Source organism: Acidovorax carolinensis, from assembly GCF_002157145.1.
Lineage (GTDB): Bacteria > Pseudomonadota > Gammaproteobacteria > Burkholderiales > Burkholderiaceae_C > Acidovorax > Acidovorax carolinensis.
In genome coordinates, this window is the sequence record NZ_CP021361.1 from 3,924,361 (window position 1) to 3,979,169 (window position 54,809).

55 protein-coding genes and 4 pseudogenes (2 of these 59 only partly in view) are annotated in these 54,809 nt (G+C 64.6%); 25 read left to right on the forward strand and 34 right to left on the reverse strand.

Annotated features, from left to right (window positions below; translation table 11 throughout):
* Window positions 1-744, forward strand: the 3' end of a protein-coding gene (gene tkt / locus CBP34_RS18450) for a transketolase (RefSeq protein ID WP_094098866.1). The gene continues 1,299 nt to the left of window position 1, outside the view; the window shows 744 of its 2,043 coding nt (coding positions 1,300-2,043); its start codon lies off the left edge, out of view; it ends in the stop codon at window positions 742-744.
* A gap of 74 nt (window positions 745-818) precedes the next feature.
* Entirely contained in the window at window positions 819-1,820 is a 1,002-nt protein-coding gene (gene gap, locus CBP34_RS18455) for a type I glyceraldehyde-3-phosphate dehydrogenase (RefSeq protein WP_094098867.1), read from the forward strand.
* A gap of 94 nt (window positions 1,821-1,914) precedes the next feature.
* Here the strand turns inward: gap and CBP34_RS18460 are convergent, their stop codons facing one another.
* On the reverse strand, window positions 1,915-2,262 hold the full coding sequence (locus CBP34_RS18460; RefSeq protein WP_094098868.1) for an HPF/RaiA family ribosome-associated protein: 348 nt from the start codon (window positions 2,260-2,262) through the stop codon (window positions 1,915-1,917).
* A 264-nt stretch (window positions 2,263-2,526) separates the two neighbouring features.
* Here CBP34_RS18460 and CBP34_RS18465 point away from each other — a divergent pair, with 264 nt between their 5' ends.
* Entirely contained in the window at window positions 2,527-3,399 is an 873-nt protein-coding gene (locus tag CBP34_RS18465) for a gamma-glutamyl-gamma-aminobutyrate hydrolase family protein (RefSeq protein ID WP_094098869.1), read from the forward strand.
* A 37-nt stretch (window positions 3,400-3,436) separates the two neighbouring features.
* On the opposite strand, the gene CBP34_RS18470 is transcribed toward CBP34_RS18465, so the two are convergent.
* The 9 genes from CBP34_RS18470 to CBP34_RS18510 all read right to left on the reverse strand — a co-directional run bounded on the left by CBP34_RS18470 (window position 3,437) and on the right by CBP34_RS18510 (window position 10,008).
* The gene (locus tag CBP34_RS18470) at window positions 3,437-3,907 is read right to left on the reverse strand and encodes an FKBP-type peptidyl-prolyl cis-trans isomerase (RefSeq protein ID WP_094098870.1); all 471 of its coding nucleotides are present in this window, start codon (window positions 3,905-3,907) and stop codon (window positions 3,437-3,439) included.
* A 114-nt stretch (window positions 3,908-4,021) separates the two neighbouring features.
* Window positions 4,022-5,092, reverse strand: coding sequence for a pirin family protein (locus tag CBP34_RS18475; protein ID WP_094098871.1), 1,071 nt, complete (start codon window positions 5,090-5,092; stop codon window positions 4,022-4,024).
* A gap of 221 nt (window positions 5,093-5,313) precedes the next feature.
* Window positions 5,314-5,745 (reverse strand): VOC family protein, encoded by a 432-nt coding sequence (locus tag CBP34_RS18480; protein ID WP_094098872.1) that lies wholly within the window; start codon window positions 5,743-5,745, stop codon window positions 5,314-5,316.
* 168 nt (window positions 5,746-5,913) lie between these two features.
* Window positions 5,914-6,489, reverse strand: coding sequence for a DUF1439 domain-containing protein (locus tag CBP34_RS18485; RefSeq protein WP_094098873.1), 576 nt, complete (start codon window positions 6,487-6,489; stop codon window positions 5,914-5,916).
* Window positions 6,490-6,698: 209 nt separating this feature from the next.
* On the reverse strand, window positions 6,699-6,950 hold the full coding sequence (locus CBP34_RS18490) for a hypothetical protein (RefSeq protein ID WP_086914250.1): 252 nt from the start codon (window positions 6,948-6,950) through the stop codon (window positions 6,699-6,701).
* Between the two features lie 108 nt (window positions 6,951-7,058).
* Window positions 7,059-7,937 (reverse strand): PA4780 family RIO1-like protein kinase, encoded by an 879-nt coding sequence (locus CBP34_RS18495; protein WP_094098874.1) that lies wholly within the window; start codon window positions 7,935-7,937, stop codon window positions 7,059-7,061.
* Window positions 7,938-8,007: 70 nt separating this feature from the next.
* On the reverse strand, window positions 8,008-8,784 hold the full coding sequence (locus CBP34_RS18500) for a tRNA-uridine aminocarboxypropyltransferase (RefSeq protein ID WP_208616350.1): 777 nt from the start codon (window positions 8,782-8,784) through the stop codon (window positions 8,008-8,010).
* Window positions 8,781-9,398, reverse strand: coding sequence for a class I SAM-dependent methyltransferase (locus CBP34_RS18505; RefSeq protein WP_094098875.1), 618 nt, complete (start codon window positions 9,396-9,398; stop codon window positions 8,781-8,783). The genes CBP34_RS18500 and CBP34_RS18505 overlap by 4 nt, the downstream gene beginning before the upstream one ends.
* A 229-nt stretch (window positions 9,399-9,627) precedes the next feature.
* Window positions 9,628-10,008 carry a VOC family protein gene (locus CBP34_RS18510; protein ID WP_094098876.1) on the reverse strand — a complete coding sequence of 127 codons (381 nt, stop codon included), beginning with the start codon at window positions 10,006-10,008 and terminating at the stop codon, window positions 9,628-9,630.
* A 154-nt stretch (window positions 10,009-10,162) separates the two neighbouring features.
* Here CBP34_RS18510 and CBP34_RS18515 point away from each other — a divergent pair, with 154 nt between their 5' ends.
* On the forward strand, window positions 10,163-10,738 hold the full coding sequence (locus tag CBP34_RS18515; RefSeq protein ID WP_094098877.1) for a flavin reductase family protein: 576 nt from the start codon (window positions 10,163-10,165) through the stop codon (window positions 10,736-10,738).
* Window positions 10,739-10,897: 159 nt separating this feature from the next.
* On the opposite strand, the gene CBP34_RS18520 is transcribed toward CBP34_RS18515, so the two are convergent.
* The 4 genes from CBP34_RS18520 to CBP34_RS18535 form a co-directional block, all read right to left on the reverse strand.
* Window positions 10,898-12,745: a DEAD/DEAH box helicase gene (locus CBP34_RS18520; protein ID WP_208616351.1), complete on the reverse strand. Its 1,848-nt coding sequence runs from the start codon at window positions 12,743-12,745 to the stop codon at window positions 10,898-10,900.
* Window positions 12,746-12,963: 218 nt separating this feature from the next.
* A complete protein-coding gene (locus CBP34_RS18525; RefSeq protein WP_094098879.1) occupies window positions 12,964-13,725 on the reverse strand; it encodes a 3-oxoacyl-ACP reductase in 762 nt (253 codons plus the stop codon).
* 63 nt (window positions 13,726-13,788) lie between these two features.
* Complete coding sequence (locus CBP34_RS18530; protein ID WP_094098880.1) at window positions 13,789-14,559, reverse strand: tyrosine-protein phosphatase; 771 nt, start codon at window positions 14,557-14,559, stop codon at window positions 13,789-13,791.
* 129 nt (window positions 14,560-14,688) lie between these two features.
* Window positions 14,689-17,607 carry a DNA topoisomerase III gene (locus CBP34_RS18535; protein ID WP_094099266.1) on the reverse strand — a complete coding sequence of 973 codons (2,919 nt, stop codon included), beginning with the start codon at window positions 17,605-17,607 and terminating at the stop codon, window positions 14,689-14,691.
* A gap of 127 nt (window positions 17,608-17,734) precedes the next feature.
* Between CBP34_RS18535 and CBP34_RS18540 the strand changes: the two genes are divergently transcribed.
* The 3 genes and pseudogenes from CBP34_RS18540 to CBP34_RS18550 all read left to right on the forward strand — a co-directional run bounded on the left by CBP34_RS18540 (window position 17,735) and on the right by CBP34_RS18550 (window position 19,976).
* Window positions 17,735-18,352, forward strand: coding sequence for an SET domain-containing protein (locus CBP34_RS18540; protein WP_094098881.1), 618 nt, complete (start codon window positions 17,735-17,737; stop codon window positions 18,350-18,352).
* Window positions 18,352-19,289: pseudogene (locus tag CBP34_RS18545) on the forward strand (biotin--[acetyl-CoA-carboxylase] ligase). The gene CBP34_RS18540 and the pseudogene CBP34_RS18545 overlap by 1 nt, the downstream one beginning before the upstream one ends.
* 12 nt (window positions 19,290-19,301) lie before the next feature.
* Window positions 19,302-19,976, forward strand: coding sequence for an SPOR domain-containing protein (locus CBP34_RS18550; protein ID WP_094098882.1), 675 nt, complete (start codon window positions 19,302-19,304; stop codon window positions 19,974-19,976).
* A gap of 102 nt (window positions 19,977-20,078) precedes the next feature.
* On the opposite strand, the gene CBP34_RS18555 is transcribed toward CBP34_RS18550, so the two are convergent.
* The 4 genes and pseudogenes from CBP34_RS18555 to CBP34_RS18570 all read right to left on the reverse strand — a co-directional run bounded on the left by CBP34_RS18555 (window position 20,079) and on the right by CBP34_RS18570 (window position 24,550).
* Window positions 20,079-21,539 (reverse strand): sensor histidine kinase, encoded by a 1,461-nt coding sequence (locus CBP34_RS18555; protein WP_094098883.1) that lies wholly within the window; start codon window positions 21,537-21,539, stop codon window positions 20,079-20,081.
* 202 nt (window positions 21,540-21,741) lie between these two features.
* Entirely contained in the window at window positions 21,742-22,416 is a 675-nt protein-coding gene (locus tag CBP34_RS18560; RefSeq protein ID WP_086928417.1) for a response regulator, read from the reverse strand.
* 124 nt (window positions 22,417-22,540) lie between these two features.
* A pseudogene (locus CBP34_RS18565) lies at window positions 22,541-23,469 on the reverse strand (N-formylglutamate amidohydrolase).
* Between the two features lie 116 nt (window positions 23,470-23,585).
* Window positions 23,586-24,550 (reverse strand): annotated as a pseudogene (locus CBP34_RS18570) (tripartite tricarboxylate transporter substrate binding protein BugE).
* A gap of 114 nt (window positions 24,551-24,664) precedes the next feature.
* Here CBP34_RS18570 and CBP34_RS18575 point away from each other — a divergent pair.
* A pseudogene (locus tag CBP34_RS18575) lies at window positions 24,665-25,498 on the forward strand (LysR substrate-binding domain-containing protein); the annotation flags it as partial.
* 103 nt (window positions 25,499-25,601) lie between these two features.
* Here CBP34_RS18575 and CBP34_RS18580 read toward each other — a convergent pair.
* Window positions 25,602-26,135, reverse strand: coding sequence for a MarR family winged helix-turn-helix transcriptional regulator (locus tag CBP34_RS18580; RefSeq protein WP_208616352.1), 534 nt, complete (start codon window positions 26,133-26,135; stop codon window positions 25,602-25,604).
* Window positions 26,136-26,275: 140 nt separating this feature from the next.
* On the opposite strand from CBP34_RS18580, the gene recA reads away from it, so the two are divergent.
* Both recA and recX read left to right on the forward strand, forming a co-directional pair.
* A complete protein-coding gene (recA, locus tag CBP34_RS18585; protein ID WP_094099268.1) occupies window positions 26,276-27,382 on the forward strand; it encodes a recombinase RecA in 1,107 nt (368 codons plus the stop codon).
* Window positions 27,383-27,493: 111 nt separating this feature from the next.
* A complete protein-coding gene (recX, locus tag CBP34_RS18590; protein WP_094098884.1) occupies window positions 27,494-27,955 on the forward strand; it encodes a recombination regulator RecX in 462 nt (153 codons plus the stop codon).
* Between the two features lie 162 nt (window positions 27,956-28,117).
* On the opposite strand, the gene argC is transcribed toward recX, so the two are convergent.
* Window positions 28,118-29,050 (reverse strand): N-acetyl-gamma-glutamyl-phosphate reductase, encoded by a 933-nt coding sequence (gene argC, locus CBP34_RS18595; RefSeq protein WP_086913803.1) that lies wholly within the window; start codon window positions 29,048-29,050, stop codon window positions 28,118-28,120.
* 177 nt (window positions 29,051-29,227) lie between these two features.
* On the opposite strand from argC, the gene sucC reads away from it, so the two are divergent.
* The 10 genes from sucC to CBP34_RS18645 all read left to right on the forward strand — a co-directional run bounded on the left by sucC (window position 29,228) and on the right by CBP34_RS18645 (window position 37,748).
* Entirely contained in the window at window positions 29,228-30,388 is a 1,161-nt protein-coding gene (sucC, locus tag CBP34_RS18600; protein WP_094098885.1) for an ADP-forming succinate--CoA ligase subunit beta, read from the forward strand.
* Window positions 30,389-30,441: 53 nt separating this feature from the next.
* Complete coding sequence (sucD, locus tag CBP34_RS18605) at window positions 30,442-31,338, forward strand: succinate--CoA ligase subunit alpha (RefSeq protein WP_086913801.1); 897 nt, start codon at window positions 30,442-30,444, stop codon at window positions 31,336-31,338.
* A gap of 135 nt (window positions 31,339-31,473) precedes the next feature.
* On the forward strand, window positions 31,474-32,160 hold the full coding sequence (locus tag CBP34_RS18610) for a TerC family protein (RefSeq protein ID WP_094098886.1): 687 nt from the start codon (window positions 31,474-31,476) through the stop codon (window positions 32,158-32,160).
* A 411-nt stretch (window positions 32,161-32,571) separates the two neighbouring features.
* On the forward strand, window positions 32,572-33,363 hold the full coding sequence (locus CBP34_RS18615) for a Stp1/IreP family PP2C-type Ser/Thr phosphatase (RefSeq protein ID WP_094098887.1): 792 nt from the start codon (window positions 32,572-32,574) through the stop codon (window positions 33,361-33,363).
* A gap of 43 nt (window positions 33,364-33,406) precedes the next feature.
* A complete protein-coding gene (locus tag CBP34_RS18620) occupies window positions 33,407-34,063 on the forward strand; it encodes an FHA domain-containing protein (RefSeq protein WP_094098888.1) in 657 nt (218 codons plus the stop codon).
* Between the two features lie 100 nt (window positions 34,064-34,163).
* Complete coding sequence (locus CBP34_RS18625) at window positions 34,164-34,955, forward strand: 3',5'-cyclic-nucleotide phosphodiesterase (protein WP_094098889.1); 792 nt, start codon at window positions 34,164-34,166, stop codon at window positions 34,953-34,955.
* Between the two features lie 167 nt (window positions 34,956-35,122).
* Window positions 35,123-35,374, forward strand: coding sequence for a type II toxin-antitoxin system VapB family antitoxin (gene vapB, locus CBP34_RS18630; RefSeq protein ID WP_094098890.1), 252 nt, complete (start codon window positions 35,123-35,125; stop codon window positions 35,372-35,374).
* A complete protein-coding gene (locus tag CBP34_RS18635) occupies window positions 35,355-35,648 on the forward strand; it encodes a PIN domain-containing protein (RefSeq protein WP_269466776.1) in 294 nt (97 codons plus the stop codon). The genes vapB and CBP34_RS18635 overlap by 20 nt, the downstream gene beginning before the upstream one ends.
* Before the next feature lie 652 nt (window positions 35,649-36,300).
* On the forward strand, window positions 36,301-36,834 hold the full coding sequence (locus CBP34_RS18640) for a pilin (RefSeq protein WP_094098891.1): 534 nt from the start codon (window positions 36,301-36,303) through the stop codon (window positions 36,832-36,834).
* A gap of 125 nt (window positions 36,835-36,959) precedes the next feature.
* Complete coding sequence (locus CBP34_RS18645; protein WP_157896512.1) at window positions 36,960-37,748, forward strand: hypothetical protein; 789 nt, start codon at window positions 36,960-36,962, stop codon at window positions 37,746-37,748.
* 19 nt (window positions 37,749-37,767) lie between these two features.
* Here CBP34_RS18645 and CBP34_RS18650 read toward each other — a convergent pair whose 3' ends face one another.
* Entirely contained in the window at window positions 37,768-40,770 is a 3,003-nt protein-coding gene (locus CBP34_RS18650) for a fused MFS/spermidine synthase (RefSeq protein ID WP_094098893.1), read from the reverse strand.
* A 204-nt stretch (window positions 40,771-40,974) separates the two neighbouring features.
* On the opposite strand from CBP34_RS18650, the gene CBP34_RS18655 reads away from it, so the two are divergent.
* Window positions 40,975-41,469 (forward strand): pilin, encoded by a 495-nt coding sequence (locus CBP34_RS18655; protein ID WP_094099269.1) that lies wholly within the window; start codon window positions 40,975-40,977, stop codon window positions 41,467-41,469.
* Between the two features lie 15 nt (window positions 41,470-41,484).
* On the opposite strand, the gene CBP34_RS18660 is transcribed toward CBP34_RS18655, so the two are convergent.
* Both CBP34_RS18660 and moaC read right to left on the reverse strand, forming a co-directional pair.
* Entirely contained in the window at window positions 41,485-42,750 is a 1,266-nt protein-coding gene (locus tag CBP34_RS18660; protein WP_094097898.1) for an IS256 family transposase, read from the reverse strand.
* A 228-nt stretch (window positions 42,751-42,978) separates the two neighbouring features.
* A complete protein-coding gene (moaC, locus tag CBP34_RS18665) occupies window positions 42,979-43,479 on the reverse strand; it encodes a cyclic pyranopterin monophosphate synthase MoaC (protein ID WP_094098894.1) in 501 nt (166 codons plus the stop codon).
* A 107-nt stretch (window positions 43,480-43,586) separates the two neighbouring features.
* On the opposite strand from moaC, the gene CBP34_RS18670 reads away from it, so the two are divergent.
* Entirely contained in the window at window positions 43,587-45,134 is a 1,548-nt protein-coding gene (locus tag CBP34_RS18670; RefSeq protein ID WP_472231556.1) for a M48 family metalloprotease, read from the forward strand.
* Here the strand turns inward: CBP34_RS18670 and CBP34_RS18675 are convergent.
* The 3 genes from CBP34_RS18675 to CBP34_RS18685 all read right to left on the reverse strand — a co-directional run bounded on the left by CBP34_RS18675 (window position 45,102) and on the right by CBP34_RS18685 (window position 46,837).
* Window positions 45,102-45,455 (reverse strand): phage holin family protein, encoded by a 354-nt coding sequence (locus CBP34_RS18675; protein WP_094098896.1) that lies wholly within the window; start codon window positions 45,453-45,455, stop codon window positions 45,102-45,104. The two genes, CBP34_RS18670 and CBP34_RS18675, sit on opposite strands and share 33 nt — an antisense overlap.
* 97 nt (window positions 45,456-45,552) lie before the next feature.
* Window positions 45,553-46,005, reverse strand: a complete 453-nt coding sequence (locus tag CBP34_RS18680; RefSeq protein WP_094098897.1) for a hypothetical protein — start codon at window positions 46,003-46,005, stop codon at window positions 45,553-45,555.
* 103 nt (window positions 46,006-46,108) lie between these two features.
* Window positions 46,109-46,837, reverse strand: a complete 729-nt coding sequence (locus CBP34_RS18685; protein ID WP_094098898.1) for a TerC family protein — start codon at window positions 46,835-46,837, stop codon at window positions 46,109-46,111.
* 553 nt (window positions 46,838-47,390) lie between these two features.
* On the opposite strand from CBP34_RS18685, the gene CBP34_RS18690 reads away from it, so the two are divergent.
* Both CBP34_RS18690 and CBP34_RS18695 read left to right on the forward strand, forming a co-directional pair.
* On the forward strand, window positions 47,391-47,819 hold the full coding sequence (locus CBP34_RS18690; RefSeq protein WP_094099270.1) for a DUF3717 domain-containing protein: 429 nt from the start codon (window positions 47,391-47,393) through the stop codon (window positions 47,817-47,819).
* Between the two features lie 68 nt (window positions 47,820-47,887).
* Window positions 47,888-48,193, forward strand: a complete 306-nt coding sequence (locus tag CBP34_RS18695; protein ID WP_094098899.1) for a putative signal transducing protein — start codon at window positions 47,888-47,890, stop codon at window positions 48,191-48,193.
* Between the two features lie 74 nt (window positions 48,194-48,267).
* Here CBP34_RS18695 and CBP34_RS18700 read toward each other — a convergent pair whose 3' ends face one another.
* Window positions 48,268-48,828 carry a YaeQ family protein gene (locus tag CBP34_RS18700; RefSeq protein WP_094098900.1) on the reverse strand — a complete coding sequence of 187 codons (561 nt, stop codon included), beginning with the start codon at window positions 48,826-48,828 and terminating at the stop codon, window positions 48,268-48,270.
* 81 nt (window positions 48,829-48,909) lie between these two features.
* Entirely contained in the window at window positions 48,910-50,289 is a 1,380-nt protein-coding gene (gene purB, locus CBP34_RS18705) for an adenylosuccinate lyase (RefSeq protein ID WP_094098901.1), read from the reverse strand.
* Between the two features lie 102 nt (window positions 50,290-50,391).
* Between purB and CBP34_RS18710 the strand changes: the two genes are divergently transcribed.
* Window positions 50,392-51,006, forward strand: a complete 615-nt coding sequence (locus tag CBP34_RS18710; RefSeq protein ID WP_094098902.1) for a glutathione S-transferase N-terminal domain-containing protein — start codon at window positions 50,392-50,394, stop codon at window positions 51,004-51,006.
* 80 nt (window positions 51,007-51,086) lie between these two features.
* On the opposite strand, the gene CBP34_RS18715 is transcribed toward CBP34_RS18710, so the two are convergent.
* The 6 genes in view from CBP34_RS18715 to CBP34_RS18740 are tightly spaced (at most 23 nt apart) and all read right to left on the reverse strand, a layout consistent with a single transcriptional unit that may run on beyond the window.
* Complete coding sequence (locus CBP34_RS18715; protein WP_236748467.1) at window positions 51,087-51,515, reverse strand: nuclear transport factor 2 family protein; 429 nt, start codon at window positions 51,513-51,515, stop codon at window positions 51,087-51,089.
* Window positions 51,516-51,538: 23 nt separating this feature from the next.
* Window positions 51,539-52,321 carry an SDR family NAD(P)-dependent oxidoreductase gene (locus CBP34_RS18720; RefSeq protein WP_094098904.1) on the reverse strand — a complete coding sequence of 261 codons (783 nt, stop codon included), beginning with the start codon at window positions 52,319-52,321 and terminating at the stop codon, window positions 51,539-51,541.
* Window positions 52,318-52,860, reverse strand: coding sequence for a DUF3833 domain-containing protein (locus CBP34_RS18725; protein WP_094098905.1), 543 nt, complete (start codon window positions 52,858-52,860; stop codon window positions 52,318-52,320). Before CBP34_RS18725 ends, CBP34_RS18720 begins: the two co-directional genes overlap by 4 nt.
* A complete protein-coding gene (locus tag CBP34_RS18730) occupies window positions 52,857-54,179 on the reverse strand; it encodes an MFS transporter (protein ID WP_094098906.1) in 1,323 nt (440 codons plus the stop codon). Before CBP34_RS18730 ends, CBP34_RS18725 begins: the two co-directional genes overlap by 4 nt.
* Window positions 54,176-54,745, reverse strand: a complete 570-nt coding sequence (locus CBP34_RS18735; RefSeq protein WP_094098907.1) for a chalcone isomerase family protein — start codon at window positions 54,743-54,745, stop codon at window positions 54,176-54,178. Before CBP34_RS18735 ends, CBP34_RS18730 begins: the two co-directional genes overlap by 4 nt.
* 6 nt (window positions 54,746-54,751) lie before the next feature.
* Window positions 54,752-54,809 carry the 3' portion of an SAM-dependent methyltransferase gene (locus CBP34_RS18740; RefSeq protein WP_094099271.1) on the reverse strand. 1,175 nt of this gene lie beyond the right edge of the window, so the window shows 58 of its 1,233 coding nt (coding positions 1,176-1,233); its start codon lies beyond the right edge, outside the window; its stop codon occupies window positions 54,752-54,754.

The following is a 54,809-nucleotide window of genomic DNA, read 5'->3' on the forward strand; positions in this document are numbered from 1 at the left end:
GGCGTGGCGCTGCATGGCGGCTTCATCCCCTACGGTGGCACCTTCCTGACCTTCAGCGACTACAGCCGCAACGCCATCCGCATGGCCGCGCTGATGAAGCAGCGCGTGATCCATGTCTTCACGCACGACTCCATCGGCCTCGGTGAAGACGGCCCCACGCACCAGTCGGTGGAGCACGCCGCCAGCCTGCGCCTGATCCCCAACCTAGATGTGTGGCGCCCCGCCGACACGGCCGAGACCGCTGTGGCCTGGAGCGTGGCCCTGTCCAACCGCGACAAGCCCACCGCGCTGCTGCTCTCGCGCCAGAACCTGCCCTACGCACCCAAGCGCGATCTGGGCGACATCTCTCGCGGCGCCTATGTGCTGAGCGAGCCATCGGACGTGGGCCTGAAAAAGAAGCCCGTGGCCGTGATCATTGCCACCGGCTCTGAAGTGCAGCTGGCACTGAAGGCCCAGCGCCTGCTCGCCGACACGAAAGTGGCCGTGCGCGTGGTCTCCATGCCCAGCACCACCACCTTCGACCGCGAAGACGCCAAGTACAAGAAGGCCGTGCTGCCCGCAGGCCTGCCGCGCATTGCCGTGGAAATGGGCGTGACCGACGGCTGGTGGAAATACGGCTGCGCCGCCGTGGTGGGCATCGACACCTATGGCGAATCGGCACCGGCCCCGGTGCTGTTCAAACACTTCGGTTTCACCGAAGAGAACGTGGCCGCCACCGTGTTGGCCGCGCTCAAGCGCAAGTGATCGGACAAGGGGCCCCGCAGTGATGTGGAGCCCCTTTGAGTTTTGGACTTTTGACAATCAACTTTGGAGAGACTATGACGATCAAGATTGGCATCAACGGCTTCGGCCGCATCGGCCGCAATGTGCTGCGCTCGGCCATCCAGAACTTCAGCGACATCGAAGTCGTTGCCATCAACGACCTGCTGGAGCCCGACTACCTGGCCTACATGCTGCAGTACGACTCGGTGCACGGCCGCTTCCAGGGCACCGTGTCGGTCGAAGGCAACACCCTGATCGTCAACGGCAAGAAGATCCGCCTGACGCAAGAGCGCGACCCCGCCAACCTGAAGTGGAACGAAGTCGGCGCCGACGTGGTGATCGAATCCACCGGCCTGTTCCTGGACAAGGTCACTGCGCAAAAGCACCTGGACGCTGGTGCCAAGAAGGTCATCTTGTCGGCCCCCTCCAAGGACGACACGCCCATGTTCGTGTTCGGCGTGAACCACGCCACCTACGCGGGCCAGGCCATCATCTCCAACGCCTCGTGCACCACCAACTGCCTGGCCCCCGTGGCCAAGGTGCTGCATGACAAGTGGGGCATCAAGCGCGGCCTGATGACGACCGTGCACGCCGCCACCGCCACGCAAAAGACCGTGGACGGCCCGAGCAACAAGGACTGGCGCGGCGGCCGCGGCATCCTGGAAAACATCATTCCTTCGAGCACGGGCGCAGCCAAGGCCGTGGGCGTGGTGATTCCGGCGCTCAACAAAAAGCTGACCGGCATGTCCTTCCGCGTGCCCACCAGCGACGTGTCGGTGGTGGACCTGACGGTGGAGCTGGACAAAGCCGCCACCTACGAAGAAATCAAGGCCGAGATGAAGGCCCAGTCCGAGGGCGCCTTGAAGGGCGTGCTGGGCTACACCGAAGACAAGGTGGTGGCCACCGACTTCCGTGGCGACACCCGCACCTCCATTTTTGATGCCGATGCCGGCATCGCCCTCGATGGCACCTTCGTGAAGGTCGTGAGCTGGTACGACAACGAATGGGGCTACTCGAACAAGTGCCTGGAAATGGTGCGCGTGGTGGCCGCCAAGTAAGCACTGCGACGTGCCCCAACAAAAAACGCGCCCATGGGCGCGTTTTTTATGTGCCATCGCTGCGGGGCAGGCTCAGTGCGCAGTGACCGGTGGCTTATTCCTGCGCATCGCGGATGGTGTCGCGCCCATGGCGATCCTTGACCCGGCCCAGGTCGGTATCGAGCGCGCGCGTCAGCTTGTCCACGGCGCTGACGAATGCAGTGGCCATCTTGTCGGCATCGGCCGTCACCGTCACGGGTTGGCGGTTGGCGACGCGGGCCTCGATGCGGCAGCGCTTGTCTTCCGCCCCCGACTTGCCGGCATCCAGGTCGGTCAGAAACACCTCCAGACGGGTGATGTGCTCGCGAAACCGCGCCAGCCGGGTGCCAGCCTCGTCCTGGATCCATTGCGCCAGCGACTCTCCGCCATGGATATGGTCGTCGGTGTGTACTTGAACTTGCATAGGGCACTCCTTGTGAAAATGGAACGGCACGGCAACAAGGCCATGAACATCATGTATGTTTGCATCATGCCCGCAACCGCAGTCAATGACTTGACATCCATCAATAGCCCACCGGTCGGCAGGGAGCCAGGCGAGGCCGCGGCAGTAGCATGCACGGCACTTTCCTACAGCGGTCGTGGGGGTACGGTGCTACAAAGACAATGGCACGGTCGCCCCGCATCGCGTTGATGCGCTTTGCGCCTGCGCACCCAACGGAGCCTCGTCATGCCTGCTTCCCCCCGCCTCAAGATCGGCCTGTCGGCCTGCTTTCAGCACGCCGACCCTGCCCGCCCGCTGTTCACGGGCAAAACCCTGCAATATGTCGAACAGTCCATCGCCCACTGGATCATGTCGGCGGGTGCGATGGTGGTCATGGTGCCCTGCCCTACGGGGGCAACGGCACGCGGCGACGTCACGCTGGACCACTATGCCGAATGGCTCGACGGCATTGTCATGCACGGGGGTGCCGACGTCTGGCCGGGCAGCTACGGCGAGGAACCCCTGCGCGAAGAGTGGGTGGGAGACCGCGTGCGCGACCTCTACGATCTGGCCGTCGTGAAGGCGTTTGCCCAGGCCGGCAAACCCATTTTCGGGGTCTGCCGCGGCCTGCAGCTGATCAACGTGGCATTTGGCGGAGCGCTTTACCAGGACTTGCAGACCCAGCATCCGGGCGCGCAACAGCACCGCAACGCCACCACCTACGACCAGCATTTCCACGACATCCACATCGTGCCCGACACGCATCTGGCACAGCTTTACCCCGACAAACCGCGCGCGCGCGTCAACAGCATCCACCACCAGGGCATCAAGCGCGTGGCGCCGGATTTTGTCGTCGAAGCCCTCAGCGAACCCGACGGCGTTCCCGAAGCGATCCGGCTGCAAGCGGCGCCAGGGCGCGGCTACATCGCCGCCACGCAGTGGCACCCCGAGTTTCACCGGGTTGGCTCGGACACCCTGGACGACACCGCCATCCTCAACGACTTTCTGGCGGCCTGCAGCGCCGCCAAGGCGCGCCCGGCCGCTCCAGGCCCTGGCCCGCTGGGCCTGCGCGACCGCGCTGCACGCCTGCTGCGCCAGGCGCTGCGCCGGCGCCCTTGACGGCCTGCATCAGCGGGCCCCACTGGACCCGCCGGTGTCAGTGCTGGTGGCCGTGCGCCCCGTGCACATGGCGGTGCGCAATCTCCTCTGCCGTCGCGGCGCGCACGCCAGTCACCTTGCAGCTGAACTGCAGCGCCTGGCCTGCCAGCGGATGGTTGCCATCGAGGTGCACTTCGGGGCCCTTGATCTTGACGACGTTGAACACCTGCGGCTGGCCATCGGACCCGAGGCCTTGCAGCTGGCCGCCCACCTTCACGCCCGGGGGAAACTCGGCCTTGGGGATGGTGCGCACCAGGCTTTCGTCGCGGGCGCCAAAGGCGTCGTCCACGGCAAGGTCGAGCGTGGTGCCAAAGCCCACGGCCTGGCCATCGAGGGCCGCTTCGACCTTGGGAAAGATGTTGTCATAGCCGCCATGCAGATAGGCCATGCTGCCCGCATCGAGCGGCTTGCCCTGGGGCGTGGTGACCTTGTAGGTGATGGTGACGGCGGCGTCTTTGGTGATGTTCATGGCGTTGCGCTTTCAAGGGAGCTGCGCGGGGCGGTTCACGACGCAAGTCGGCACCGCCGCGCGGATCAAACCCCGGATTGTCCACGAGGCGCCTGCCAGACGCCTCTACAACGGTCAGGCAGCAGCGCCGGGCCGCTCTTCATCGGCCTGGCCGGGGTAGCGCGCAAACCGCCGCGCCTCGGTGCCGTGCACAGGGTCCTGCTCGGGCCAGGGCCAGCCGCCAAACTGGGTGAGGCGGTAATCGTTCATGGCCTGCATGATCTCGGCCTGCGTGTTCATCACGAAGGGGCCGTATTGCGCCACCGGCTCGCCAATGGGCTGGCCCTGCAGCAGCAGGCATTCCACGGCCGTGGCGCCGGTGTTGGTGAGCAGCCAGTCCTGGCCCGCCACCAGCTCCAGCGCGGCATGCTGGCCCACCTCCTGCGGCCCCACGCGCAGGCTGTCGCCCACAAAGAAATACAGCATGCGGCGCGTGCCCTGGCCACGCGCGGCCGGCAGCGTCCATTGCGCGCCCGGCTCCATGCGCAGCGTCCAGATGGCCACGTCGCCCTCGGGCTGCGAGGCCCACGATTCGGGCGGCGGCGCCAGCGGGGCGGGCGCGCCGGGCACTGCGCCGGCCACCACGGTCACGGTGGTAGCGCGGCCTGCGGCGTCGCTGTGCACCAGGCGCGGGATGCGCTCGTTCCACAGCATGGTGAAGTGGGGCTCTACCAACTTGTTGCGCGCGGGCAGGTTCAGCCAGATCTGAAAGAGTTCGAGCGGGTTGGGCTCGGTGGCGTTGAGCAGCGGAAACATCTCCGAGTGCACGATGCCCTTGCCGGCCGTGACCCACTGCACATCGCCGCCGCCAAAGCGCGCGGCCGCGCCCAGCGAATCCGAATGGTCGATGAGCCCCTTGCGCACCAGCGTCACGGTTTCAAAGCCGCGGTGCGGGTGGCCGGGAAAGCCGGGCACGGTGTCGCCGTGGTACATGCTCCAGCCGTCCTTGCGGCTGAAGTCGCTGCCGATCTGGCGGTCTTCCAGCGACACGGCGGGCGCGAACGCACCATTGCCTGCGGGATAGGCATCGTCATGGTGGGCGCAGAACAAAAACGGGTCCATCGTGGGCCACAGCGGGCCCAGCGCCTGGGCTTGCACGATGGGCGGGGTGGTGGCAGACGAAGACACGGCAGGGGAGGACGACATCAGGGCTCCTTGAAGTTACGCCGCCACCATCGGCGGTATGTCTGTTGAATATGGGGCCAGTGGAGTCGCAATGAAAGTGCTTCGGGTGGAACAGTGCGGTGCGCCCAGCAGGACAGCGGGCGCCCGGTGTCACACCCCATGGCGCATTGACGCCCGCTTCTCGGGGTTGAAGTCCCGCATCCTCCGCATGCGCACATCCATGCCACCGGGCATGGTGCCCGTCATGACGCCACCACCACCATCCACGACAGGCCGAAACGGTCGGCCACCATGCCAAAGGCGGGCGAGAAGAATGTCCTGCCCAGAGGCATCTGCACCGTGCCGCCCTCGGCCAGCGCGCTGAAGAGGCGCTGCGCCTCGGCCTCAGTGGCGGGATTCAACGACAGTGAGACACCCTGGAAATGGGGCTTGCCCGAGCCCAGGCTATCGGACGCCATGAGCTGCGTCTCGCCCACGCGGAAAACGGCGTGCATCACCATCTCGGGCTTGGGCCCGGTGCTCGCCCCCTCTGCCGCACAGCCTTGGCCGGCGGCGGGCTCGGGGTTGTCCTTGTAACGCATCAGTGCCGTCACCTCAGCGCCCAAGGCGCGGCGGTAAAAATCCAGCGCCTCTTCGCAGCGGCCTTCAAAAAACAGATAGGGCTCGACTTTCATGGCGGTCTCCTTGCGGTGGACGGATGAAAAGGGAAGTGTCCCCATTCCGCTTTGCATGACCGTAACCACCCGCAACAACCCTGCCGCCTGAGTGCCGCCCGGATGCCACGCCCCTCGCTGGATCAGCGGTTTCTGGACAGGGTGTAGCGCGGACTGTGACCGCGTTGCTCAGGGCTGCTTGGCCACAAACGCTACCGTCAATCCCTTGGCGGTGACCGTGATGGGCCCCGGCTGCAGGCCCAGGCCGTCGAACACGGCCGTGTCCTGCGGGCGCAGCTGGTGCAGCGTGACTTCGCGCAGCGATTGCTCGGCCAGCATCGGGCCATAGGCGTTGAGGATTTCCGTGACGGCGGGGCGAAGGGTAGGGAACTCCAGCCGCCCCAGCTTGAGCTGGTGCGCCCGCAACGTGCGGTCGCTGGCCTCGTAGCGCAGCGCAAACTCCACATCGAACATGCCCGCGTGGCTGCGCCGCAGTGCCGGTCCCGCGGCGTCCACCGCCATGGCTGCGCCCAGGCGGTTCACCTCGGGCAGCAGGCGCAGGCGTGGCGCCTGCACCGTAAGGTCAAGCAGCCCCTGCACCGGCACGCTGCGCGGAAACTTCTGGGCCACCATCTCCTGCAATTGCGCCAGCGGCACGGTGTAACTGGGCTGGGCCTGCGCGCCGCGGCCCACCAGCAACGCCGCGCCACCCCCTGCCAAAAGGCCGCAGGTGGCAGTGCTCAGAAATCGTCGGCGATGCAGCATGGGTTTCTCCTGGTAGGGAGGTGGGACACGGATGCGGGGAAAAGGTGCCCCGGCTGCGGTGGGGGGGGTGTGGTGTCGACTGCAGCGCGCCATCCGCGCACGCTGGGGAAGATGGGCAGACTTCCACGCGTTAGCAGCAAAAAAATTGAGCTGTTTTGGCCTCCAGCGCTTATCCAGAAAGCGCCAGAAGCTATGAACTCAATAGCAATTCAACGGCCCACCACCGACCAGCCGGCCTTCTGGTTGGTCTTGTCGTTTTCGTATTCCCAGGCCGTGCCACAGCGGTCGCACACATAGCGGGTGATGGTGACCGGGCCCTGTTCGCGGTCCTCCTGGCGGTTGCCACGTTGCACCAGTTCAGCATGGCCGGGCGCCTTGCGCCAGTTGCGCTGGATGCCCTGGCAGGGCTCGCACAGCGCCATGGGTTTGAGTTCGTTCTGTCGGGCCAGGTCTTTGGTCATGGGGAAGCAGCCATCATCGGCTGGTGGGTTGGTTTGCATGCTGCGGGGCGGCTACTGTAAAGCAATGGCGCCATCGCCTGCACAGAAAGGGTTGCGTGCGGGCTCCGCTCAGGCAGTGGTGGCCATGCGCAGCCTGCGCGCCGCGTCTTCGTCGCGCGCATCGTCGATTTCGCGCAGCACGGCCTGCATGTCCACATCGGCATGTGCGGGCGCATAGATGCCGGTAAGCGGGGTCTCGTTGCTCAGCAGCCCGCTCTGGTACAGGCTCCAGATCTCGGGGCCGTATTGCGTGCTGCGCAGCTCGGGGGCGAACTGGCCGAAAAAGTCGCGCAGATTGCCCACGTCGCGCAGCAGCATGCGCTGGGCGTGGTTGTTGCCCGCCGCGTCCACGGCCTGGGGCAGGTCGATGATGACGGGGCCATCGTGGCCCTCTTCACCCTCAGCGCCGGGCAGGTGCGCCAGCAGGATGTTGAACTCCGACAGATCGCCATGCACCACGCCCGCACACAGCATGCGCACCACCTCGGCCACCAGCGTGGCGTGGTGGGTGCGGGCGTCTTCGGGCGTAAAACTTACATCGTTCAGGCGCGGGGCCGCGTCGCCGTTCGCATCGGTTACCAGCTCCATCAGCAATACGCCGTCGTGAAAGTTGTAGGGCTGCGGCACGCGCACGCCTGCGGCAGCCAGGCGGTAGAGCGCATCGACCTCGGCGCTTTGCCAGGCGGCCTCTTGCTCTTGCCGGCCGAACTTGCTGCCCTTGGCCATCGCGCGGGCCGAGCGTGAATTCTTGACTTTGCGGTTTTCGGTGTAGTCCACCGCTTGGCGGAAGCTGCGGTTGTTGGCCTCTTTGTAGATCTTGGCGCAGCGGGTTTCATCGCCACAGCGCACCACGAAGACCATGGCTTCCTTGCCGCTCATGAGTTGCCGAACCACGGTGTCGATGAGGCCTTCCTCAATGAGGGATTGCAGGCGGGGGGGTGCTTTCATCGGTGCATTTTGCGCCCGGTGCGCAATCCCATGGCGCGGCACAGGATGCTGGTGCCGGGTGGTAAGTGGCTCAGGCCAGCGCGCTCAGATCGCGCAGGCGCTGGTGCAGCGCGTCGTTCTCATCCACCGGCAGCTGGTTTTTGGCCTGCAGATAGTGGTGGGTGAACACGTCAAGGTAAGCCTCCAGCGTCTGCGCCGCGCGCGTTTCGCCCGCCAGTTCAAGGCACAGGGCGGCCACCTCGGAGGTGCACAGGTGGTCGTCGTGCAGCGCATGGCGCAGGCGGTAGCGCGAGCGTTGCCCCGGCTGCAGGGTGAGCACGGGCAGGCGATCCAGATAAGGGCTTTTGCGAAACATGCGGCGCGCCTCGGGCCAGGTGCCATCGAGCAGCACAAACAGCGGGCGCTTGCCGCCACCGGCGCCCTGCGGGGCATCGGGGCCCGCGTTGCAGGCAAGGTCGGTCAGCACCCGCTCGGGCGCCACATCATCACCCGGGAACACCACCACCGGCTGCCACTGCGGGTCGGCCAGCAGGGCCAGCAGATCCGGGTGCACCGAGGTGCGCGCCCAGCCAAAGGCAAAGGTGTCGGCCACCACATCGGCGATCAGCCAGCCGGTGTTGCTGGGCTTGAGCGCCTCAACATCGCCCATCAGCAAACACACACCCGCGCGGGTGGGCACGGTCGGGCGCAGCGCGCACAGGCAGTGGCTGGGCAGCAGGCGGCAGCCCGCGCAGCGCTCGCCGCGCGGGCCACCACGCGCCAGAAAGGGCTTGGAACTGCGCGCCAGGCGCTCGGTGCGCTGGCGCGAGACGGCATGGGGAATCACGGGCGCTGCGGCCATGGTCATCGGCCGCCCGTGCATTCGAGCTCAAACAGCGGCACCTCGGACTGGCGGCTCAGCCACAGGCCGCCGCCCAGCTCGGTAAAGCCCTCTTGCAGGCCGCGCCGGTACAGCTCGGCCCGGTGGCGAAACAGTCGCGGGTCGGTCAGGTCTTCGTCGAGGATGTCGCGCTCATAGTCCTCGCGCGTGACGGCCTCGACATACAGCGCGCCCCGGCTCAACCGGCCCAGGTTGCGCAAGGCCAGTTTCAGGTCGGACGGGTTCAGGTAGGGCAGCACGCCCTGGCAGATCACCAGGTCGAACGGCTCGGCCGGGTCATGGGCCTGGTAGTCCACCACCGAACCGCGCTCCCAGCCAAAGCGCCCGCACAGGTAGTCGCTGAGCTCCACGCCGTGGTAGCTGGCATCGGGGAAATGCCTGGCCACCGCTGCACGCCACAGGCCAATGCCACAGCCCACATCGAGCACCCGCTTCACTGGCACGCGCAGGTACTGCAGGTAGCTGCACACAAAGGCGCCCAGCCGCTCGGCGTGCTCGGGGTCTATCACGCTGGTTTTCTTGTCGAAGTAGTAGCGCTGGTAGTAGGCCTCATCGAACCAGGTATCACTTGCAGATTTCACTCGCCCTCCTCAGGCTGGCAACACCGTCCACGGCAACAGCGCGCGTGAGGGACAGTGGCGGGCAAGTATGGCGCAGGTGCCGTTGCGGCGTGGGCGGCTGCGCAATTGGAGTGTTTTAGGGCTTCAGCGCTTATGTCGCCTGCGCAAGCAGCTATGAATATTGCATCACCGTGCAGGCCTGGCATAGGCCATGGCACAAGGTGCCGTTGCGAGCGCGGTTGTCGCAGGCCTACTTGGCAGGGCGGTGCAGCACGCAGAGCTTGTTGCCGTCCGGGTCGCGCAGATACGCCAGGTACAGCGGGCCGCCGGGGCCTTCGCGAAAGCCCGGTGGGTCTTCGCAAGTGGTGCCGCCATGGGCCACGCCCGCCGCATGCCAGGCGGCTGCCTGCTCAGGCGACTGTGCGGTAAAGCCGATGGTGCTGCCATTGCCGTGGCAGGCCGGCTCGCCATTGATCGGCGTGGAGATGGCGAACGTGCCGCCCGCGCTGCGGTAGAAATAGCGGTTCTTGTTGGCCAGGCCGGGCGCAATGCCCAAGGTGCCAAGCAGCGCGTCGTAGAACCGCTTCGACATTTCCAGATCGTTCACACCCACCATCACATGACTGAACATTGGCATCCTCCGTTGAAACCCGGCATCGGGTGAAATAAGTTGCTGCGCATGTTACGTGCGATGCCCGGCGCCTGACCATCCAGTCCAACCGCAGCACGTAGCTCCACGTACCCATGGCACTCCAAAAGACCGCCACGCCGCCAAAATCCACGCCATGCAACCCACCCATTTCACCCCCGTTCTGCTCGACAAAGCCTACCGCCTGCTCAACCACGGCCCCACGGTGCTGGTGTCCGCCAGCCATGGCGGCGTGGACAACGTCATGTCAGCCGCCTGGGTCTGCGCGCTGGACTTTGCCCCGCCCAAGGTCACGGTGGTGCTCGACAAGGCCACGCGCACACGCGAACTGGTGGAAGCCAGCGGCTGCTTCGCCTTGCAGCTGCCCACCGTGACACAGGCTGCGATGACGGTAGCCGTCGGCACCGACAGCGCCAAGACCGTGCCTGACAAACTGCAACGCCACGGGGTGGCGTTGTTTGAAGCCCCCGGCCACCCCAGCACCCCGCTGGTGCATGGCTGCGCCGCCTGGCTGGTATGCCGCGTCATTCCCGAGCCGCACAATCAGCAGGCCTACGACCTCTTCATCGGCGAAGTGGTAGCCGCCTGGGCCGACGAGCGTGTGTTCCGCAACGGGCACTGGGAGTTCGACACCGCCCCGGACGAACTGCGCACCTTGCATTACGTGGCGGGTGGGCAGTTTTATGCGACGGGGGCTTCGGTGCGGGTGTGAGCCGCATTTTGATTAATACGGCTCGGGCTTTGAGCCGTATCGATCCAAACCGGCTTGGACGGAAATCGATGAAGTGCGGATGAGAAATAGATACGAGGCAAGGCGACCTCAATTCCGAAGTGCGACACCGGGCATTGAGGTCAAGATGGAAAAGAAAAATTACCAGCAAACTAGGCGATCAGAAACCAAAGCCAACCTCTGTGTCGCCCTGGTAGCCGCCACATAAAGCACCCGCGCAGCCTCCCTGCGCGCCTGCAGTTCGGCGTGCGAGAGCGCCTCTGCGCACTTTCCCGCCCCGTGGGCAGGATCCAGCGCCCCCACCCCCGATATCGCCACCACCGGAAACTCCAGCCCCTTGCTGACCTTCATGGTCATGACCTTCACGCTGTTAGCCAGCGGGTCGTAGTCGCCCACGCCGAGGCGGTTTTGCACGGGCAGGCCGCGCTTGGCCAGTGTGCTGGCACACAGGTCGCGGGTTTTGGCGTCGCGGCACAGCACGGCCATGTCGCCCCAAGCAAAGCCATCGGCGTGGGCGCCCTGCAATAGCTCCGCAATCTTGGCAGCCTGTTCGGGCAGAGTCAGCAAATTGATGATGATGGGCTCGGGGCCATCGCGGCCGCAACTAACAGGTTTAACGAGAGGAATGCCGTCGTCATCCCGATCTTCGGCCGTGAGCAAATCGCCCGCGATGGCGTTGGCGGTTTGCAGAATCTGCCGCGTGTTGCGGTAATTGATCTTGAGGATGGTGGTGCGGCCCTGGGCCTGGATGCCCACGCTTTTGAAGCTGAAGTTCTTCTTGCGGCCCCGGTCGTAGATGCTCTGCGCGTCGTCGTACAGAACCAGCAGGGTGTTGGTGGTGGGGTCCACCATTTGCGTGACGAGCTTGAGCCACTCGGGCGCAAAGTCGTGGCCTTCGTCGATGAGCACGGCGAGGTATTGACGCGTGGGGATATGGCCGCGCTCCACGCCGGTGATGACGCGCTGCACCATGTCGGCAAAGAAGGCTTCTTGCGGCAGGTTGTTGGCGGGCAGGCCCTGGCCGTAAGCCACGAGCTGGGCACGGGCCCATTTGTGAAAGTGCACGCAGTGCACGCGCTCACCCAGGCCCTTGGCGGCCAAGGTGGCGGCCAGCTTCACGGCCAGGGGCTCGTTGTAGCAAAGCACCAGCACGGGCTTGCCTGCAGCCGTGGCGCGGGCCAGGTATTCGGCGCGGTAGCCGAGGATCATGGTTTTGCCCGAACCCGCCACGCCGTGGATGACGCGGTGGCCGTCACCCAGGCTGCGGGCCAGTTGCTCTTGCTGCAGGTCCATCACGCGCAGCATGTCGGGCACTTCGGCCTGCATGTCGGCCTCGTCAAACAGGCTGGCCTGATCGGGGATGCGCACCTGCGGAAAGAGGATCCAGCGCACCCGGTCGATTTGCGGCAAGGTGAGCGTCTGGTAGCGCTCGTAGGGAAACATTTCCCACAGGCGGCTCTGGAAAACCTCCGCGTCCACGCTCTCGGTCATCTCGTCGCTGCAGATCACGCGGTGGGCGGCGATGGCTTTGTCCAGCTGCGCATCGGTGAACTGCCTGCGCGTGATGTTGGGCAACACCACGCCGTAGCTCCACGCAAAAACCACCTCGCCCTGGCGGCGGCCATCGGGGTGCACCAGGCGCTTGTCGGCGCGCAGGGCGCCGAGCACGGCGTGGGCGTAATTGCGCGCTTGGGCGAAAGGGGATTGGATGTGCTTGGGCCCGCCGCTGGCGTTGTCCAGAATAGTCCACTCGTCTTTGTCAGCCTGCACGATGGTGCTCAGGCGGAAGTCTTTGACTTCCAGAATCAAGAGGCCCCGGCTGGGGTGCAGCACGATAAAGTCGGGATGCAGTTGCTGGGGACCCACGGGCACGTCATACCAGAGCAGGTAGTCGTCGTCGAGCTTGTGCTCCAGACGCTCTGCCAGGCGCCGCTCTCCGCTTGTCATGCGCGAAACACATGCGCCCAATGCTGGTATCAATGTCGCCATGCCACCTGTTGCCTCCCCTGTTTGCCCGTTGATGTGTGCAGTTGTTAATGCACTGTAGGGGGTGTGGCGACAAGGCGCAACCCGTGGAGGGTCAAAGCGGCCTCAAAGCACTGCAGCAGCGGGGCGACTGAAAAGACCGCCCGCAGAACGATACAAAAGGGCTGCAGTCCTTATGAATAAAGCGCGAGCAGCTATTAGTTTTAAATCATTGCGCACACTCAGCCCTTGACCAGCCCGCCATCCACGATCAGGTTCTGCCCGGTCACAGCACGCGACCAGGGCGAGAGGAAGAACAGCACGGCGTCGGCAAACTCGGCCGGCGTGGTCACGCGGCGCAGCGGGGTCAGGCTGGCGATGAGTTCGAACACGGCCTCGGGCGTGGCGCTGCTGGCGTCGGTGCTGCGCAGCAGGCCGCCCGACACCATGTTCACCGTGATGCCGTGCGGCCCCAGGTCGTTGGCCGCCGTGCGGGTGAGCGACAGTAGCGCGGCCTTGGCGGCGGTGTAGTCGTGGTAAGGCACCACCGGGTTCTGGAACAGGTTGGTGCCCACGTTCACGATGCGGCCGAAGCCCTGTGCGCGCATGCCGGGCAGTGCGGCCTGCAAGGTGTTGAGCGCACCCTTCACGGCGCCTTCGATCTGCTGGTTGAAGCGCTGCCATGCAATGTCGCCAATCTGCGGGCGGGCGTCGCCGTCGAACCGAAAGCCCACCAGTGCGTTGTTCACCACGCTGCTGATGGCCTGGCCGGTGCGCTCATGGGCCTGCGCAAACAGCTGGTGCACGGCGACGGTATCGGTCACATCGGCCTGCAGCGCGATGGCGCGCGGGCCCAGTTCTTCGGCCAGCGCGGCGGCGGCCTGGTCGCTGCGGTGGTAGTTGATGACCACGCCCGCGCCTTCGCGCGCCAGCGCCCGTGTGATGGCCTGACCCAGACCGCGCGCGCCGCCGGTCACCAAAACCCATTGTTCCGCTATCAGCATGTCGATTCCTCAGATGGATGCAGGCGCCGATTGTGGCCGCAAAGGCGCCTGGTGCGCGGAGCGTCAGGGCTGCAGATACCGCCCCGCCAGCTCTTTCTGCGCCGCCGCATCCACGCCCAGCACGTCCACCAGATACGTCTGCACGCCGCCATAGTCGTTGTCCACCGTATGCAGCGCCGCATCCAGAAACTCTTCCTGCACGCGCCACAGCACGCGGAGCACTTCCTCGGGGGCTTGACTGCCCATGCCCGGCGGGCGTTGGTAGAGCGCATTGGTGAGCAGGTAGTCGTGCATGACCACATCGCGCGGCACGCCCAGGGCCAGCAGGATGAGGGCGGCGGCAAAGCCCGTGCGGTCCTTGCCGGCGGTGCAGTGGAACACGGTGGGCGCGTCGCTGGCCAGCAGCAGGCGAAACAGCTCGGCAAAGCGCGGGGCGTTGTCGTGCACAAAGCCCCGGTAGGTTTCCTGCATCAGCGCCACGGCGTCTTGCGCGGTGAGCTGGCGGCCGGTGCGTTGCAGGTCGAGTGCGCGCTGCACCACGGTGGGCTCGATGGCCAGCGGATGGTAGGCCACGCCGGGCAGCTGGTAGGCATGGGCCGCGCTTTCGGCCTGGCCGCGGAAGTCCACCGTGCGGGTCACGCCCAGATCGGCCAGCAGGGCCTGGTCTTGCGCGGTGAGGCCCGCCAGGTGGTCGGAGCGAAAGAGCCGCCGCCATTTCACCTGCTGCCCGCCGTGGCCGGTGTAGCCGCCCAGGTCGCGGAAGTTGGTGACGCCCGCAAAGGGCAGGGAGCGGGAAGGACCGGTGGATGGCGTGTGGTGTTGCTGCAGTGGCATGGCAGGGGCGTTGAGCTAGGCAAAGCGTGTGGACACGCGATGACCCAGCTTAGCCCATGCGGGTGACAGGCCCTGTCACGCGGGTGCCCTGGGCCCGCTACCCCCCTGCCACCACCACCCGCGTGCCGGTCAGCCCAGGTGATTGCCCAGGATGCCCGCCAGCTCGAACATGCCTGCGCTGTCCTTGCCGAACACGGCGCGCAGCTTGTCGTCGGCGACGATGGTGCGCTTGTCCTTGGGGTCTTGCAGGTTGTGGGCCTTGATGTATTCCCACATCTTCTTGACAGCCTCGGGCCGGGCCACGGGCTCGGCGCCGATCACGGCAGCCAGTGCGGCGCTGGGCGCCTTGCCGGCAGCGGCCTTGCGGGGGGTCTTGGCGGCGGCCGTCTTGGTGGCAGGGGCCTTTTTGGTGGCGGCAGGTTTTGCGGCTTTTTTGGCTGCAGCGCTTGTCCTGCTTGCGCTAGCAGCTCCTGTTTTTGCAGCAGCACCGGGGCGCGGCGGGAACTTGGATGGCGCAAACTCGAAGTTGACCTTGGCTGCCTCCTTGTCCCACGCCAGGTGGGCCTTGAAGGCGCGGCGGGTGCGCATGCTGACGAACTTGTCGAGCAGATCGGTCTTGCCGGTGGCCAGCAGCTTGGTCATCTGCTCGCGCTCCACGGGCTGCTGCAGGATGATCTTGCCGCTCTTGAACGTGCAGCTGGGCGTGGGCTGGGCGGCGGTGGGCACGGCCTTGCTGCACACGTAGTTGCTGCCATGCTCATGCACTTCTGAGCCGCAGATGGGGCAGGCGCCCAGCGATGCGTCTTCAAACTCCACGATCTCACCGGACTCTTCGCCCTTCTTGTCGTCGCCAAAGTCGAATTCGAGCTTGTAGTTGTGCGCCTCGTCGTCGTACTTGATGACGATTTCGGACGTGAACGGCCAGCCCGCCTTGGAGCGGAAGCCTTCCAGCGGGCCGATCTTCTTGTCGCGCAGCAGGGCGTTGGCCTCGGCCGTCTCGAACGTGCGGCCGGCGGGCGACTTGCCGAAGCTGAAACCGCAGCCTTCGGCGCCCGGCTTGCCCACGCAGGCAAAGCGGCGGTAGTTCTCTTTCACCACGCCGCCGCAGTTGGGGCATGGGGATTCGAGCGTGGCGTAGTCGCCGGGGATGGTGTCGCGGTCGTATTCCTTGGCCTTTTTCACCATGCGCTCGGTCATGGCGGCGATCTGCTGCATGAACGCTTCGCGCGAGAGCAGACCCTTTTCCATCTGCGAGAGCTTGAACTCCCATTCGCCCGTGAGGTCGGCGCGGCAAAGTTCTTCCACCTCCAGCCCGCGCAGCAGCGTCATGAGCTGGAAGGCCTTGGCCGTGGGGATGATCTCGCGGCCTTCGCGCAGCATGTATTTTTCGGTCAGCAGGCCTTCGATGATGGCCGCGCGCGTGGCTGGCGTGCCCAGGCCTTTTTCCTGCATCGCGCTGCGCAGTTCTTCGTCGTCGATCTGCTTGCCCGCGCTTTCCATGGCGCCCAGCAGCGTGGCTTCGGAGTAGCGGGCGGGCGGCTTGGTCTTGAGGCCCTTGGGGTCGGCGGCCAGGGTGTTGACCATCTCACCGGGTTTCACGGGCACCAGGTTCTGGCCCTTGTCGCCCTCTTTGCCGCCTTCCACTTCATCGGCGGCTTCCTTGCCGTAGATGGCCAGCCAGCCAGGCTTGACCAGCACCTTGCCCTCGGTCTTGAAGCTGTGCGGTGCGACGGTCGAAATGCGCGTGGTCACCGTGTATTCGGCACTCGGGAAGAACACGGCCATGAAGCGGCGCACGACCAGGTCGTACAGCTTCTGCTCGGCTTCAGAGAGGCCACTCGGCGCCTGCAGCGTGGGGATGATGGCAAAGTGATCGCTCACCTTGCTGTTGTCAAAGATGCGCTTGGACGGGCGCACGTAGTTGTTGTTCAGCGCCGTGAGCGCGTGCGGCGCCAGGTGCCGCATGCCGCTGTCGGCCAGCATTTCGAAGGTCTGCTTGGCCACGGGCAGATAGTCCTCGGGCAGCGCGCGCGAGTCGGTACGCGGGTAGGTCAGGGCCTTGTGGCGCTCGTACAGGCTTTGCGCCAGCGCCAGCGTGGTCTTGGCCGAGAAGCCGAACTTGCCGTTGGCCTCGCGCTGCAGGCTGGTCAAATCGAACAGCAGGGGCGAGGCCTGCGTGGTGGGCTTGCTCTCTTCGGTGACCGTGGCCTGCTTGCCGCGCACGGCGTTGGCAATGGCCTGGGCTTCGGCGGCCGACCACACGCGGTCCGCGCGGGCTTCTGCGTCTTCGCTTTTCTTCCACTTCGGATCGAACCACTTGGCGGGGTACTCGCCCGCTTCGGCGCCAAAGGTAGCGTGGATTTCCCAGTAGTCGCGGCTGATGAACTTGCGGATCTTTTCTTCACGCTCCACCACCAGCGACAGCGTGGGCGTCTGCACCCGGCCCACGGTGGTCAGAAAGAACCCGCCATCGCGCGAGTTGAACGCCGTCATGGCGCGCGTGCCGTTGATGCCCACCAGCCAGTCGGCCTCGGATCGGCTGCGGGCTGCACTGGCCAGGCCCGCCATCTGCTGCTCGGTGCGCAGCGCGTCAAAGCCGTCGCGAATGGCCTGCGGTGTCATGGACTGCAGCCACAGGCGCTTGACGGGCTTGCCCAGGGGTTTGGCGCCGCCCGCGTACTGCTCGATCAGGCGAAAGATCAGCTCGCCCTCGCGGCCCGCGTCGCAGGCGTTGATGAGTTCGGTCACATCCTTGCGCTTGGCCTGCTTGACCACCGCGTTCAGGCGGCTCTTGGTCTTGTCCACGGGCTTCAAGTCAAAGTACGGCGGGATCACGGGCAGGTGGGCAAAGCTCCACTTGCCGCGCTTCACGTCAAACTCTTCGGGCGCCTGGATTTCCACCAGGTGGCCGACGGCGCTGGTGACTACATAGCGGTCGTTCTCGAAGTGGTCGTCGTGCTTGTCGAACTTGCCGGCCACGGGGGTCAGTGCGCGCACGATGTCTTGCGCGACAGAGGGTTTTTCTGCAATTACCAGGGTCTTGGTCATTTGGGGGCTCTCGCCAGTCATTCTGGTTGCCCGGGTCCGGCCCGGGCGCTTCTACAATTCGGGTCTCACGCGCATACACGCGCACGCACACACATGTGTGCACCATCAAGTTAACAGAGTTTTTGCCATGCCCCGCTTTGCATCGCCCGCCGCCCCTACCGTTGCCCCGGGCCGCCGCATCCAGACCCGGCGCTCGGGCGTGCATGGCAAGGGCGTGTTTGCCGTGCAGGATATTGCGGAAGGCGAAGTCCTTGTCGAATACACGGGCGAAGTGATCGGCTGGCAGGAAGCGCAGGACCGCCACCCGCACGACCCCCTGCAACCCAACCACACGTTCTACTTCCATGTGGATGAAGACCGTGTGATCGACGCAAAGTTCGGCGGCAATTCCTCGCGCTGGATCAACCACAGCTGCAACCCCAACTGCTACGCCGACGAGCGGGACGGCCGCATTTTCATCACGGCGCTGCGTAACATCAAGGCGGGCGAAGAGCTGAACTACGACTACGGCCTGATCATCGAAGAGCGCTACACCAAGAAGCTCAAGGCCGAATACCCCTGCTGGTGCGGCAGCAAGAACTGCCGGGGCACGCTGCTGGCGCCCAAGCGCGGCTGGGCGCCGCCCGTGCCGCTGCCACCGTCCAAGGCCCGGGATGCTGCGCCCCAAAAGGCCAGGCAAAACAAGAAATCCAAGGCGACTGCCCAGCCTGTGGCGCCCAAGCCCCGCCGCAACCGCCCACAGTGATGCAGCAGCCCGTTCGCTGGCCCGCCGAGGCCATCTGGGAGGCGGTGGCCCCGCTGCTGCCCGGCTTCACGGTCGAGGTGCTGCCCAGCATCGACTCCACCAACACCGAACTCATGCGCCGCGCGCGCGCGGGCCGGTGCGATCCCACCTTGCTGGTGGCCGAGCAGCAGACGGCAGGGCGCGGGCGGCTGGGGCGCGTGTGGCAAAGCGGTGTGGACGGGAGCAGCGCCGGGCCGCCCAAGCTGCGAAGGCCCCCTTGGGGGGCAGCGCCGCACACGAAGCGGCAAGCGTGGGGGCTATGCCATCCCTCATGATGTCCCTGGGCCTGCCGCTGGCGCCTGCCGACTGGTCGGGCCTGTCGCTGGCCGTGGGAGTGAGCGTGGCCGAAAGCTTGCAGCCCGAGCTGCCCGCCGTGGGTAACGATAAGGCGGCCCGGATTGGTTTGAAGTGGCCCAACGACCTGTGGCTGGGCGGCGCGAACGGCGATCGCAAACTGGGTGGCATCCTGGTGGAGACGGCGAGTTTTGTGGCGCCCCAGGCGGCCGCTGCACCGGCCGGAGCCCGCACCGCACGCTACGTGGTGGTGGGCATCGGCATCAACGTGCTGCCGCGCAGCGCCGAGGGCATGAGCCTGCCGCCCGGCAGCCTGCAGGACGTGGAACCCGGCCTGGATGCGCCCACAGCCCTGCTGCGCATCGTGCCCGCGCTGGTGTCCATGCTGCAGGCATTCGAAGGCTATGGTTTTGCCCCCATGCAGGCGCGCTTTGCCACGCGCGACGTGCTGCAGGGACGCGTGGTGACGCTGAGCGACGGGCAGACCGGCACGGCCCATGGCGTGGCCGACGATGGCGCGCTACTGGTGCACACCGCGCAGGGCATGCAGGCCATCACCAGTTCTGAAATCAGCGTGCGGCCCGCGGCCACGCCCCCCCACTGAAAGACCTGCCCCATGCTGCGCCTTGCCGTCATCGCCCTGCTGCTGGCCAATGCCGGCTATTACGCGTGGTCGCAAGGCTGGCTGCGCTCGTGGGGGCTGGCGCCAGTTGAACAGTCCGAGCCGCACCGCCTGGCGCAGCAGATCCGCCCCGAGACGCTGCGCATTCTGCCGGCCCGCGACATCGCGCCGGTGGCGCCCGCCGCCGCCAACGAGGCGTTGGCCGCGCCATCATCCGGCACGGTGTGCCTGCAGGCCGGACTGCTGGAGCCGCGCCAGGCCGACGCCGTGCGCACCGCCGCGGCCGCCCTGCCACAAGGCAGCTGGAGCCTGCAATCCACCGCCATTCCGGGGCGCTGGATGGTGTACATGGGCCGCTTTGCTGACGACGAGGCACTTGCCAAGAAGCGCGCCGAGCTGCGCACGCGCAACGTGCCCTATGACCGCCCCAACAACCCGGCGCTGGAGCCCGGCCTCTCGCTGGGCCGCTTTGCCACCGAAGAAGCAGCCCAGCGGGCGCTGACCACACTGAGCAGCCAGGGCGTGCGCACCGCCAAGGTGGTGGTGGAGCGCGCCGAGACCCAGGGTTTCACGCTGCGCCTGCCGGCCCTGGACAGCGCCACGCGCGCGCAGGCCCAAGCGCTGCTGCGCCCCGCCCTGGGCGACAAGGAACTGCGCACCTGCCCCTGAAGCAACGGAGGCAAAATCAGCTGCAGCGCTTGATGTATAAGCGCAATACGCTCCAGTTTTTATAGCAACCACGAAGTACGGACCGCCCGGCGCGGGTCTCGCTCACCCCTGCGGTGCGTCGGCATCGGGCGCGCGTGCGGCAAAGCGCACCGTGAACCGCGCTCCCGGTGGTTGCTGGTCAGGGTGGGCATCTTCGAGCAGCACCTCGGCGCCGTGCTGGCGCGCGATCTCCAGCACGATGGGCAGCCCCAGGCCCGAACCGTCGGCCTCGCTGCCCAGTGCCCGGTAAAACGGTTGAAACACCAGCTCGCGCTCGGCCTCGGGCACGCCAGGGCCCGAGTCTTCCACCTGCAGCAGCAGCACATGGCCAAAGGTATCGGTCAGCACGCGGACGGTGACCACGCCGGGCTTGTCGGGGGACGAGGGCGTGTAGTTGATGGCGTTGTCCACCAGGTTGCGCACCAGCTCCTTGAGCAAGGTGGGGTTGCCGTCCATCCACACGCCGGGGGCGCCCGGCTCGGCGCCGTCATAGCCCAGGTCGATCTGCTTGTCGAGCGCGCGCGGCACCGAGTCGCGCACCACCTCGATGGTGAGTTTGGCCAGATCACAGGTCATGCGCGCAATGCCCACGCCGCTGCCTTCGGCGCGCGCCAGCGCCAGCAGCTGGTTGACGGTGTGCGTGGCGCGGATGCTGGAGCGGCCAATTTGCTGCAGCGAGCGCTTGAGCTCTTCGGTGCTGGTGCCTTCGCGCTGGGCCAGGTCGGCTTGCATGCGCAGACCCGCCAGTGGGGTTTTGAGCTGGTGCGCCGCATCGGCCAGAAACCGCTTTTGCGTGGCCAGCGAATCGCCCAGGCGCGTGAGCAGGTCGTTCACCGATGACACCAGTGGCGCCACCTCCAGCGGCACGGTGCGGTCGTCCAGCGGCGAGAGATCGTCGGGACTGCGCTCGCGGATGCGCTGCTCCAGCTGGTTCAGTGGCTGGATGCCGCGCGCCAGCGCCAGCCACACCAGCAGCACCGCCAGCGGCAGGATGACGAATTGCGGCAGCATCACGCCCTTGATGATTTCGGTGGCCAGCACGCTGCGTTTTTCGCGCGTTTCGGCCACCTGCACCAGGGCCAGCGGCGCATCGGGCAGCGGCAGGCGCACCCAGATATAGGCCACGCGAATCTCCACGCCGCGCAGCTCGGCATCGCGCAGGCGCACCTCGCCCGGCGCGGGGCGCTCGTCGTCTTCGGGGGGCGGCAAATCGCGTTCGCCAGACAGGAACTTGCGCCCTGGGCCCATCACCTGGTAGTAAACGATGTCCGAGTCGTCGGCGCGCAGGATTTCGCTGGCGGGCTGGGGCAGGTTGAACTGCACCTTGCTGTGCTGCACCGTCACCAGCTGCGCCAGCGCGTGGGCGTTGTATTCGAGCGCGCGGTCAAACGGCTTGTTGGCCAGGCCCTGCGCCACCAGCCAGGTCAGCGCCAGGCTCACGGGCCACAGCAGCAGCAGCGGGGTGAGCATCCAGTCCAGGATTTCGCCGAACAGGGAGCGCTGCTCGCGCTGGAAGATTTTCAAGGTTTAAAGCCTTTTTGGCCTTTAGCGCTTTTCTGTAAAGCGCTAGCAGCTAGCATTTTTATTGCAACTGGCTCATGGACTACGCACCGTCGTTGCCTTTGATACTGGCGCGGTCCAGGCCCGTGCACCCGTGGAACTGGCTTTGCCAGGCCACCGGGTGCGTCCCCTTGGGGGGAAGGCGCGAAGCGACTCAGGGGGCCTCCTATCCGGGGATTTTTTCCAGGCAGTAACCCAGGCCGCGCACCGTGGCGATGCGGATCGGGCCTTTCTCGATTTTTTTGCGCAGGCGGTGGATGTACACCTCGATGGCATTGTTGCTCACCTCTTCGCCCCACTCGCACAGGCGCTCCACGAGCTGCTCCTTGCTCACCAGCCGGCCGGCGCGCTGCAGCAGCACTTCCAAGAGGCCCAGCTCGCGGGCCGAAAGCTCGACCATCTTGCCGTCGATGGTGGCCACCCGGCCGGCCTGGTCGTACACCAGCGGGCCGTGCTTGATGGCGCTGCTGGTGCCGCCCATGCCCCGGCGTGTGAGGGCGCGCACGCGGGCTTCGAGCTCTTGCAGGCTGAAGGGCTTGGCCATGTAGTCGTCGGCGCCAAAGTCCAGCCCCTTCACCCGCTCGTCCACGCTGTCGGCGGCGGTGAGGATGAGCACCGGCAAGGCCGAGCCCCGGCCGCGCAGTTTTTTGAGCACTTCCAGCCCGTGCATCTTGGGCAGGCCCAGGTCCAGGATGAGCAGGTCGAACTCGTTGTTGGTCATGAGGGCCGCGTCGGCTTCGCCGCCGCTGGCCACATGGTCCACCACGGCGCCCGAGGCGCGCAGCGTGCGCAGCAGGCCATCGGCCAGCACCTGGTCGTCTTCGGCAATGAGGATGCGCATGCGGGAGTCTCCTGGTGGGTTGGCTGCGGTCTGGCGCCGCGCCGGTGCCACGATTTTAGGCGCCGCGCCGGCGCTGCGGGAGCGGGCCGTGCGCGGGCTTGCACCCGCCACGCCACCGCAGCCCTCAGCGCGGGTCGGTGGCCAGCAGCTTGCGCACCAGCGCCGTGAGGTCGGACTGCAGGCGGGCCATGCCCTCGGGGTGCTGGGCCAGCGTGGTTTCGTCCATGTAGAGCTTGCGGTTGATCTCGACCTGGATGCTGTGGCGGTGCTGCGCCGGGTTGCCATAGCGGCGCACCAGCTCCACGCCCTTGTAGGGGTGGTTGTATTCCACGCTGTAGCCGCAGCCGCGCAGGTGCTCGCAGATCAGCGCCGACAGCGCCGGGCTGGCGGTGCTGCCATCGCGGTCGCCCACCACGAAGTCGGCATGCACGAGGCCCGGAAACTCGGTGGCATGGCTGGCGGCCACGGCGGGCATGGAATGGCAGTTGATGTGGATGCTGTAGCCATGGCGTGCGTGGGCCGCGTCAATGGCCTGCGCCACGGCGGCGTGGTAGGGACGCCAGCAGCGGTCGATGCGCGTGCGCACTTCGGCCACGGACAGCAGGCGGTTATAGATGGGCTCGCCTTCGTCGGTGAACTTCCAGATCAGGCCCTTGCCCAGGCGCACCTTGCTGAGCACCTGGGGATCGGTGGAGAGGGGTCGGTCCATTCACCGTCGAGCAGCGTGGTGTCGAGCTCGGTGGTGTCGCGGTTGGCATCCAGGTAGATGCGGGGGAAATGCGCCTCGACCCAGGCCACGCCCAGGGCGGGGGCGAAGGCGTAGATCTTTTCGACATGCGTGTCCTCGGCGCGGCGCAGTGTGGCCAGATCGAGGGCGGCGCCAAAGTCGGCCGGGTATCGGGTGCCGCTGTGCGGCGAGTCGAGGACCAGCGGTGTGCTGCCGGGCTGGTGCGAAACCATGGGAACGGGCGGTGTTGCAACGCCCGGCGAGCCAGTGGCACCGGGCTGGGCTTGCTGGAAGCGGTGGTTGATCAGTTTCAAGGCTGCATGCATAGGCAGAGTGTGCTTAATTTGGGGCGACCGGCCTAGCCGCCCGGACCCGAAAGACCCCGTGGTTATCCCTGAGTCTTTCCGGCTGTGGCCATCGGGCCCGCAGGCCCGCGCAGTGATCAATCGAGGCTGACCTTGGCGAATGCCGCCACGCCCTTCATCTTGTCGATTTCGCGGGCGATCTGGGCCGTGAAGGCCTTGGGCGTCGTGCCCGAGGGGTACAGCCCCTGCCCGGCCAGCCGCTCACGCACGGCGGGTTCCTGCAGGGCCTGGGCCACGGCATGCTGGATGCGGTCCACCGCCGCGGCCGGGGTGCCAGCAGGCGCCACCAGGCCAAACCACGACGGATCGTTGTTGTTGGCATGGCCCAGCTCGCCGTAGGTAGGCACATCGGGCAGCACATCCAGCCGCTGGGGCCACGACACGGCCAGCGCCTTGACTTTGCCAGCCTTGATGTGCGGCAGCGACGAAGCCACTTGGTCAAAGTAAACCGCCACCTGCCCCGCCAGCACATCGTTGATGGCCGGGCCTGCACCACGGTAGGGGATGTGCACCATCGAGGTGCCCGTGCTGCTCTTGAACAGCTCGCCCCACATGTGGCCGATGGTGCCGTTGCCCGGCGTGGCGTAGGACACCTTGCCGGGGTTGGCCTTGAGGTACTTCACCAGGTCGGCAAAGTCCTTGACAGGCAACGCCTTGGGGTTGATCACGATGACGCCCGGGGCCTTGACGATCTCGGTCACGCCCACGAAATCCTTGGTGGGGTGATAGGGCAGCTTGCTGTACACGGCGGGGTTCACGCCGTGGGTGGACAGCGTGGCCACGCCAATGGTCAGGCCGTCTGCCGGGGCGCGGGCCACTTCGGCCATGCCGATGGAGCCGCCTGCACCGCCGCGGTTTTCCAGCACCACGGGTTGCTTGAGGATTCGGGCCATGGCGTCTTGCAGCGTGCGCGCCGTGATGTCCGTAGCGCCCCCGGCGGGAAGGGAACGATCATGCGCAATGGTTTGCCCTCCTGGGCGAATGACATTCCAGGCGCTAAAGATACGGATGCCAGTGTGGCAAGCAGGTGACGGCGTTGCATAGGGTAGTTCTCCTGTGAGATGCACTGAGGTTATCGAAAGGAACGTCCTCATCCAAGCAATGGATGTGCCTGATAACATTCCAATTCGGAATGTTTTGAGTACTACACCCCACCATGTCACTGCGCCGCCTGGCTCCTCCGCTGCATCTGCTGCGCGCGTTCTCTACCGTGGCCCGGTTCGGCGGTGTGTCACGCGCCGCCGAGGCGCTGCACCTCACGCAGAGCGCCGTGAGCAAGCAGATCAAGGACCTGGAAACCTGGGTGGCGGTGCCGCTGTTTGAACGCACCCGCAAGCGCCTGACCCTGACCCCGGCCGGAGAGCGCTACGAAAAGGCCGTGCAGGCCGTGCTGCTGCAGCTCGAGGCCGCTACGCTGGAGCTCATCACCAGCGACGACGGTGGCGGCGCGTTGCACCTGGCGAGCCTGCCCACCTTTGGCGCCAAGTGGCTCATTCCACGCCTGCCGCAGTTTCAACAGCAGCATCCCCAGGTCACGCTGCATTTCGTGCCCTATGTGCACAGCTACAACTTCGAGCGGCCCGAGCTCGACTGCGCCATCCTGTTTGGCGACGGCCACTGGCCCGGCGCCCACGCCCACTACATCACGGGCAACGAGGTGGTTTTGATCGCGCCCCGCACCAAAGTGGCCGACTGGTCCATCCACACCCCGCGCGATGTGGCGCACCACACACTGCTGCGCCATGTGACCGTGCCCGAGGCCTGGCTGCGCTGGAGCGAAACGCATGGTGCGCAAGGCTGCATCGACCCGCTGGCAGGCCCGCAGTTCGACCAGTTCCAGACCATGATTCGTGCCGTGATGGCCGGCATGGGCCTGGCGCTGGTGCCGCGCTGCCTGGTGCAGGACGAAATCACTGCCGGCCTGGTGCGCGAGCCCCTGGCCGATGCTGCCCAGCGCGGCGGTTACCAGAGCGATGTGGGCTACTGGTTTTGCTACCCCGAAGGGCGCACACAGCTGCATGCGCTGCAGTGCTTTCGGCAATGGTTGCTGGCCTGCACGGAACCCGTGGGCGCCACGAACGCGGCAACGTTGCTTACTCACCCCCCGCCGCCCCGGCGTAGGCCTCCAGCCCGATGGCCACCACCGTGGCCACATCGGGCCCCACTTCCTCGCGAAACTCGGCTTCGGCCTGCGCCACGGCGTCGCGAAACGCCCGCAACCAGGCCAGGCCCATGGGCGTGAAGCACACCCGCCGCGCGCGCGCATCCAGCGGATCGGCCGCGCGCGTGACCAGGCCCCAAGCCTCGCACTGGTCCACCAGATTGGCCATGGCCTGCTTGGTCATGCCCGCGCGCTGGGCCAGTTCAGTCAGCCGGTCGCCTTGCAGCGCCAGATGGCGGGTGATGTGCACATGCGCCGCCGTGACCTGGTCGCGCGCCGCGAGGTTGGACAACGCCAGCGGCACCTCGACATTGCGCGCCATGAGCTGCAGCACCCGGGCGTCAAAGCGGCGCAGCGCGCTGCCCATGAGGCGGCCCAGGTGGGTTTGGCGCCAGCGATCGTCCAGCGCCGAAGTGGGCGCGACGAGAGACGTGGTGGGCGGTGCGATGGATGCTGAATCAGCCATGCCACATTGTCAGGCAAACTGACTAAAAATTGCTTTATCTCGATTCCATTGCTCGCATAAACTACTGTTCAAGCATCCAGCCTGTGATTAACCGCAGAGCGATGCCAACATCCAACCTGTTGTTTTTCAAGGAGTTTCTCATGGACGTCGCAGTCAAAGGCACCAATCCCGCATTGCCCGTGAACACGGAAAAGGCCAAGGCCCTGGCCGCCGCGCTCGCCCAGATCGAGAAGCAGTTTGGCAAGGGCACCATCATGCGCCTGGGTGAAGGCGAGGTGATCGAGGACATCCAGGTGGTCTCCACCGGCTCGCTGGGCCTGGATATCGCGCTGGGCGTGGGCGGCCTGCCGCGCGGCCGCGTGGTTGAAATCTACGGCCCTGAATCGTCGGGCAAGACCACACTCACACTGCAGGTGATTGCCGAGATGCAAAAGCAGGGCGGCACCTGCGCGTTTGTCGATGCCGAGCACGCGCTCGATGTGCAATACGCCCAGAAACTCGGCGTACAGCTGTCCGACCTGCTGATCAGCCAGCCCGACACCGGCGAGCAGGCGCTCGAAATCGTGGACAGCCTGGTGCGCTCGGGCGCCGTGGACCTGATCGTCATTGACTCGGTGGCCGCCCTCACGCCCAAGGCCGAAATCGAAGGCGAAATGGGCGACAGCCTGCCCGGCCTGCAGGCCCGCCTGATGAGCCAGGCGCTGCGCAAGCTGACCTCCACCATCAAGAAGACCAACTGCATGGTCATCTTCATCAACCAGATCCGCATGAAGATCGGCGTGATGTTCGGCTCGCCTGAAACGACGACCGGCGGCAATGCGCTCAAGTTCTATGCGTCGGTGCGCCTGGATATCCGCCGCACCGGCACCATCAAGAAAGGCGACGAAGCCATCGGCAACGAAACCAAGGTGAAGGTGGTCAAGAACAAGGTAAGCCCGCCCTTCAAGACGGCCGAGTTCGACATTTTGTTCGGCGAAGGCATCAGCCGCGAGGGCGAAATCATCGACATGGGCGTGAACGCCAAGATCGTCGAAAAGGCCGGCGCCTGGTATGCCTACAACGGCGAAAAAATCGGCCAGGGCCGGGACAACGCCCGCGAGTTCCTGCGCGAAAACCCCGACCTGGCCCGCGAGATCGAGAACAAGGTGCGCGAAAGCCTGGGCATTGCCCTGCTGCCAGCCGCCCTGGAAGCCGCCCCCGCCAGCAAGCCCGGCAAGGCCGAGAAGGGCGAGAAAGAAGACAAGTAAGCGCAGCTACGGGCGCCCGTCGCGCCTGTCACTCCTTTACTTGAAGTGAAAATGGCCGCGAGCGCTTATTCAACAAGCGCCAGCAGCTATCAATAGCAGAGCAAAATCGCCATGGGCTTTGGCAGCCTCTCCCTCAAGGGCCGCGCGCTGCGGCTGCTGGCCCAGCGCGAACATTCGCGCAGCGAGTTGGCCACCAAGCTGGCGCGCCATGCGCAAGAGGGCGACGACCTCAACGCCGTGCTCGACGACCTGCAGGCCAAGGATTTCATCAACGCGAATCGCGTGGCCGAATCGCTGGTGCACCGCCGCGCCAGCAGGCTGGGCACGCAGCGCCTGGTGCAGGAGCTGCGCAGCAAGGGGCTCGATGACGACTTGGTGCGCGCCACGGCCGAGCGCCTGCGCGCCACCGAGCTGGAGCGCGCCCAGGCCGTCTGGCGCCAACGCTTTGGCAGCGTGGCCACCGATCCGCAAGAGCGGGCGCGGCAAATGCGCTTTCTGGCCGCGCGCGGGTTCTCGGGGGACGTGGTGCGCCGTGTGGTGCGCGATGGCTACCCCGACGACGAAACCGAGTGAAAGGTGGAGCAACTGCCAGAGAACTGCATTGCCAACCATCCTGAGCCAAACAGGTCGAAAGCGATTTATTTACAACCGCTTCAAGCTATCAAATACAGAGCAAAAAGTCGACACACCCGAGCGCCGGCTGCGTCACGCCCCGCTGCCGCAGGGCCTGCCCGATCACAAACCCAGCATCAATTGCAGGTTCTGCACGGCCGCACCGCTGGCGCCCTTGCCCAGGTTATCCAGGCGCGCCACCAGCACGGCATGTCGGTAGGTTTCGTTCGCGAACACACGCAGCTCCAGCTTGTTGGTGTCGTTGAGCGCGGTGGGTTCGAGCTTGCCGTCTTCGGTGGGTGGCAGCACGCTCACCCATTGCGCGGGGGTATTGCTGCGCGCGTAATGCGCGGCCAGCGCGTCGTGCAGATCGGCCGCCTTGGGCTGGCCCGGCAGCAGGTCCAGATGCAAAGGCAACTGCACGAGCATGCCCTGGCGGAAGTTGCCGACGGCGGGCACGAAGATGGGCCGGCGCGTAAGCCCGGTGTATTTGAGAATCTCAGGCAGGTGCTTGTGCGACAGGCCCAGCGCATACAGCTCGAACGGCGCCGCCTGGCCCTGCTCGTAGGCTTCGATCATGGTGCGGCCACCGCCCGAATAACCACTGACCGAGGGCAGCGCCAGTGGGAAATCTTGGGGCACCAGGCCCGCATCGACCAGCGGGCGCAGCAAGGCAATGGCGCCGGTGGCGTAGCAGCCGGGGTTGGACACGCGCAGCGCCTCGCGCACGGCCTGCGCCTGACCAGCGGCCAGCTCGGGAAAACCAAACACCCAGCCGGGCGCCGTGCGGTGCGCGGTGCTGGCGTCGATCACCTTGACCTGGCGGCCAGTGGTCTTTTCGATGTCATCGACCATGGCCACGGTTTCGCGCGCGGCGTCGTCGTGCAGGCACAGCACCACCAGATCCACGCCCGCAATCAGTTCGCGCTTGGCGGCCGGGTCCTTGCGCAACTCGGGCGCAATGCTGACCAGCTCGATCTGCGGCATGGCCTGCAGGCGCTCGCGAATCTGCAGGCCTGTGGTGCCGGCTTCGCCGTCAATAAAGATTCTGGACATGTGAATGCTCCTGCGGGGGATGATTGCGCTGTGGCCGTCCCTGTATGTAAGCTTGGCACAAGGGATGGTGCATTGCAGCATGATACATTCACCGGTTGCCATGTCCCAAGCCCGCGGCCAGACATTCTTGTGTCCATGGTAAACGGGTAACTACCACCCTTCCCTGAGAGAGACCTCATGAAGATTCACGAATACCAAGGCAAGGAAATCTTGCGCAATTTTGGTGTGCCCGTTCCGCGTGGCATTCCCGCGTTCACGGTGCAAGAAGCCGTTGAAGCAGCCCAGAAACTCGGCGGCCCCGTGTGGGTGGTCAAGGCCCAGATCCACGCCGGTGGGCGCGGCAAGGGCGGCGGCGTGAAGGTTGCCAAGACCATCGACGATGTCAAGCGCATCGCGGGCGAAATCCTGGGCATGCAGCTCAAGACGCACCAGACCGGCCCTGAAGGCCAGAAGGTTCGCCGCCTCTACATCGAAGACGGCGCCGACATTCAAAAAGAATATTACGTGTCCATCGTGACCGACCGCGCCACGCAGAAGATCGCCTTCATTGCTTCGAGCGAAGGCGGCATGGACATCGAGGAAGTGGCCCACGCCACGCCCGAGAAGATCGTCACCGAATTCATCGACCCTTTGAGCGGCCTGGGTGCCGAGCAAGCCAAGAAGATCGCCAATGGCATCGGCCTGCCCGCCGAGTCCACCGCGCAGGCCGTGGACATCTTCCAGAAGCTCTACCAGTGCTACATGGACACCGATGCGTCGCTGGTGGAAATCAACCCCCTGAACCGCGACAGCAAGAACCAGCTGATGGCACTGGACTCGAAGTTCAACTTCGACCCCAACGCGCTGTTCCGCCACCCCGAAATCGTGGCCCTGCGCGACCTCGATGAAGAAGACCCGGCCGAAGTGGAGGCCAGCAAGTTCGACCTGGCCTACATCAGCCTTGATGGCAACATCGGCTGCCTGGTGAATGGCGCTGGTCTGGCCATGGCCACCATGGACACCATCAAGCTGTTTGGCGGCGAGCCGGCCAACTTCCTGGACGTGGGCGGCGGCGCCACCGCCGAGAAGGTCACCGAAGCCTTCAAGATCATGCTGAGCAACCCCAAGGTGGAAGGCATTCTGGTCAACATCTTCGGCGGCATCATGAAGTGCGACACCATCGCCAACGGCGTGATCACCGCCTGCAAGGCCGTGAACCTGTCGGTGCCGCTGGTGGTGCGCATGAAGGGCACCAACGAAGAGCTGGGCAAGAAGCTGCTGGCCGAATCGGGCCTGCCCATCATTGCCGCGGACACCATGGCCGAAGCTGCTACAAAAATTGTTGCTGCCGTTAAGTAATGACCTTGGGGACAGATCTTTAGCTCTGTCCCCGACTGACTAGGACACGAATCATGTCGATCTACATCAACAAAGACACCAAGGTCATCACCCAGGGCATCACGGGCAAGACTGGCCAGTTCCACACCGAAAAGTGCCAGGAATACGCGAACGGCAAGAACGCCTTCGTGGCCGGCGTGAACCCCAAGAAGGCCGGCGAGTCGATCTTCAACATCCCGATCTACGCCTCCGTCAAGGAAGCCGCCACGCAAACCGGCGCCACCGTGTCGGTGATCTATGTGCCGCCCGCAGGCGCTGCTGCTGCCATCTGGGAAGCCGTTGAGGCCGACCTGGACATGGCGATTTGCATCACCGAAGGCATCCCAGTGCGCGACATGCTGATGGTGCGCAACAAGATGAAGGCCAAGGAAGCCGCCGGCGGCAAGAAGACGCTGCTGCTGGGCCCCAACTGCCCTGGCATCATCACGCCCGACGAAATCAAGATCGGCATCATGCCCGGCCACATCCACCGCAAGGGCCGCATCGGCGTGGTGAGCCGCTCGGGCACGCTGACCTATGAAGCCGTGGCCATGCTGACCGAAGTGGGCCTGGGCCAGTCCACCGCTGTGGGCATTGGTGGCGACCCCATCAATGGCTTGAAGCACATCGACGTGATGAAGGCGTTCAACGACGATCCCGACACCGACGCCGTGATCATGATCGGCGAAATCGGCGGACCCGACGAAGCCGAAGCCGCCCAGTGGTGCAAGGCCAACATGAAGAAGCCCATCGTCGGCTTCATCGCGGGCGTGACGGCTCCGGCCGGCAAGCGCATGGGCCATGCGGGCGCGCTGATCTCCGGCGGTGCCGACACGGCCGATGCCAAGCTCGCCATCATGGAAGAGTCGGGCTTCATCATCACGCGCAACCCTTCGGAACTGGGCAAGCTGCTCAAGGCCCAGCTGAAGTAATGCCGTCATTGCCGTAAGCAAAATTACGGACGACCCGGGCGCCGCCGCCCGGTAGACTGAAGACTCCAAAAAAACAGAAGCGCCCGAAACCCTGGTTTCGGGCGCTTCTTGCATTCATAACAATGGAGTTAAGTCATGGAAATTCTGCACAGTGCCGATTTCTGGATCGGTCTCGTCAAGATCGTCTGGATCAACATCATCCTTTCGGGGGACAACGCGGTCGTCATTGCACTGGCCGCGCGCTCCCTGCCGCCGCACCAGCAGCGCAAGGCCGTTTTCTGGGGCTCCGGCGCGGCCGTGGTGCTGCGCATCGCGCTGACCGTGGTGGCCGCCAAGCTGCTGGAACTATCGTTCCTGCAGATCATCGGCGGCTGCCTGCTGCTGTGGATCGGCCTGCAGCTGCTCAGCGACGACGGTGATGACGAGGGCGAGTCCAAATCCTACGGCAACCTCATGGCCGCCGTGCGCACCATCCTGATTGCCGATCTGGTGATGAGCCTGGACAACGTGATTGCCGTGGCCGCCGCCGCGCACGGCAACCTGGTGCTGCTGGTGCTGGGGCTGGCCATCAGCATCCCGCTCGTGATCTTTGGCAGCACACTGATGATCAGGCTGATGGACCGCTTTCCGGTCATCGTGGTTCTGGGTGCCGCCCTGATCGGCTGGGTGGGCGGCGAAACCATCGTCAGCGACACCTCGCTGCACGACTACGCCATGGCGCACCCGGCGTTGCACTATGTGGCCGCCGCGCTGGGGGCAGCATTCGTGGTGGGCATCGGCAAGTTCTGGCCGCGAGCCCGGCGCACCTCGTCCATACATTAAGTAACACGGACGGCATGGGCAGTGACAAAAATGACATGCCCATGAGGGTCCGCTACCCGCAACGGCACGAAAAGGTCGGTATTGCGGCCCAGCCCCCGCAAACCAGCACCATTTGCGCCGGGCGGGGCGCATCATGATGCGGGCGCAGAACTTGCTGCCTGACTGCCGGTGAACCCAGAAAGGCTGAGAGTTTTTTGACCATGCAAGCGCTTCCCCATCCATGACGCTAGGCATGGTCACCACTCCACCTGTAATAGCGCTGCCGCCCCATGCACTCGTCTATGATGCGAGGAGCGATGCAAATGGGCCTGACACGGCAGATTTCCAGGAAGCCGTGATGGAACCTCCCACTGTCCGGAATTCGGTACTTCCACCGTCTTCGGCTGCCTGACGACGCACGCGGCAACCTCCATGACCTACGAATTCTTTGCCCGCACCGACCGTGGACGGGTGCGCAACAACAACGAAGACGCCGTGGCGTTCGACCGCGATGCGCCATTAGCGGTTCTTGCGGACGGCATGGGCGGCTACAACGCAGGCGAAGTGGCCAGCGCCATGGCCACCACCTTCATTCGAACGGAAATGGCGCGCTGGCTCGCTCAAACGGGCAAGAATGCGCAGCTTGCCGATGTTCGAAAGGCGCTCGAAATCTGCGTGGAAAACGCCAACCACGCCGTTTTGGGCGCATCCCTTTCCAACCCCCAGTATGCAGGCATGGGCACCACCTTGGTCGTTGGGGTGTTTCGGGGTGACCGGCTCATTTTGGGCCACATCGGCGACTCGCGCTGTTACCGCCTGCGCGATGGCGTGCTGCAGCAAATCACGCGCGACCATTCCTGGCTGCAGGAGCAGGTGGACGCCGGGTTCCTGACTCCCGAGCAAGCTGCCGCGTCCAGCAACGGCAATCTTGTCACCCGTGCACTGGGGGTGGAGCCCCATGTGCAAATGGAGGTGAACGAGTTCCAGGTCGCACCGAACGATTTGTTCCTCATGTGCTCGGACGGCCTGACCGACATGGTGTCCGACGCCGACCTGGCGGAAATGGTGCGCGCATCCCTGTCGCTGGAAGACAAAGCCACGCTACTCATTGACACCGCCAATGCCCATGGCGGGCGCGACAACATCAGCGTGCTGCTGGCAAAAACGACAGCAGGCGCCCACAAAAAACGCGGTTTCATGTCTCGATTGATCAGGTCCACATGAAGCCGCTCGCCCCAACAACTATTCAACACCCGAGGAGTGGATCATGCCCAGAATGATCGTTTCGATCGACAGCGTCGTCATCAAAGAGGTCGAGTTGACCAAGGAACGAACCACGCTGGGCCGGCGCCCCTATAACGACATCGTTATCGACAACCTTGCCGTCAGCGGAGAGCACGCCGTCCTCCACATGACCGAAGACGAGGTCGAAATCGAAGACCTGGGCAGCACCAATGGCACCTATGTCAACGCCAAGGCCATCAAGCGCCAGGAGCTGCGCAATGGCGACGTCATCGAAGTGGGCAAATACAAGATCCGCTTCCTGCACGACGCCGAGGCCGAAAACTTCGAGAAAACCATGCTCGTCAAGCCAGGCATGGCGCCCTCGCTTGCGGCTGCGCCCCGCCCGGCCCCTGCACCCATGCCGCAGCCTGCCATGCCAACGCCGGCCGTCATTCGCGTGATGACGGGCGCGGCCGCCGGGCGCGAGGTGGCCTTGCAGAAAGTGGTTACCACCATCGGCAAGCCCGGCGTGGCCGTGGCCTCCATCACCAAGCGCCACCAGGGCCATGTGCTGGCCCATGTCGAAGGGCCCGACATGCCTTTGGTCAACGGCACCCCCATGGCGGGCGCCCCCGTGCCCCTCAAACATGGTGACCGCATCACCCTGGCAGGCACCGAAATGCAATTCGAACAAGCCTGATATTTCTGCGGGTTGTTGCATTGCCAGCCGCCCCCCCCGGGGGTGACTTCTGGGCGTGGACAAAGCGGCCCATTCCCTTTCACTTCCGATTAAGGCTGGCATGAAGGTTCGCGTGTTGGGCTGCTCTGGCGCCATCGCCCAAGGCTGCCGCACCACCTCGTTTCTCATCGAGGGGCGCATCCTCATCGACGCAGGCACCGGCGTAGGCGACCTCACCCTGGCAGAAATGCGCCAGATCGACCATGTGCTGCTCACCCACGCGCACCTGGACCATGTGGCCGCCCTGCCCCTGATGCTCGATGCTGTCTCGTCCCTGCGCTGCACGCCCGTGCAGGTGCACGCCCTGCCCGCCACCATTGCCGCGCTGCAGGCACACATTTTCAACAACGTCATCTGGCCCGATTTCAGCTGCATCCCCAGCGCTGCAGCGCCTTTGCTGGCCTACACCGCGCTAGAAACCGGGCAGGTGCTGCAATTGGCCGGCCTGACCATCGAAGTGCTGCCCGCTATCCACACCGTGCCCGCCGTGGGCTACGCCGTGCAGGGCCACACCGGCTGGTGGGCCTTCAGCGGCGACACCGGCCCCAACCCTGCCTTCTGGCAGCGCATCAACCAGCTGCCCCTGGCCATGCTGGTCATAGAAACCGCATTCGGCAACCACGAAAGCGCCCTGGCACAGCGCAGCCTGCACTTGTCGCCCCACACCCTGGCGCAAGAGCTGGCCCAGCTCGCCCCCGGCAGGCATTGCCCCATCTACATCACGCACACCAAGCCGTCCGAGACGCAATTGATTGTGGAAGAAGTGCGCCGCTTTGACGCCATCACGCACCCCGGTAACGCAGCACCTCATGAAATTTCCTGGCTGCAGGCGGGGCAAGTGTTCGAGGTGTAGGGAGTAAAGCTGTTTTGATAGCTGTCAGCGCTCGCTGAATAAGGGTAAGACGCTGATTTAAGCAAGATTTGGAAATCCGGCCCCAATTTCCCCATACCAACAGCAAGCCTTGACGCGGCTACAAGTCGCCACATACCAATGCCATACACATCCTGGAAAAATGCGCAATGACCATCAGCACCGTCTTCATCAACAACCGGACGCAAGCCGTCAGACTCCCCATAGACCTGCGCCTACCCGACGGCATGCGCAAGGTGAAGGTGCGCGCCAAAGGCAACGAGCGCATCATTTCCCCTGTGGGGCAGACTTGGGATAGCTTCTTTTTGAGCGACCCGGCAGTAAGCGATGACTTCATGCCAGAGCGCGCCAGCCAGCACCAGGCAAAGCGGCAATACCGTGATGCTGCGCTACCTGCTTGACACCAATATCGTCATCTACGTCTTAAAGCGGCGTCCTCAGGAGCTGCTGCCCGTCTTCCACCAGAACGCCAGCCGCATGGCGATTTCTGCGATCACCTTGTCTGAGCTTTTTCACGGGGCCGAAAAAAAGGCAGCAAGGTCAGCGAAAACCTGGCGGTTATTGAAGACTTTTGCAGCCGGCTCGAAGTGCTCCCCTAGGCAGCAAAGAGGCACAGCACTATGGCACCGCCCGCGCCGGGCTGGAAAAGCTCGGCCAGCCCATGGGTGTGACTGACCTGCACATTGCAGCACATGCGTGCAGCGAAGGGCTGGTCAAGGTGACCAACAATGAGGGTGAATTTGCAAGAGTGCCCGCCCTGCAAGTGGAAAACTGCCTCGGCACGAACCAGTGATCCATGGAAGCAGCACCAGACCACGCCACAGAAAAAGACATGACTCATGACCACTGGATATTGGCCATATTGGTAGCTGCCATCGCTTGTTGCTCAGGGCCTTGACCCGATTTATCAATAATCAGCGTCTAACCCCGAATTGCACACGGGCACTGAGTGCGTTGGCACGCGCAAGCTTGTCGGCCTGATCAAGCCCAAGGCGCGGATGGGGCGGGCCCGCCCTCTCCAAATCAAACCCGCCTCAGCGCGTGCCCCTCTCCCACACGCACAAGACATTTTTTGGCGGCAGGCAAGGCGTGGGTGAATGTGTAAAACAAAGATGCACTTTGCGACACTCTCTGCGCGACAAAATTGTCATTTACATCCCTCGAAAGGCATTACTGCAACAATGCATTGTCAATTTTTAGCGCCTTCCACAGAAATAGAAACGTCTTGTTTCACTCAAAGGCTGGCATGAAAAATGCTGCAATCGTTACGAACCTGGAGAATCCTTCTGCAGGTTTTTCATTGCAATTGACCTCCTAGGAGTTTTTTATGAAACGTACTCTGCAAAAGGGTTTCACCCTGATCGAATTGATGATCGTTGTGGCGATCATTGGTATTTTGGCCGCTGTGGCACTGCCAGCGTACCAAGACTACACGGTGCGCGCACGCGTGACAGAAGGTATTTCGCTGGCCACCGGCGCCAAGAAGCTGGTGGAGACCGACGCCCAAACGGCCGATGAGCTCAAAGCCGTCGCTACCGCATTCAATGCCCAAGTGGGCGGCGCTGGCGCCAAGAGCAAATACGTCAGCAAGGTGCAAATCGCCGCCGATACTGGCATTGTGACCGTCACTTTTGACAAGACCAACATCGGTGCGATTCCTGCGAATGCCACCCTCAACTACAACCCTTACGTTCAAGTAAAGGCCGGCCCCGTTGCGCTTGCAACAGCTCTGGCAGGTGATGAAACGGGATCGATTGACTGGGGCTGCGGTTCGGATGCCATCGCCATCTCTTCCGCGCGCAAGCTGACTGCTACTGCGGGCACGCTGCCCGCCAAGTTCGCACCCAGCGAGTGCCGTTAATCTGAGGTGCGCTGCCAGAATCCAGAATCTGGCGCACCCGGCAAAAGCCCGCCTTGGCGGGCTTTTTTCGTAAGAATGCAGCTTTGTTTGCCATGTTCACAACCCATGAAATAACCCCGCCCCCCATGACTTTGCCCCGCCCTCGCCTGGCCTTGGCGGCAGGGCTCCATGTGCTACTGTCTGCGGTAGTGCTGGTCTTGGTAGCGTTGTTGGTGTTCGCCCTGTGGTTTCCGTCTCCGCTGGGACAATTGGCGGGCGGGCTGCGTCTCTTCTGGACGATTGTGGGTGTGGATCTGGTGTGCGGACCGCTGCTGACCTTGCTGCTGTACCGCAGCACCAAGACCCGATTGGCACTGGCGGTAGATTATTCGTTGATTGCCCTTCTGCAATTGGCGGCACTTGCCTACGGTCTGCAAACCCTGGCGCATGCCCGCCCTTTAGCGCAGGTCTTTGAAGTCGACCGTTTTCGGCTGGTGAGCTATGCCGACATAGCCGAGCCCGATGTGCAGAACCTGCCTCCCTGGGCGCAGCCCTGGAGGGCTGGCGCACTGCGGACGCTGGGCTTGCGCGAGGCCGAGTCCGCCAGCGAGCGCCTGCAGAGTTTTGGCTCATCCCTGTCGGGCGTGGATGCAGGCCAATGGCCCAGCCGCTGGCAGGACTACGCCATGAACCGGAAACAGGTGCGGGAGCGCTCCAAGACCTTGGCGGCGCTGCGAGCCGCGCACCCGACTTATGTTGACGTGATCGAAAAGGCCGTCGCCGAGGCTATGGCCAACATCGAGCCGGGTGAAACCCGCGAGGCAGACAACTTGCGCTGGCTGCCCCTGGTTTCTCGCACCAGCCTGGACTGGGTGGTATTGCTGGACCCGCAAACCCTGCGCATCCGCGCCTATGCACCGCTGGATGGGTTTTAGTAGGCGGTGATGGCACTCGTCATGGTTGGTTCGAGGTCTCGCGCGCCAGCGCATGGGCAATGCGGTGCAGGAACAGCCGTTCGGGGCTGATCCGCACCTTTTGGGCCTCTATGTCGAGGCTGCCTGACAGCTGGTCCCATTTCTTTTGTTGAATCAGCGCAAGCACCACTCCTGACCAGGCATACCCATCAAAGCCGGTTTTCATAAACTCGTCCTGCGGGCGGTTCTTGATCCAGTCGTTGCCGAGCGCCTCCATTTGCGCATAGTCTCGCTGGGCATGCGCCTGCAGCAGGGCCATGGCGCGCGCAAAGTCAGCCGGCAGCTTATGGGCGCAGGGCATCCATGTGGGCTGAATCCATACGCCCTGCAATAAAGAGGGCGGCAGGTACTGGATGGTGCGGTCGGCCAGGTCGCTGATGTTGGCGGCCAACTGTCGGCGTTGCTGCACAGTCCACGGTGCGTCACAGGCACGTGCCGCAGCCTGGAGCGATGCGACGGCTGGCGAGAACAGAGTTATCTCGCCACGCATTTCTTTGGCAATGGTCCGCGCGCGAATCGTCAATGTGTCGGCTGGAAAATGCTGGATCTGGGTTGGCTCGACATTGGCGGGCAATACGGAGGCAATGCCCAGCGCCCCCAGCAGGGGTCTGTTGATGACCGGCAGGCTTTGCGTCGTCTCTGCCAAGCCGTTTTTGAATCGCGCCTTGGGCGCCTCAAGGCTCAATATCGGATAAAAATCTGAATTCGCAGCCTGTTTGGGGTGCAGTTGGCTGAGCGCCCTGAGCAGCCGCCCATCCGCAATCTGACGGAAGCCCAACTGCTCTGCATTCTCAATGCCTATGCGCTTCAAGTCCATCTGGCTTTTGGCGTTGGCCACCAGCGGGGCCAGGTTCAGCTTGGGTACCGACCCCTTAGGGCTTGCAATGATGAGCAGGTCAGACTGATTGCTCAAATACGCTGCATAGTCACTAAATGCTGGGGCCAAGGCTTTGAGGATGGAGCCGAGCAATGCATCGTTGATTTCATACATCTGCACCCACTGCACGAACAAACCATTTTCATTCAGGTGCCGTGGCACGAACTGATAGAACTCCTGAGAAAACAGGGCGCCCACACCACTGATCCACGGATTGGAGGGCTCTGAAATGATGATGTCGTACTTGCTGTTCTGCCCAGAGAAATACGATTTGGCATCGTCAATGACAATATGCGAGCGCGGGTCGTTGTACGCACGCTCCACGCGGCGCCCATAGGCCTTGGCGCCTTGCACCATGGCCGACTCGATTTCAATGGTGTCCACCTGCCGAACCCGCGCATCACCGAGAAAGGTGTGGGTCGTCAGGCCGGAGCCAAAGCCAATTACCCCGACCCGCTGGGGCGACGCGTGCATGCTCAGCGGCAAGGCTGCGGCCAGCACCATCGTTGGCTCGTCCAAAGATGCGGGCTGGTTATCGTCCATCTGAATGGAGGCATCGGTTTTGCCATTTGTGGAAATGTGCAGGTTGCCGTTGTCAGACAGCACGGCGGCAACGCTGGTGGTTTTTCCATCCTTGTAGTACAGAACCTTGTCGCCCTGCTGCAAGCTGGTGCGCCCGTGCCGAAACACCCCGGACGCCGTTGTCATGGGGTCAAACGGAATACGCACTGCCACGATCAGCGCCACGGCGGCCAATCCCAAGCCCATGCCAAAGCGCACCATGGACTTTTGCGTATCGGCATGCAGGCGAAGCAGAACCAACCCAATGCCCATGTCCACCAATGCGGCGATGCACAGCGCGAGCTTGAGGCCAAGTACCGGAATAAGGAAATGGATGGCTGCGAACACCCCTGCAATGGAGCCCAAGGTGTTCCACGCATACACACGGCCAATGGCACGCTCGCCCTGCCCATTGCGCAACAGCGCCACGGTAAATAAGGGCAGCGTCGTGCCGGCAAAGAAGGCCGCAGGCAACATGATGGCGATGGCAGTCGTTGCGGTGCCTAAATTGAACAGCGCATATCCGCCATCCGTTTTGGCCAGGGCCTGAATCAACCAGCCCACCCAGGCAAACGCATTGGCGTAAACCGCCAGCGATGCCAGGGCCGCCACGCCCATGAACACCTGCATCCACCCAACCAGCCGCAAAGGGGCGTCGGTGCTGTCTGCATGCCTGCGTACCCAGAGGCCGCCCAGGGCGATGCCCGCAATGAATGAGGCCAGCATGAGCTCAAAGGCATGCATGGTGCTGCCCACTGTCATGCTGAGCATGCGGATCCAGATGATTTCGTAGGCAAAAGATGCCGCCCCAGAAAGTGCTGTGCTGATCAGTACCAGCCGGAGCAACGGGTTGTGCCGCAAGCTTTGCTCAGAAGTTGGCCGCGCCTGGGCAGCCGCAGGACGCACCGGTTCTGGCTCACGCGCAAGCCACCAGGCCAGTCCCGCAACCGCGAAATTGAGAACACCCGCAACCACCATGGCGCCAGGCAAACCCACCCAGGGCAACAGAACAAAAACGGCCACCAATGCACCGCCAGCAGCACCAATGCTATTTGTAAAGTAGAGACTTCCCAACACGTGACCATCGCTCCCTGGGAAACGGCGGATCAGCCCTCCGCTCATCAATGGGAAGGTCATACCCAGCAAAATGGTCTGCGGCAGTATCAACAGGGCGGCAACTATCCAACGCGCAAGATTTATGGCCCAAGGGTCCGCCAAGGCGGGAATGAGCCAGTCATAACTGAAACTCGCCACGCTACCAAAGATGCTGTGAAACAGCAGCCCGCACACCCCGATGATGGCTTCAATCACCGCATAACCACGAATCAGATTGCGCCAGCGTCGGCCCGCATGTGCAATCCATGCAGCTCCGGCGGCCATGCCTCCCATGAATATCGCAAGAACGAGCGCTTGCGCATAGGCTGCATGCCCCAAGAACAGCCCAAGGTAATGCGACCAAATGGATTGATAAATTAGGCCGGCAAAACCGGATAAGACAAAAATGGCGAACAACCAGTGTCGATGGTTGCGATGCGTTGGGGTCATCAAGAGGAGGCTCCAGAGGGGAAAGAGAACTGCAGAAGCCAAGCAAGCAAAATTGGCGCCTGCCTTTGGGCAGCTTTGCGTGTGTGAGGCGCCGCAGCGGACGCGGACAAGTTCAGGGTGAAAGTGGGGCGGCGTCTTATAAAGGACTATTAACGCTGGAATATTAATTGCTTTGGATATCGAATCCACTAAAGTGACACGCACATGATGATTCGACAACACGACGAGGGATTCACCCTGCTAGAACTCATGGTCGTTGTTGCGATTGTGGGTATCTTGGCAGCGATTGCGTTACCAGCATATCAAACGTTCACTGCACGGGCCCGTGTGATGGAGGGGTTGAGCATCGCCGATGGTGCCAGGGTAGAGATCGGGTCAGGGTCGGCTGCAGCAACCGATCTGGCGAACACCATTGGGGTCTGGAACTCCCGGACGGGCGGGGTTGGTGCAAGAAGCAAGTACGTATCGAGTGTGCTGATGACGGCTGCTCCTGGGACGGCTGCAGACGGTGAAATTACCGTCACATTTAGCGCCAATGCGGGTCCCGTCGACGGACGAACACTCGTGCTGACCCCCTGGAGACAGGGCACGGGGGGCGCCGTGGCTTTGGGTACGTCATACGCTGCGAATGCGGCTGGTGTCTTGGGCGTGTCCGAATTTCCGTGTGTGAGGCTCATTGAACCTTCACCGATTTCGTGAAGCTGGTTGGATATCTTACGTGCTCGGTTTCATGAATCGTTCTTCGTAGAGGATTGCAAACTGGTTCATCGCTGATTTCCAATGGTTGGCTGCTCGCCCCCAGTCCTCGGTGATGTTGCGCAGGGCCAGCCAGATCAGCTTGGTGGCCGCATCGTCGCTGGGGAAGTGTCCTCTGGTCTTGATGATCTTGCGCAGCCGCGCATTCACGCTTTCAATCGCATTGGTCGTGTAGATCACGCGTCGCACCTCGGGCGGGAAGGCGAAGAATGGGATCACCTTGTCCCAGGCCCTGCGCCAGGCGCCCACGACCGTGGGAAATTTCTGGCCCCAGGGCCCCTTTTCAAACGCATCGAGCTCAGTCTGGGCCGCTTCGGCGCTCACTGCTGTGTAGATGGGTTTGATGGCCGCCGCCAGGCTCTTGCGGTCCTTCCAGCTTGCGAAGTCCAGGCTATTGCGGATCAGGTGCACGATGCAGGTCTGCAGCGTCGTGGCCGGGAACACCGCGCCCAGCGCCTCTGGCATACCCTTGAGCCCGTCGGTGACGGCGATCAGGATGTCATGGACGCCGCGTGTCCTCAGATCGTTGAACACCTTCATCCAGAACTTGGCACCCTCGGTGTTCTCGATCCAGATGCCCAGGATGTCGCGGCTGCCATCGGGCAGCACACCCAGCGCCAGGTACACGGCCTTGGCGCGCACCACGCCATCCTCGCGGATCTTGACCCGCAGCGCGTCAAAGAACACCACCGGGTACATCGCCTCCAGCGGGCGCGTCTGCCAGGCCGTGACCTCGCTCATCACGGCGTCGGTGACACTGCTGATGAGGTCGGGCGAGACGTCCACCGAGTACATCTCGGCCAGGAAGCCCTGGATCTCGCGCACCGTCATGCCCCGGGCGTACATGGCGATGATCTTGTCATCGAAGCCGGTGAAGCGCCGTTCGTGCTTGCCGATGAGTTGTGGCTCGAAAGTGCCCTCGCGGTCGCGGGGAACGTCGATGCGCAGCGCTCCCGCATCGGTCAGCACCGTCTTGGCGCTCTTGCCGTTGCGGTGATTGGCGCCAGCCCCTTCGGGCTTGGCCTGGCCGGGCGTGTAGCCCAGATGATGGCTCATCTCGGCGCCCAGGGCGCGCTCAAGAACCGACTTCTTGAACTGCTGGAAGATGCCTTCGAGCTCGGCCGGCGTTACCGGCCCGGGGATGAGTTGCTCCAGCAGCTCGGCTGAGAATTGCGGCTGCGCCGCCTTGTCCGCCGCAGCGGTTGTCTTCGTCTTGCGTGGCATTCATGCTCCTTGTTGACATGCTATGCCTCACACACAAAGTTTCTGACAGGCTCGGTGTCTTGGACTGGAGTTGTCAGTCAGAGGCGAGCACTATTTCAACATTACGCTCCATGGTCGGAACCGCAGGGTCTTTGCCCGCCAAGTTCGCGCCACCCGAGTGCCGCTAGGCGTGTTGTGCCTGCTTTAATTGGGCCCTTTCCGAGCGCGGCGGGTGAAGTCTGTGGCGCGCTAGGCCGATGATGCTGTCGCCACAAAACTCCCCGACTTCCCCCCATGCTTTTCCACCACGCGCACGTCGTGGATGGACATGCCCCGGTCCACGGCCTTGCACATGTCGTAGATGGTGAGCAGGGCTATTTGCACGGCGGTGAGGGCTTCCATTTCGACGCCGGTGGGGCCCACCGTTTCCACGGTTGCAGTGCAAAATATGCCGATAGCACCCGACTGTCGTGCGCTGGCAGCTTCAAATTCAATAGCAACACGGGTCAGTGCCAGCGGGTGGCACAGCGGAATCAGGTCGCTGGTTTTCTTGGCGGCCATGATGCCGGCGATGCGGGCGATGCCCAGCACGTCGCCTTTTTTGGCGGTGCCGGCTTCGATGAGGGCCAGGGTGGCGGGCAGCATTTCGATGCGGCCGCTGGCGATGGCGATGCGGTGCGTGGCGGCCTTGGCGGCCACGTCGACCATGTGGGCCTGGCCCTGGGCGTCAAAGTGGGTGAGTGCGGACATGGCGGGGGTAACCGGGTGAATCGGTGGGAAACATTCGGGCAAAGGGGCATCATACGTGCATGTGGAAACGCAAACGCACCCTTGCAAGGCCTCGGACTGACACCTCCTTGGCTGTACAAAATATCAAGAAAAAATCGCCTCTAGCGAATACTGGTCATGCGCTGATAGCTTCTTTATTGATAGCAATAATAGGCGCGGGCACCGCGCTGCCTGCCGCAGCGCAGGCCAGCCTGCCCACCCTGGGCGATGGCAGCGCCTTGACCACGGGCGAAGAGCGGCGCCTGGGCGACCGCATCATCCGCGAGCTGTACCGCGACCCCGACTACATTGATGACCCGGTGCTGGTGGAATATGTGCAGGGGCTGTGGCAGGCGCTGCTGGCGGCAGCGCGCGCGCGCGGCGAGCTCTCGCCCGAGCTGGACGAGCGTTTTGCCTGGGAGGTGCTGCTGGGGCGTGACCGCACGGTCAACGCCTTTGCGCTGCCCGGTGGCTACCTGGGCGTGCATTTGGGGCTGATTGGCGTGGTGGCCACGCGCGATGAGTTGGCCTCGGTGCTGGCGCATGAGTTGAGCCATGTCACCCAGCGCCATATTTCGCGCCTGATTGCGCAGCAAAGCCGGCAGACGCCCCTACTGGTGGGTGCCATGGTGCTGGCCGCGCTGGCTGCCAGCAAAAACCCGGGGGCTGCCCAGGCCATGATGGTGGGCGGCCAGGCGGTGGCCATCCAGAACCAGCTCAATTTCTCGCGCGACATGGAGCGCGAGGCCGACCGCATCGGCTATGGGCTGATGGAGCCCTCGGGGTTTGCGCCGCAGGGTTTTGTGAGCATGTTCGACAAGCTGCAGCAAGCCAACCGCCTCAACGACAACGGCTCGTGGCCCTATTTGCGCAGCCACCCGCTGACCACCCAGCGCATGGCCGACATGCACTCGCGGCTGCCGCCCGGCGGCGCCGCGGCGCCGCAACCGCTGCCCCCCAGCCTGGAGCACGCCATGGTGGCGGCACGGGCCCGTGTGCTGGCAAACCCCGGGGTGGATGCGCTGCGGCTGTGGATTGCCGAGCCCCAGGGCACCGGTTTTGCCAGCCAGCCTGCGGCACGCCGCGCCGCGGGGTGGTACACCGCTGCGCTGGCCAGCATCCAGCTGCGGGATTTTGCGGCGGCACGCACCGCCCAGGCCAAGCTGGACGAGGTGGTGCGGGGCGATGCGGCGGCCCAGCGCCAGTCGCAGCGGTTGGCGGCTGAGATCGAGTTTGCGGCTGGCTTGCCCGAGGTTGCGCTGCAGCGTTTGCCGCAGGGCTCGGGCCTGCGGCCAGAGCTGGTGCTGCGCACCCAGGCCCTGCTGCGCGTGGGCCGCCCCGCCGAGGTGACGGGCGCCCTGCAGACCTGGGTAGCCACCCACCCGCACGATGCGACGGTGTGGCAATTGCTGGCGAGCGCCTGGCATGCGCAGGGCCAGCCACTGCGGGCCGTGCGCGCCGAGGCCGAATCGCAGGCCGCCCGCTACGACTATGCCGCCGCGGTAGACCGCTTCAAGGCCGGGCAAGACCTGGCACGCAAGAGCAGCAGTGCCGCCGACTACATCGAGGCGTCCATCATCGACACGCGGCTGCGTGCGATGGAGCTACTTTTGAAGGAACAGGCCGCCGAGCGCTGACTCGATCAGCAAGCCCAGCACCGAATAGATCAGCGAGCCCAGCAAGGCGGCGCCAAAGCCGGTGACATGAAAACCGCCCAGCACGCCCGCAGCGGCCCAGAACATCAGGGCGTTGATCACAAAGAGAAACAGGCCCACGGTGACGATGGTTACCGGCAGCGTCAGCACCACCAGCACGGGGCGCAGCACGGCATTGAACAGGCCGATGACCAGCGCGGCAATCAGCGCGGAGGTGAAGCTATCCACCTGCACGCCGCTGTAGAGGTAAGCCACCAGCAGCAGTGCCGCAGCGCTGAGCAGCCATTTGAGTAGGATTTTCATGCGCGCAGAATAGCACCGGGCTGGCCGGTGACGGCGCTCTCCAGGCACGACACCACAGACCGTTCGGGAGGAACCCGCCCCGGCCTGGGCGATCGGATCACGCCATGTCCAGCGCCAGCAGGGCACCCAGCCCGGTCAGCAGGCCGGGCAAGGTGCCCGGAAATGACAGGCGCCCCGGTGCAGCGGAAGGCTGGGCGGCGGCATCCAGCTTGGGCCGGCGGGCATCCACCACGCGGGCGGCGCCCAGTTCGGCCTGCAATTGCGCGAGCAGTTCGGGCAACGGGCCTTTGGCCACCACGGTGGTCACTTGGCTGTGGCTGCCCGATTGCAACCAGGGCAGCAGCTGCGCAAAAAGCTTTTCCGACCATTTGTCGCGCCAGTTCTCGCGGGCGCGGTGGCTCACCCACTTGCTGACGCGGTGCGTCATGCGCGGGGCGCAGGCCACCAGCACCCACTGCGTGCCGGCAGCCGCCTTGTTGCCTGCCAGCAAGGGTGCCAGGATTTGCTGCGCATGGGCTGCGTCGTCCACGTACACAATGACTTTGTCCATACCACCTCCAGAGGCGGGCCCATGACAAAGGGGGCATGGTGCCCCCTTTGCGCTAGCCCATTCGCCGGTTTGCCTGCTGGCGCACCGGCGGGTTCGTTTGCAATCAGCCCTGCGCAGGCGCAGCGGCGGCGCGGCGCGCCAAAATGGCCTTGCCAGCCAGAAACACCAGCAGGGCGCCGGCCACGCTGGCCGCGTAGCGGATGGTGTCGGTCTGCGCAATCTTGAACATCCACTGCCACTTGTCGGGGTTGGCGAAGACGGGGTCGGAAACCAGCATGCCGCCGGCAATCCAGCCCAGCAGCATGCCGCCGAGCGTGATGATCATGGGGAATCGCTCCATGAGCTTGATGACCAGCTGGCTGCCCCAGACGATGATCGGGATCGAGATCAGCAGGCCCAGCACCACCAGCAGGAACTGGTGATCACCGGCGTTTTGCGCGGCGCCGGCAATGGCGATCACGTTGTCCACGCTCATCACCAGGTCGGCGACGATGATGGTCTTGATGGCAGCCAGCAGCTTGTCGCTGGTCTGGATGTCGCCATGGCCGTCTTCATCGGGGGCCAGCAGCTTCACGCCAATCCACACCAGCAGCAATGCGCCCACGAACTTGAGGAACGGCAGCGCCAGCAGGGTCATGGCAAACGCGATCAGGATCACGCGCAGCACGATGGCGCCTGCGGTGCCCCAGATGATGCCCTTGGTGCGCTGGGCGGGCGGCAGCTTGCGGCAGGCCAGGGCAATGACCACCGCGTTGTCGCCACCCAGCAGGATGTCGATGATGATGATCTGGCCGAGTGCCAGCCAGAATTCGGGCGATGCCAAAAAGTCCATAAATTCCTCAATATCAAAGGGCAAAAGGACGACCCGGCTGCCACTGTAGCGCCGAGTGCGTCCGGGGGATAGGGGGCCTGCAATGGGCGGATCAGGGGCGTGCCGCAAGGGCGGGATGCGCAGGGACGGCCTTGATCAGCCCACGGTGGGCCCATCAAAGGTCTTGCTCGGTGCGGCACCCGGGTGTGTGCCGAACCCGGGCCGCCGGAAGCGATGCTTCGTATTGACGACGGTTCCGATGCCATGTCCCCGATCGCCACTGACTGCCTCGGCCGGAACACATGTCGGGAGCTACTCCCCTTCGAAGCGGCGATTGGAACACAGGCCGCGCCGGGAGTGCAAGCCAGAGACCATGGACCCGTCGGTCATTGTTTAAGGCAAATCGGCCTCAAGCGCTTTACCAATCAGCGCAAGCAGCTATCAAAAAAGGAGTTCGCAAAGCCCGACCGTACGCCCCCGCGCCAGACAGGGCCACCAGCGTGGCCGCCCGCCCGGGCACGCCGCGCGGCTATGATCCGTGCCCCGTCGCCCCCTCTTGCTGCAACTGCGCGCCATGGCCGCCATCCACATCACCGACATCGAAGCCGCCATCAACCATTGGCGCGAGCGCGCGCCCGCCACTGCCGGGGCGGCGCTGGCGCCCGAGATCAGCGCGCTCGGCGAGGTGTATGCGCGCATGGTGTTCCACCACGAAGACGAGGTCGACGAGGCGAGCCTGCCGGCGCCGGCGCGGGCCGCCTGGCTGGCCTGGTACGACACCACGCCCGACACGCCGTGCATCGCCATCTGCTCGACCAGCCAGGGCGACGACTGGTGCAAGGGCTGCGGGCGCAGCTTTGACGAGGTGCAGTTCTGGCCCGCCATGGGCCCCGCCGAAAAACGGGCCGTGTGGCGCCGCATCACGCTGGAACACACCGCGTGGCGCTTCAACCGCTATGCCGAACGCGCGGCAGAAGGCCCCAGCCGCGCCGCGCCGCCCTGACCCCGCCCCTGATCCGCCCGCTGATCCACCCTCTGTACGCGCCGCCCGCAACGCGCTATCGTGGGGCCATGCTGCGTCTCACCCAGGCCCCGAACATTGCCATAGCCACGCTGTGGGCCGACCTGCTGTGCGAGGCGGGCATGACGGCGTCGGTGCAGCGCCAATACCTAGGGGCCGCAGCGGGGCATCTGCCGCCCGACCAGTGCCTGCCCGAGATCTGGCTCGACTACGACGAACACGCCACCCGCGCCCGCGCCTTGCTGCAAGAGCTGCAGGACTTGCCCCAGCGCCACTGGCGCTGCCGCTGCGGCGAGACGGTGGAGGGCGGTTTCGAGCAGTGCTGGCAGTGCGGCGCCCTCATGCCACGCGACTGATACTCCTTTTTTAATAGCTGTCAGCGCTTGGTGGACAGGCGCTGACAGTCTATTTCATACGAAACCTGGGCGATTTATTTCCAGCGCACCGGCTCCACATGCACGCTGCCCTGCGTGCTGCTCAGCGTGATGGCCCCTTCCTGCACCGTGGCCTGCAGCTGCATGCTGCGTTCGGCCAGTTGTGCCAGCGCCTGTGAGGCCTCGGTGGGAATGCGCCACACCTGCAGCTTCTCCAGGCGCGAGAGCTTGGTTTCAATGCCCTTCCACCAGATCTCGGCGGCGTGGTTGAAGCAGTACACGATCACCGAATCGGCCTTGCTGCAGGCTTTGGTGAGCGGCTTGTCCTCGGGCTGGCCCACCTCGATCCACACGCGCTTGCGCCCGGTGAAGTCGGTCAGCGAGGCGTCGGGATCATCGGGGTCGGACAGCCCTGCGCCAAACGCCAGCGTGGCGTCGCCATTGCACAGGTCGTTGAGCTGGTGCGCCTGGATAGCCAGCGTCGCCAGCCGCACCATCATGCGCTCGTCGGTCTCGCTGGGGTGGCGGGCCAGCGTGAGGGCGTGGTCTGCGTAGTAACCGTGGTCGATGTCGGCGATTTGCAGGTTCGCCTTGAAGATGGTGGATTTGATGGCCATGGCTTTGTGCTCACAAATAAATAGCTCCCAGGGCTTACCATGTAAGCGCTGGGAGCTGAAAATGCTAAGAATTGAGGCGGGTCAGACGCGGCGTGCCAGCTCGGCAGCCTTGCCGGTGTAGCTGCCGGGCGTCATGGCCAGCAGGCGGTCTTTTTCGGCCTGCGGGATCTCCAGCGAACGGATCAGGCCGTGCAGCGCCTCGGCCGTCACCACCTGGCCGCGCGTGACTTCCTTGAGCTTTTCGTAAGCGCCCTGCACGCCATAGCGGCGCATCACGGTCTGGATGGGCTCGGCCAGCACTTCCCAGCTCGCATCCAGGTCGGCGGCCAGGGCTTGCTCGTTCAGTTCGAGCTTGTTCAGGCCGGTCAGCAGCGAGGCATAGGCCAGCGCGGCGTAACCCAGGGCCACGCCCATGTTGCGCAGCACGGTGCTGTCGGTCAGGTCGCGCTGCCAGCGGCTGATGGGCAGCTTTTCGGACAGGTGGCGCAGCAGCGCATTGGCCAGGCCCAGGTTGCCCTCGGCGTTCTCGAAGTCGATGGGGTTGACCTTGTGCGGCATGGTGCTGGAGCCAATCTCGCCGGCCTTCAGGCGCTGCTTGAAATAGCCCAGGCTCACATAGCCCCAGATGTCGCGCGACAGGTCCACCAAAATGGTGTTGGCGCGGGCCACGGCGTCGAACAGCTCGGCCATGTAGTCGTGCGGCTCGATCTGGATGCTGTAGGGCTGGAAGGTCAGGCCCAGGCCCAGCGGCTCGGGCGTTTCGATGACCTTCTTGCTGAAGGCTTCCCAGTCAAACTCGGGCCAGGCCGACAGGTGGGCGTTGTAGTTGCCCACGGCGCCGTTCATCTTGCCCAAAATTTTGACGGCCGCAATGCGTTCGCTGGCGGCCTGCAGGCGCATGAGCACGTTGGCCATTTCCTTGCCCACGGTGGTCGGGCTGGCGGTCTGGCCGTGGGTGCGGCTGAGCATGGGCACGTCGGCAAAGGCGTGGGCCATTTCGCGCAGTTTGAGGATGATGCGGTCCAGCCCGGGCAGCACCACCTGATCGCGGCCCGAGCGCAGTTGCAGGGCGTGGCTGGTGTTGTTGATGTCTTCGCTGGTGCAGGCAAAGTGCACGAACTCCGACGCTTTTTCGAGCTCGGGGCGCGCTTCAAACTTGCTCTTGATCCAGTATTCGACGGCTTTCACGTCGTGGTTGGTGGTTTTCTCGATCTCCTTGATGGCGGCCGAATCGGCCTCGGAGAAGTTCTTGACCAGGCCTAGCAGGTAGGCGCGTGCGCCGGTGGTCAGCGGCTTGAACTCGGCAAAACCAGCATCCGACAGCGCGATAAACCAGGCCACTTCCACCTGAACGCGGCGCTGCATGTAGCCGTGCTCGCTCATGATGGGCCGCAGTGCGGCAAGTTTGGTGGCGTAACGGCCGTCAAGCGGCGACAGGGCGGTGATGGTGGACAGGCTCATGGCGCGAGATTGTAGGCTGCACACCACGGTCAGCGTCTGCCAAGCCGCTGCCGATAGAATCGTCCGCGTATGGAACAGACAACCCCGCGCAATGGAAGAAACATGAAACTGATCGGTTCCAACGCCAGCCCTTACGTACGCAAGGTACGCATCGTGATGGCCGAAAAAAAGCTCGACTACCAGTTCGTGCAGGAAAACGTCTGGGCTGAAGACACCACCATTGCCAAGTCCAACCCGCTGGGCAAGGTGCCTTGCCTGGTGATGGAGGGTGGCGAGGCGATTTTTGACTCGCGCGTGATCGTGGAATACCTCGATACGCTGTCGCCCGTGGGCAAGCTGATTCCCGCGCAGGGGCGCGAGCGGGTCGAGGTCAAGACCTGGGAAGCGCTGGCCGACGGCCTGGTGGACGCCGCCATCCTGGCGCGCCTGGAAGCCACCTGGGCCGGCCGCCAGGACAGCGAACGCAGCCAGGCCTGGATGGACCGCCAGCTGGGCAAGGTGCACGCCAGCCTCAAGTCCATGAGCCAGGGCCTGGGCGATAAGCCGTTTTGCAGCGGCATTCACCTGAGCCTGTCGGACATCGCCGTGGGCTGCGCGCTGGGCTGGCTGGAGTTCCGGTTCCCCCAGATCGACTGGCGCAGCGAGCATCCCAACCTGGGCAAGCTGCTCGACAAGCTGATGCAGCGCCAGAGCTTTGCGGACACCAAGCCGGTCTGAGCGCCGGCGCGGAGCCTGCCCCGTCGAAAGAGATGCCGGCGCGAGCCGGCATTCTTGCTTTTTGAGACAGGCTGAAAGCGCTATCGGGATGCGCGCCGCCGCAGCCAGCGCATCAATGCACCGACCACGGGCAGTTTCTCGTAGAGCTCTTCGGCGGCATCCCAGTAGTCGCGGTGCAGCACGATCAGCCCTTGGGCGTCCAGCACCAGGTGCGAGGCGCCGCGCACCGTCTGGGGCTCGCCCCGGTGAAAGTTCTTGAACGCGAACAGGAAATCCCAGGTCAGAAAGCACTGCAGCCCCTGCACCACGCGGCCGGTGACCACGAAGCGGGGCTGGTCGAGCGCCTCAAACATGTGCGCGAAGATCTGCTGGATGGGCTGCACGCCGCGCACCTCGTTGAACGGGTCCTTGAAGCGCGCATCGGGCGCATAAATGCGGCCCAGATCGGCCACGCTGGCGGGCGCGAGTTGCTCAAAGAATGCCACCACGCGGGAGACGGCTTCTTCCATGCGGGGGGAGTCGGTTTGTGGCATCAAAGTCCCGTGAATCGGCGCACGGCCGGAAAATAGCACCGGTACGGCAACACCCGCAGCAGCTTCATCACGCGCGTGAAGCGCTTGGGAAAGTGGATGTCGAAATGCCCGCGCTCCCAGCCCTGCACGATGGCCGCTGCCGCAGCCTCGGGCGAGATGAGGGCTGGCATGGTGAAGTCATTTCCCTCAGTGAGCGGCGTTGCCACAAAGCCGGGGTTGATGACACTCACGCCCATGCCCAGGTCGTGCAGGTCCAGGTACAGCGCCTCGGCCAGGTTGATGAGCGCGGCCTTGGTGGGCCCGTAGGCCAGGCTCTTGGGCAGCCCCCGAAAGCCCGCCACGCTGCTGATCAGGCTCACATGCCCGGGGCGCCCGGCCTGCGCAGCCGCCAGCATGGCGGGCAGCACGGCGGCCAGCACATGTAGCACACCGTTGTAGTTGACTTGCTCGTGGCGCAGCATGACGGCCAGGTCGAAATCGGTGGCGCGCATGTCACGGTAATAGCCGGCGCAGTAGCACACCAGGTCGGGGGCACCACCGGCCAGCACCTGCGCGGCGGCGGCCTGCACCTGATCGGGCTCTGCCGTGTCCATCGGCAAGGCAACGCTGCCGGGGTGCTGGGCAACAAAGGCACTGAGTGCATCGCCACTGCGCGCCGACACGATGACCTGCGCGCCGCGCGCATGCAGCGCGGCCGCCGTGGCCCGGCCAATGCCACTGGAAGCGCCAATCAGCCAGGCCCGGCGGCCATGCCAGTCGCGCAGGGGGGGGTTGAGGCTCATGCTGCGCGTTTGGTGAAGGACAGCGTGATCTCGCCCAGCCGCACGCCGAACTTGCTCATGGTGGCGCGGTTGAGCATCACGCGCTCGTCAATGAGGTATATCCAGTCGTCCAGATCGACGTTGTAGACCTTGCCATCCACCGGCAGCGCCAGCGTGTAGGTCCAACGGAAGGCGTTGCCGCGCGTCTGCCCGTTGGCGGTGCCCACCACGTCGTCGGCGGTGCCGGTGTAGCGGCCGTCCGCGTGTTGGGTCAGGCGCCAGATGCGGCGCTGCGTGGTGCCGTCGGAGTAGGTGAACGCTTCGTCCAGCACGCCCTCGTTGCCTTTCCAGCTGCAATCCATGACCACGGTGAAGCGGCGGGCGATCTGGCCGCTGCGGTCCTGGAAGATGCCGTAGGCGTCGATCTTGCCGTTGAAATACTGGGCCAGGTCGAGCACCGGCTTCTCGCTGGCGTAGCCATCGAGGTTCTGGCTGGCGCAGCCGGACAGGACCACGGGCGCAGCCACTGCGGCCGAAAGGAGGAGGCGTCGTTGCATCATGGTGGGGTGCCTTGGGGTCGGTTCGTATTCAGGATTGCCGCGCGGCGTGTCGGCCGCAGGATGAGCGCCTGCAGCGCAGCCGCTGCCAGCAGCTTGAGCACGCAAGGCAGCACCGCATAGGCCAGGCCCAGGGTCTGCAGGCCGTCTGCGCTGCGCGTGCCGGGCTGATAGCCCAGCCAGCCCAACAGGGGCAGCGCCAGGCCTGCGGCCAGGGCCAGGTTGAGCTTGGTGGCGAAGTTCCACCAGCCAAAGTACGCGCCCTCGTGCTGGCCGCTGTCGCCCTCGGCCGCAATCACGCCGGCCAGCAGGGCGCTGGGCAGGGCCAGGTCGGTGCCCAGCGCCACGCCGGACAACGCGCAGACCACGAGGAACGGCACCACATCGCCCGCGCCCAGGAACGCGGTCCACACAAACACGGCAATCGCCAGCAACATGCCCGCCAGCCAGGTGCGCGCCAGGCCCCAGTGCGCCACGGCACGCAGCCACAGCGGAATGGACAGCGCGGCGCAGACGAAATAGGCCGCGAGAAACATCGGCTCCTGCGCGGGCGGGGCCTGCAGGCGGTCCTGGATGAAAAACAGCACCAGCGTGGCCGGGATGGCGCTGGCAATGCCGTTGAGCATGAACACGGCCAGCAGGCGGCGGAACGCAGGGCGCCCCCAGGGCCGCCACAGGCTTGCACGCTGGGGCGGGCGATAGACACCTGCCACGGCGCCCCCATGCGCGGCGGGCCGTGGCGCCCGGGTCCAGGCCCACCAGCCCAGCAGCAAGGTGATGGCAAATACGCTGAGCATGACCGGCAGCCCCAGCAGCGCGGGCAGCACCGAGGCCAGCACCACGCCCACCAGCGCAGCGCCTTCACGCCAGGCCACGATGCGGCCGCGCTGCAGCTCGTCGCCGCCCAGGCGCGCGCCCCAGGACTGGTGCGCAATGCCCAGCTGGCTGTAGGCCGTGTAGGTGACGAGCAGCGCCACCAGTGCCCAGGCAATCAGCGCATCGGGGCCGCGCACCGCCGGAAAGAACAGGCTGGTCAGCCCCAGCGCCAGCACCAGCGCCGACACCGCGCCCACGGCCAGCACGGCGCGCACCGATCGGCCAAACAGGTGGTCGGCCAGGCGGCCCAGCAGCGGGTCGGTGATGGCATCGAGCAGCCGCGCTGCCAGCAGCACCGCGCCCAGCGTGGCCAGCGGCATGCCGAACTCCCGTGCGTAGTGGTTGGGCAGCAGCACATACAGCGGCAAGGCTACAAAGGCCAGCGGGAGGCCCAGCAGCCCATAGGCCAGGCCCTGGCTGGCGCGGATGGGCTGCGTGTGGGTCATGGCTGCCCCGCCGGGCGCGTGGAAGCGATGAGCTGCTGGCGCAGCGCGGGCTCGGAGGTCTGGGGCGAGAGCCAGATGCCAAAGAACAGGCGCGAGAACTCGGCGTCGGGCACCTCGCCCACCACGCGCCCGCCCATCTTGAACACGGCGCCCGAGCCCGGCTGGTGAATGCCGAGCAGGCGGTCGCCCGACTTCACGTCTGGCAGCGCCGCCTGCAGCGCCTGTTGCCAGCGCGTGGCCTGCTGGGGCGTGAAGCTGCCGACGCGGCGCATTTCTTCGAGCGAGCGCCTGGCGATGGCTTCGGCCGAAAAATCCCGGTGGTAGGTGAGTTCCAGCGCGAGCGGGCGGGCGCCGTAGTTGTCGGCCTCAAAGCCCGGCTGCACCCACAGGCGCGCACGGTAGATCTCGAAGCCCAGGAAGCGCAGAACGCCCTGGCCAGCCAGGCGCGCACCCGACAGGGGGGCCGCGGCAGCCTGGCCGGCCTCGGCCACCTGCGCCGCGGCTGGATTTGAATGAAACAGGACTGTAGCGCTTACCAGTAAAGCGCTAATAGCTATTTTTTTCATAGCACGTCAATCCTTGACCAGCGTGTACTGCACGAGGTCGATGTTGCGCATGGCAAACGCGGCC

Excerpts from the sequence above, each read along its gene's own strand:
- gap (WP_094098867.1), top strand. The coding sequence starts at position 819 with ATGACGATCAAGATTGGCATCAACGGCTTCGGCCGCATCGGCCGCAAT.
- CBP34_RS18460 (WP_094098868.1), bottom strand. The coding sequence starts at position 2,262 with ATGCAAGTTCAAGTACACACCGACGACCATATCCATGGCGGAGAGTCG.
- CBP34_RS18465 (WP_094098869.1), top strand. The coding sequence starts at position 2,527 with ATGCCTGCTTCCCCCCGCCTCAAGATCGGCCTGTCGGCCTGCTTTCAG.
- CBP34_RS18470 (WP_094098870.1), bottom strand. The coding sequence starts at position 3,907 with ATGAACATCACCAAAGACGCCGCCGTCACCATCACCTACAAGGTCACC.
- CBP34_RS18475 (WP_094098871.1), bottom strand. The coding sequence starts at position 5,092 with ATGTCGTCCTCCCCTGCCGTGTCTTCGTCTGCCACCACCCCGCCCATC.
- CBP34_RS18480 (WP_094098872.1), bottom strand. The coding sequence starts at position 5,745 with ATGAAAGTCGAGCCCTATCTGTTTTTTGAAGGCCGCTGCGAAGAGGCG.
- CBP34_RS18485 (WP_094098873.1), bottom strand. The coding sequence starts at position 6,489 with ATGCTGCATCGCCGACGATTTCTGAGCACTGCCACCTGCGGCCTTTTG.
- CBP34_RS18490 (WP_086914250.1), bottom strand. The coding sequence starts at position 6,950 with ATGACCAAAGACCTGGCCCGACAGAACGAACTCAAACCCATGGCGCTG.
- CBP34_RS18495 (WP_094098874.1), bottom strand. The coding sequence starts at position 7,937 with ATGAAAGCACCCCCCCGCCTGCAATCCCTCATTGAGGAAGGCCTCATC.
- CBP34_RS18500 (WP_208616350.1), bottom strand. The coding sequence starts at position 8,784 with ATGACCATGGCCGCAGCGCCCGTGATTCCCCATGCCGTCTCGCGCCAG.
- CBP34_RS18510 (WP_094098876.1), bottom strand. The coding sequence starts at position 10,008 with ATGTTCAGTCATGTGATGGTGGGTGTGAACGATCTGGAAATGTCGAAG.
- CBP34_RS18515 (WP_094098877.1), top strand. The coding sequence starts at position 10,163 with ATGCAACCCACCCATTTCACCCCCGTTCTGCTCGACAAAGCCTACCGC.
- CBP34_RS18520 (WP_208616351.1), bottom strand. The coding sequence starts at position 12,745 with ATGGCGACATTGATACCAGCATTGGGCGCATGTGTTTCGCGCATGACA.
- CBP34_RS18525 (WP_094098879.1), bottom strand. The coding sequence starts at position 13,725 with ATGCTGATAGCGGAACAATGGGTTTTGGTGACCGGCGGCGCGCGCGGT.
- CBP34_RS18530 (WP_094098880.1), bottom strand. The coding sequence starts at position 14,559 with ATGCCACTGCAGCAACACCACACGCCATCCACCGGTCCTTCCCGCTCC.
- CBP34_RS18535 (WP_094099266.1), bottom strand. The coding sequence starts at position 17,607 with ATGACCAAGACCCTGGTAATTGCAGAAAAACCCTCTGTCGCGCAAGAC.
- CBP34_RS18540 (WP_094098881.1), top strand. The coding sequence starts at position 17,735 with ATGCCCCGCTTTGCATCGCCCGCCGCCCCTACCGTTGCCCCGGGCCGC.
- CBP34_RS18550 (WP_094098882.1), top strand. The coding sequence starts at position 19,302 with ATGCTGCGCCTTGCCGTCATCGCCCTGCTGCTGGCCAATGCCGGCTAT.
- CBP34_RS18560 (WP_086928417.1), bottom strand. The coding sequence starts at position 22,416 with ATGCGCATCCTCATTGCCGAAGACGACCAGGTGCTGGCCGATGGCCTG.
- CBP34_RS18580 (WP_208616352.1), bottom strand. The coding sequence starts at position 26,135 with ATGGCTGATTCAGCATCCATCGCACCGCCCACCACGTCTCTCGTCGCG.
- recA (WP_094099268.1), top strand. The coding sequence starts at position 26,276 with ATGGACGTCGCAGTCAAAGGCACCAATCCCGCATTGCCCGTGAACACG.
- recX (WP_094098884.1), top strand. The coding sequence starts at position 27,494 with ATGGGCTTTGGCAGCCTCTCCCTCAAGGGCCGCGCGCTGCGGCTGCTG.
- argC (WP_086913803.1), bottom strand. The coding sequence starts at position 29,050 with ATGTCCAGAATCTTTATTGACGGCGAAGCCGGCACCACAGGCCTGCAG.
- sucC (WP_094098885.1), top strand. The coding sequence starts at position 29,228 with ATGAAGATTCACGAATACCAAGGCAAGGAAATCTTGCGCAATTTTGGT.
- sucD (WP_086913801.1), top strand. The coding sequence starts at position 30,442 with ATGTCGATCTACATCAACAAAGACACCAAGGTCATCACCCAGGGCATC.
- CBP34_RS18610 (WP_094098886.1), top strand. The coding sequence starts at position 31,474 with ATGGAAATTCTGCACAGTGCCGATTTCTGGATCGGTCTCGTCAAGATC.
- CBP34_RS18615 (WP_094098887.1), top strand. The coding sequence starts at position 32,572 with ATGACCTACGAATTCTTTGCCCGCACCGACCGTGGACGGGTGCGCAAC.
- CBP34_RS18620 (WP_094098888.1), top strand. The coding sequence starts at position 33,407 with ATGCCCAGAATGATCGTTTCGATCGACAGCGTCGTCATCAAAGAGGTC.
- CBP34_RS18625 (WP_094098889.1), top strand. The coding sequence starts at position 34,164 with ATGAAGGTTCGCGTGTTGGGCTGCTCTGGCGCCATCGCCCAAGGCTGC.
- vapB (WP_094098890.1), top strand. The coding sequence starts at position 35,123 with ATGACCATCAGCACCGTCTTCATCAACAACCGGACGCAAGCCGTCAGA.
- CBP34_RS18635 (WP_269466776.1), top strand. The coding sequence starts at position 35,355 with ATGCTGCGCTACCTGCTTGACACCAATATCGTCATCTACGTCTTAAAG.
- CBP34_RS18640 (WP_094098891.1), top strand. The coding sequence starts at position 36,301 with ATGAAACGTACTCTGCAAAAGGGTTTCACCCTGATCGAATTGATGATC.
- CBP34_RS18645 (WP_157896512.1), top strand. The coding sequence starts at position 36,960 with ATGACTTTGCCCCGCCCTCGCCTGGCCTTGGCGGCAGGGCTCCATGTG.
- CBP34_RS18650 (WP_094098893.1), bottom strand. The coding sequence starts at position 40,770 with ATGACCCCAACGCATCGCAACCATCGACACTGGTTGTTCGCCATTTTT.
- CBP34_RS18655 (WP_094099269.1), top strand. The coding sequence starts at position 40,975 with ATGATGATTCGACAACACGACGAGGGATTCACCCTGCTAGAACTCATG.
- CBP34_RS18660 (WP_094097898.1), bottom strand. The coding sequence starts at position 42,750 with ATGCCACGCAAGACGAAGACAACCGCTGCGGCGGACAAGGCGGCGCAG.
- moaC (WP_094098894.1), bottom strand. The coding sequence starts at position 43,479 with ATGTCCGCACTCACCCACTTTGACGCCCAGGGCCAGGCCCACATGGTC.
- CBP34_RS18675 (WP_094098896.1), bottom strand. The coding sequence starts at position 45,455 with ATGAAAATCCTACTCAAATGGCTGCTCAGCGCTGCGGCACTGCTGCTG.
- CBP34_RS18680 (WP_094098897.1), bottom strand. The coding sequence starts at position 46,005 with ATGGACAAAGTCATTGTGTACGTGGACGACGCAGCCCATGCGCAGCAA.
- CBP34_RS18685 (WP_094098898.1), bottom strand. The coding sequence starts at position 46,837 with ATGGACTTTTTGGCATCGCCCGAATTCTGGCTGGCACTCGGCCAGATC.
- CBP34_RS18690 (WP_094099270.1), top strand. The coding sequence starts at position 47,391 with ATGGCCGCCATCCACATCACCGACATCGAAGCCGCCATCAACCATTGG.
- CBP34_RS18695 (WP_094098899.1), top strand. The coding sequence starts at position 47,888 with ATGCTGCGTCTCACCCAGGCCCCGAACATTGCCATAGCCACGCTGTGG.
- CBP34_RS18700 (WP_094098900.1), bottom strand. The coding sequence starts at position 48,828 with ATGGCCATCAAATCCACCATCTTCAAGGCGAACCTGCAAATCGCCGAC.
- purB (WP_094098901.1), bottom strand. The coding sequence starts at position 50,289 with ATGAGCCTGTCCACCATCACCGCCCTGTCGCCGCTTGACGGCCGTTAC.
- CBP34_RS18710 (WP_094098902.1), top strand. The coding sequence starts at position 50,392 with ATGAAACTGATCGGTTCCAACGCCAGCCCTTACGTACGCAAGGTACGC.
- CBP34_RS18715 (WP_236748467.1), bottom strand. The coding sequence starts at position 51,515 with ATGGAAGAAGCCGTCTCCCGCGTGGTGGCATTCTTTGAGCAACTCGCG.
- CBP34_RS18720 (WP_094098904.1), bottom strand. The coding sequence starts at position 52,321 with ATGAGCCTCAACCCCCCCCTGCGCGACTGGCATGGCCGCCGGGCCTGG.
- CBP34_RS18725 (WP_094098905.1), bottom strand. The coding sequence starts at position 52,860 with ATGATGCAACGACGCCTCCTCCTTTCGGCCGCAGTGGCTGCGCCCGTG.
- CBP34_RS18730 (WP_094098906.1), bottom strand. The coding sequence starts at position 54,179 with ATGACCCACACGCAGCCCATCCGCGCCAGCCAGGGCCTGGCCTATGGG.
- CBP34_RS18735 (WP_094098907.1), bottom strand. The coding sequence starts at position 54,745 with ATGAAAAAAATAGCTATTAGCGCTTTACTGGTAAGCGCTACAGTCCTG.